We start from the raw sequence: 57671 nt of genomic DNA, 5'->3' as shown, positions 1-57671 counted from the left end.
TCAAGGCGAACGTCGATGCGGCCGCGGCGCGCACGCCGAGCCTGGAGCGCGTGATCGTGGTCAAGGCGACGGGCGGCGACATCGTGATGGGCGAGCGCGACGTCTGGTATCACGATGCGGCGGCCAGGGTCTCCGCCGACTGCCCGGCCGAGGCGATGGACGCCGAGGACCCGCTGTTCATCCTCTACACCTCGGGATCGACGGGGAAGCCCAAGGGTGTGCTGCACAGCTCGGCAGGATATCTGCTGTGGGCGAGCCTCACCCATGAGCTGGTGTTCGATTACCGGCCGGGGCAGGTCTATTGGTGCGCGGCCGACATCGGCTGGGTGACCGGGCACAGCTACATCCTCTACGGCCCGCTCGCCAACGGCGCGACCACGCTGATGTACGAAGGCGTGCCCAACTGGCCCGACGCCAGCCGCATCTGGCAGGTGGTCGACCGCCACCAGGTCGAGATCCTCTACACCGCCCCGACGGCGCTGCGCGCGCTGATGCGCGAGGGCGACGAGCATGTGGCCAGCACCAGCCGCAAGAGCCTCAAGCTGCTCGGCACCGTCGGCGAGCCGATCAATCCCGAGGCATGGCGCTGGTATTACGACGTGGTCGGCGAGGGCCGCTGCCCGATCGTCGATACCTGGTGGCAGACCGAGACCGGCGGCCACATGATCACCCCTCTCCCCGGCGCCACCGACTTGAAGCCCGGCAGTGCGACGGTGCCCTTCCTCGGCATCGAGCCGCAGGTGGTGGATACCGAAGGCAAGGTGCTGGAGGGCGCGACCGAGGGCAATCTGGTGATCGCGCGCAGCTGGCCGGGGCAGATGCGCACCGTGTGGGGCGATCATGCGCGCTTCTTCCAGACCTATTTCACCACCTATCGCGGCAAATATTTCACGGGCGACGGCTGCCGCCGCGACGAGGACGGATACTGGTGGATCACCGGCCGCGTCGACGACGTCATCAACGTCTCCGGCCACCGCATGGGCACCGCCGAGGTCGAGAGCGCGCTGGTGCTCCACCCCAAGGTCGCCGAGGCGGCGGTGGTCGGGATGCCGCACGACGTGAAGGGGCAGGGCATCTATGCCTATGTCACGCTCAACGCCGGCGAGACGGCGAGCGAGGCGCTCCGCACCGAGCTGGTCAAATGGGTCCGCACCGAGATCGGCCCGATCGCGACGCCGGACGCGCTCCAGTTCGCGCCGGGCCTGCCCAAGACGCGCTCGGGCAAGATCATGCGCCGCATCCTGCGCAAGATCGCGGAAGGGGACGTGTCGAGCCTCGGCGACACGAGCACGCTCGCCGATCCGGCGGTGGTCGACGATCTGGTGGTGAACCGGGTGGGAAAGATCTAGAAATGCGGTGACGATGGAAGGGGAGCCATTGAATGCTGTCGCGGATGCTGCTGCTTTCGGCTCTCGTTCTAACTCCCCAGGCCGCGCCTCAAGTCTCGAAACCCGCTTCGGCCGGCGACCAGCAGCCGGTGGAGACCTATCCGGTTCAACTGCGCTTCCTCACCAAGGACAAGCGCGCGCCGGTTCAATATGAAACGGCGGGCAACCTGATCCTCTTCAAGGCGAACGTCGCCGGCCGCGATGTGCTGGCCCTGCTCGACAATCGCGCCAGTCCGAGCCTGATCGATGCCGGTCTCGCGCAGGCGGCGGGACTGGCATTCGGCACCAAGACCAAGATGATCAGGACGGCGACCGGGGAGTTGCCCGCCAGGCTGGCATTGTCCGTGCCGGTCGCGATCCCGGGGCAGTTGACGATCCAGGGCCCGGCCGCCGCCGTCGATCTGGCGCCGCTCTCCAAGCTGGTCGGCCGCAAGATCGAGTATGTTCTCGGCGCCGAGCATTTCAGGGAATTGTCGGTCAATGTTGATCCCGGCCGCCGCACCTTCCAGCTGGCGCCGAGCGGAGCGGCGAAACCGCCTGAAGCCTTCCCCATGGTCGCGCTTCGGGGCGACAGGCCGCAGATCGAGGTAACGGTCAACGGACAGACGCTGTTGCTGACTGTGGATATGGGCGCCAGCGACGGCCTCTCCCTTATGCCGGCCGCCTGGGCGCGGCTCGGGATCAAGGACGCGCAGCTCTCCGGGAAGCTTGTCGCCGGTGGTGAGGGCCAGCTCCATATGGTCGATTCGGCACGATTGCCCGAGGTCGGGATCGGACCGGTCGCGCAGAAGGACGTGCCGGCGACCATCAAGCCCTGGCCCGCGGAGTTCGGCGACGGCTTGCTCGGCATGGGGCTGCTCGGCAGGTTCTTCTTCGTCATGGACGTCAAGGCGGGCAAGCTCTGGCTCGTCCCGAGACTGTCGTCGGCCGTTACCAATTGATGGGCGGTCGGATCGGCCGATCCTCTACTCTCCGTATCCTAGTCCGCGCTGGTTCGCGGATAGTGCGGGATCGCCGGGTCCGAACGGACCCACGACAGCCGCTCGCCGGTCCAGATCTCCTTCTCGGGCGGAAAGGCTTCGGGGTCGTCGAGGGTCGCGGTCGTCACGTCGAACAGGCCCGGCCGATTGGCGCGGCGGTAGGTCAGCGTCGTGCCGCACCGCGCGCAGAAGCCCCATTCGACGCCGGGCGAGGTCTCGTGGATCGCGGTCGCGCCCGCGACGATCGCCAGCTTGTCCTCGGGAAAGATCACCCAGGCGAGCGTCGGCGCGCCCGCCATCCGGCGGCAGTCGCTGCAGTGGCAGTGCGAGGTGGCGCGCGGCTCCCCGACCGCCCGGTAGCGGACCGCGCCGCAGCGGCAGCCGCCTTCCGTGATCCGTTCCGTCATCCGCCGATCCACTTCCACACGCCCGCCGGCCAGCCGGTGAGCGGGATGTGCGCCCAGGTGGCGGCGAGCCACAGCGCGAGCCCGCCGAGCACCGGCACCACGCCGGCCGGGGTGAACCGCGTCCGCCCCGCGGCGATCGCGGCGAAGGGCCAATAGCTGGTCTTCGCCTCCCACGCGCGCCAGCGTTCCGGCTGCTGCGCTTCCTTCTTCCGGTCCTGCAGCGCCGCGCCGACCAGCGCGAGCACGGCGATCGCGCCCGCCAGCACGAGGTTCGAGGGGATAGGCATCACCAGCATGTGCGTCACGCCCCACAGCGCGAACGCCCACATCATCGGGTGGCGCGTCACGCTGAACACCCCGCGCGGCTCGGGCACGTCTGTCGGCGGCGGGGTGCCGGGCCGGGTGGGGAAAGCCGGGTTGCGCGCGAAAGAGCCGATCAGCAGCACGCTCGCGACGTACATGAGCACGGTGCCGACAATCCACAACCCGTCGCCGACCGGCCACAGCGGCGTCTCCGGCGGCATGGTCGCATAGGCCCAGCCGAGCCAGATCAGCGTCGCCCAGGCGGTGAGCAGATAGAGTCCGAAGAACCCCCGCTCGCCCAGCGCCCGGGTGACCGGCGCGCGGAGCGGATGCGACAGCAGGAAATGCGATCCGACGAACGCGATCGCGGCGACGACGACCCAGCCGAGCGGTGACATGGCGGCCCTCCCCCTTGCTCGGGGAGAGAGTAGCGCATCATCGCCCGGCGTGCACCCTAAGCCTTAAGTCCGCGGCTAGCATCCGGACCTGCGGCTGCGCCCTCGGCCAGCTCGTTCTCGCCCGCCATCGCGTGGTCGACCTGCGGCTCGCCGAGCGAGTCGAGGTGCATCAGCCGGGTGATGAAGGGCGCCACGCCGAGCGCGATCACCCCGATGCCGATCGACCACCAGCCGATCTTGGCATAGACGTCGAGCATTCCCTCGACCCCCGCGCCCTCGGCGCCGGTCGCCTGCGCGATCAGCCCGGCGAGGAAATTGCCGGCGGCCATCGCCAGGAACCAGCTGCCCATCATGAGGCCAGTCATCGACGGGATCGACAGCCGCGTCATCGACGACAGGCCGACCGGCGAGAAGCACAGCTCGGCCGCCGAGTGGAAGAAGAACAGCAGGATGACGTACATCGCCGGGGTCAGCCCGCCGCGCCCGGTGCCGGCGCCGACGATGACCGCGAAGAAGCCGACGCCGACCAGGATCAGCCCGATGCCGAACTTGAAGGCCGCGGTCGGCTCGAGGTTGCGCTTGTTGAGCCAGGTCCACAGCCCCGCGAACATCGGCGCGCACAGGATGATGAAGACCGAGTTGACCGACTGGAACAGCGACGCCGGCACCTCCCAGCCGAAATAGACGCGGTCGACCGAGCGGTCGGTGAAGATGTTGAGCGACGATCCCTGCTGCTCGAACAAGGCCCAGAACAAGGGGCACAGCGCGATCAGGTAGAGCGCGGCGAACACGCGGTTGCGCTCGACCCGCGGCAGCGTCGCGACCGCGCGGTAGAGGACGTAGACGAAGGTGACGAGCGCGAAGGCGACCAGCGCCCAGCCGACCGCGTTCTGATACTGGATCACCCAGCCGATCGCGAGCACGCCGAGCGCTGCCGCCAGATAGGTCGCCCATTCGCGCGACAGGCCGGGGACGACCGGCGCCTTGAGCGCCTCGCGCGACGGCGGCTCGCCCGCGCCGTGCAGCTCGCGCTGGAACAGCACGAACACCACCAGGCCGAGGATCATGCCGATCCCGGCCGCGCCGAACCCCCACGACCAGCCGACGCGCTCGCCGAGATAGCCGACGACGATCGGCCCGAGGAACCCGCCCAGGTTGATCCCCATGTAGAAGATCGAGAAGGCGGGATCGCGCCGCACGTCGTCGCGCGCGTAGAGCTGCCCCACCAGCACCGAGATGTTGCCCTTGAGGAAGCCGGTGCCGACGATGATCGCCGCGAGCGCCAGGTAGAAGCCGCCGAGATAGCCGCCCTGCATCCCGTGCGGTCCCTCGACCAGCGCGATCAGCAGGTGGCCGAAGGCGATGAACGCGCCGCCGGCGAGCACCGCCTTGCGCGCGCCGAGATACTGGTCGGCGATCATCCCGCCGATGACGGGCGTGATGTAGACGAGCGCGGTATAGGCGCCGTAGATCGCATAGGAGGGCTGGTCGCCGAGCAGGAAATGCTTGGTGAGGTAGAAGACCAGGATCGCGCGCATGCCGTAGTAGGAGAAACGCTCCCACATCTCGGCGAAGAACAGCATGTAGAGGCCGCGCGGATGGCCGAGGAAGGTCTTGGCATCGGCCGGAACGCCGCCCGAGACGGAAGGTGTGATCATGGAATGCGAGGGTCCCCAGGGCCGTCGATACGGCAAGTGATGATCGATCAGATTAGCGCGTAATCGGGCGCGGTGAAACATTGTTGCGATGTGGAGGGGCTGGTACGGGCACCGTCATGCTCAACGACCTCTCCTCCCCGCTCGCGCTGCTCGCCACGCGCCGGTCGGGTAAGCCGCGCGACCTGGTCGGCCCCGGTCCAGACGACGCCCAGCTCGACGCCATGCTGGAGATCGCCGCGCGCGTGCCCGATCACGGCAAGCTTGCGCCGTGGCGCTTCGTGATCGTGCCGGCCGAGGCGCGCGATGCCTTCGCGGCGAAGCTGGTCGCCGCCTATCGCGCCGAGCGGCCGGAGGCGGGGCGGCTGGAGATCGAGGCGATGGACAGCTTTGCCCGCCAGGCGCCGGCGCTGGTGGTGGTGTTGTCCGCGCCGAAGCCCGACAGCCACATCCCGCTGTGGGAGCAGGAGCTGTCGGCCGGCGCCGCCGGCATGAACCTGCTCCATGCCGCCACCGCGATGGGCTTCGCCGGCGGCTGGCTGACCGGCTGGGCGGCCTATTCGGATGCGGTGCGCGACCTGTTCGGCGCGGCGCCGGAACGGATCGCCGGTTTCGTCTTTATCGGTACGCCCTCCCGGCCGATCGAGGAGCGGCCGCGTCCGGAAATGAACAGCATTGTCCGGAAGTGGACAGGATGAGGGTGGACGTACCGCCGAATCGGTGTATTATGGCAGCATGACAGCGCTCGAGCACGAAGACGGTCCCGTATATCTCAAGCTCCGCGCCGCGATCGCGGCCGCGATCCTCAGGGGCGAGTATCGTGCCGGCGACCAGCTTCCCTCGGTCCGGGCCTTCGCCGCCGACCAGGGCGCCAACCCGCTGACCGTCGCCAAGGCATACCAGAGCTTCCAAGACGAGGGCTATGTCGAGGTGCGGCGCGGCGTCGGCATGTTCGTGCTGCCGGGCGCGGTCGACCGGCTGCGTGTTGCCGAGCGCGAGCGGTTCCTGACCGGGGTGTGGCCGCGGGTGCGTGGATATATCGCGCTGCTCGGGCTCGACGCGGCCGAGCTGCTGGAGAACGAGCCGGCTTGATCGCCGGTGGCGCGCTCGCCTAAGGTCCGAGCGCATTTCGAGGATTTCATGAAGGAACTTGCCATCCGCTGATCCGACGCGGCGTGAACCATGGGTTCCGCTGACCGTCGGCGTACGCGCGTTCTGCCCGAGCAGGCGGGATGCTCCGTTCACGCATAACAGCGGACCAACTTCCGTGAATATTTCCCGATTTGAGCAGCGCGTGCTCCACGCGCTGGCGCAGGGCGGGCGCATCGTCCACCGCCGCGACGACACCGGACGGATCGTCGAGGCGATCTGCTTCACGCGCGAGGGCTTCGTCCTCGCCGACTGCACCCTCGCCCTGTTCCGGCGCCTGAAGCGGCGCGGTCTGATCGCGAGCTTGGGCGGACAGCCCTACCGCATCAGCCGCCTGGGCCTGGAGGCGGTAAGGGCGCAGCTCGACAATCGTTGACCAATCCTCCCCGAGCTTGCTCGGGGAGGACCCTATTCCGCCCCCATCTGCCACAGGATGAACGCCATCTCCTCGGCGGCTTCGCGCAGGCTTTCCCATCGCCCCGACTTGCCGCCGTGGCCGGCGCCCATGTTGGTCTTGAGCACCAGGACATTGTCGTCGGTCTTGGTCGCGCGCAGTTTCGCCGCCCATTTGGCCGGTTCCCAATAGGTCACGCGCGGATCGTTGAGCCCGCCCGAGATGTAGAGCGGCGGATAGGCCTGCGCCCGGACGTTGTCGTAGGGCGAATAGCTGCGGATGAGGTCGAAGGCCGCCTTGTCCTCGATCGGGTTGCCCCATTCTGGCCATTCCCCCGGCGTCAGCGGCAGGCTGGCGTCGAGCATGGTGTTGAGCACGTCGACGAACGGGACGTCGGCGACCACCGCGCCCCACAGCTCGGGATCGGAATTGACCACCGCTCCCATCAGCTCACCGCCCGCGGAACGGCCGGCGATGGCGATGCCGCCCTCGTGGGTGAAGCCGCGCTCGATCAGTCCCCTCGCCACGTCGACGAAGTCGTTGAAGGTGTTGGCGCGCTTCTCGAGCTTGCCGTCGTGATACCACTGCTGGCCGAGGTCGTCGCCGCCGCGGATATGGGCGATGGCGAAGGCCATGCCGCGGTCGAGGAACGACATGCGGCTGGTCGAGAAGCCGGGCGGGATTGCATAGCCGTAGGCGCCATAGGCGTAGAGATAGAGCTTGCCCGATCCGTCGCGCGGGAAGCCCCTGGGATAGACGATGGAAACCGGCACCTCGGTGCCGTCACGGGCCGTGATCTTGAGCCGCTCGGTGGCATATTTCGACGGGTCGTAACCCGAGGGAATCTCCTGCACTTTGAGCGTGGTCAGGCTGCCGTCGGCGAGGTCGTAGTCATAGACGGTGCCGGGCGTCACCATCGATTCGTAACCCAGCCGGAGCTTGTCGATGCGATATTCCGGATTGTCGCCGACGCCGGCGACATAGCTCGCCTCCGGGAAGGCGATGCGGCGCTTGGGGTGGCCGTCGTAATAATGGATCTCGACCTGATCGAGCCCGTCCTCGCGCCCCTCGATCACGAAGAAATCGGCGAAGGTGGTGACGCCGGTCATGTAGAAATGCGGCGAAGGCGCGATCAGCTCGGACCAGTTGCCGGGATCGGCGATCGGCGCCGTCACCAGCCGCCACATTGGATCGGTGTCGTTGGTGTGGATGTAGAGCGTGCCGTCATGCTCCTCGACGTCATATTCGCGGCCGGGCTTGCGCGGGGCGACCAGGATCGGATCGGCGAAGGGATCATCGGCCGGAAGCAGGCGCACCTCGCTCGTCACATGGTCGCCGGTCGAGACGATCAGCCACTTGCGCGACTGCGTCTCGCCGACGCCGACGCGATAGCCCTCGTCGTCCTCATGATAGAGCTCGACGTCCTCGGCCGGGGCGCTGCCGAGCCGGTGGTAGCGGGCGTTGTCGGTGCGCCACTGGTCGTTGGCGAGGCCGTAGAGGAAGCCCTTGTCGTCGCTGGTCCAGACGATGTCGGAGAGAATGCCGGGAATCTCGTCCGGCAGGTGCTCGCCGGTCTCGAGGTCCTTGACCTTGAGCAGGAAACGCTCGGAGCCGTTGTCGTCATAGGCATAGGCGAGCCAGCGGCCGTTGTTGGAGACGGAGAAGCCGCCGAGCCGGAAATACTCCTTGCCCTTCGCCAGCGCCGGCTCGTCGAGGATGAGCTGGTTCTCGCCGCCGCCGACGGGCTTGCGCCACCAGCGGCGATATTCTCCGCCGGTCTCGAAATCGGTCCAGTAGAGCCAGTCGCCGTCCTTCTGCGGCACCGACGAATCGTCTTCCTTGATTCGGCCGCGCATCTCCGTGAATAGCGTGTCGGCGAGCGGCTTCAGCGGTGCCATCACCGCTTCGTAATAGTCGTTCTCCGCCTTGAGATAGGCGAGCACGTCGGGGTCGGTGACCTTGGGATAGCCCGGGTCGCGCAGCCAGGCCCAGGGATCGTCGAGCGTGACGCCATGGACGGTGGAGGTGTGCGCGCGCCGGTCGGCGATCGGGGGTGCGGGGAGGTTCGACATACGCCTCCCATACCGTTCGGGCCGAGCTTGTCGAAGCCCTGTCCTTTCTTCTAACCCGGTCGGTAAGAAAGAATACGGCCTTCGATTCCGGCTCGCGCCGGGACAGGCAAGCCCAGAGCGAACGGAGGTTGGCGTGTCCACGCATCATGATCGTCTGACGGCGCTCCGCGAGCAGCTGCGGGCCCGCAGGCTCGACGGTTTCGTCGTGCCGCTCACCGACGAGCATATGTCCGAATATGTCGGTTCCTACGCGCGCCGGCTCGAGTGGCTGACCGGCTTCCAGGGCTCGGCCGGCACCGCGGTGGTGCTGCCGGAAAGCGCGGCGATCTTCACCGACGGGCGCTACACGCTGCAGGTCCGCCAGCAGGTCGACGGCAGCGATTGGCAGTTCGTGTCGGTGCCGGGCACCAGCGTCGCCGAGTGGCTGCGCGCCAACGCGGGCCAGGGCGCGCGGATCGGCTATGATCCGTGGCTGCATACCCGCGCCTGGGTCGAGGAGGCGCGAAAGGCGCTCGCCGGCCAAGGGGCGGAGCTGGTGGCGGTGGACACCAATCCGGTCGATGCGGTGTGGCCCGACAAGCCTGCACCTTCTGATGCGCGGCTTGTGGTGCAGGACGATGCGCTCGCCGGCAAATCCTCCGCCGCCAAGCGGGCGGAGGTCGCCGACTGGCTGACCGCGCAGGGCGCGGACGCCGCCGTGCTCTCGGCGCTCGATTCGATCGCCTGGACCTTCAACGTCCGCGGCAGCGATGTCGCGCATACGCCGGTCGCGCTCGCCTATGCGCTGATCAACGCCGACGGCACCGCGGACCTGTTCGTCGCGCCCGAGAAGATGACGGAGGAGGTCGCCCAGCATCTCGGCAACGCGGTGCGCGTCCACGACAGGCGGGAGTTCGCGCCGGCGCTGGGCCGCTTCGCCGGAAGGCGCGTCGTCGTCGATCCCGAGCGGTCGGTCTCGGCGGTGTTCGACGCGCTCGATGCGGGCGGCGCGACCGTGCTGGCGCTGCGTGATCCCACCGTGCTGCCGCGCGCGCAGAAAAACCCGGCCGAGGTCGCCGGCCACAAGGCGGCGCAGGCGCGCGACGGCGTGGTGATGGTCAGGTTCCTGAAATGGATCGAGGCCGCGGCGCCCAGGGGCGGGCTGACCGAGATCGCCGCCTCCGACCATCTCCAGAAGCTGCGCGAGGAGGCCGGCGCGGTCGACCTCTCGTTCGACACCATCTCGGCGACCGGGGCGCACGGCGCCAGCCCGCACTACAAGGCCGATGCCGAATCGAACGCGCCGATCGAGCCGGGCCAGCTCTACCTGATCGACTCGGGCGGCCAGTGGCGCGACGGCACCACCGACATCACCCGCGTCGTTCCGATCGGCGAGCCGACGCTGGAGATGCGTGATCGCTTCACCCGCGTGCTCAAGGGGCATATCGCCATCGCCACCGCAGTGTTTCCGGAGGGGACCACCGGCGGCCAGCTCGATTCCTTCGCGCGGCGACCGCTGTGGGAGGCAGGTCTCGACTTCGCTCATGGCACCGGCCACGGCGTCGGCGCTTATCTGTCGGTCCATGAGGGGCCGCAGCGCATCGCCAAGCCCAACTATCCGGGCGGCGGCCCGGCCGAGCCGCTCAGGCCGGGCATGATCCTCTCCAACGAGCCCGGCTATTACAAGGCGGGCGAGTACGGCATCCGCATCGAGAACCTGATCCTGGTCGTCAAGCGCGACGTGCCCGGCGGCGACGCGCCGATGCTGGCGTTCGAGACGCTCACCTTCGCGCCGATCGAACGCGCGCTGATCGAGCCGCGGTTGCTGAGCGATGCCGAGCGGCAATGGCTCAACGCCTATCACGCCGAGGTGCTGGACCTGCTCGGCCCCGGCCTCGACGCCGAGCACCGCCGCTGGCTGCTCGCCAAATGCGCGCCGATTTAGGGGGTGGGTCGGGATTTGAGGGGATGAGGTCATCTCCTCTTCATTCACCGTCACCCCGGACTTGTTCCGGGGTCCACCGGGAGGCAAGGACCGGGGCAAGAGGCTTGAGTGCAGACCGCGGGGCTCGGTGAACCCCGGAACAAGTCCGGGGTGACGGTTGGGACGGGATTAGGGAAGACCCGCAATCCCGAACGTCTATCCGTCCTGATCCTCGCGGCGCGGTGACGTCGGCGGCGGAGGCGGCGTCGGCGACTCGGCCGCAGCTTCGCGTACCTGGGCCTTGCGGCGGCGCAGGTTGGCGCGCAGCGCTTCGGCGAGGCGGGCTTTTCTGGCGTCGGGCGTTTCCATGAGGATGCGATAGGCGCGCAGCTATCACCTTGACAATCGGCGCCTCCTCGTCTCTTAGCGCGCTTCCCCTCCGGGCGAGTGCTGCCGTAGCTCAGTGGTAGAGCGCATCCTTGGTAAGGCTGAGGTCGTGAGTTCAATCCTCACCGGCAGCACCATTTCTCCCCTTTTTCGCTGAACCTGCCTCTGTGGGGGCCCAGCTACGACCATAAAATTCGTGATCGGCGCATGAGGATGCGTTATGGTAGCGCTAACGTGCTGGCGTTTCTTGCGCGTTCGTGTATAAAATATTACCAATCATATAATGCCGCGGGAGGGTGCATGGACAGGGAGTGGAAGGTCGGTGTGGCCCGGGTGGGCGCTCTCTCGTTGTCCGGTTGTCGGCCGATTGCCTTGGGGCTGCCAAATGACCGATGAAGTCCGGCACGTTGCCGGATTCCCCGGGGACGGGCCGGCCCTGCGGGTGGTGATGCCGCCCGCATCGGCCGGCGGCGGTCGAGCAGGAGCTTCCACGATGGCATCCCCAGCCAAATTCCACAAATATACCGAGGGAGCGCTTTCGAGCCACGATCAGGTCGCGCGAGCCCTGGGCGGCGAGATCATCGCCGGCGTCTATCCCCCCGGATCCAAGATCCCGGGGGAGAGCGAGATCCTCAGCCGTTTCGGCATCTCCCGCACCGTGCTGCGCGAGGTGCTGAAGACGCTGACCGCCAAGGGGCTGATCGTCTCGAAGACGCGGGTCGGCACCACCGTGCTCGATTCGTCGCACTGGAACTTTTTTGATGCCGACGTGCTGTCGTGGAAGGTGGCGCGCGGGTTCGACGCGGACTTCCGCCGCGACCTCACCGAGGTCCGCCTCGCGCTCGAGCCGGCGGCGGCCGCGGTGGCGGCGGAGCGGCGTTCGGCCGAGGACATCGCCGAGCTCCACCGCTGCGTCGAGGCGATGCGGCTCGCCACCGGCAGTGCCCGCGAGTTCGCCGAAGCCGACCTCGATTTCCACCGCGCGGTCGGCCGCGCTTCGGGCAACGTGCTGATGCGGTCGATGTCGGCGGTGGTCGAGACCGCGCTGGTCGCCTCGTTCACCCTGAGCTCGCCGGTCCGCGAGGAGAGCGAGCATGAGGTCAGCGTCCGCGGCCACAAGCGCATCGCCGACGCGATCGAGGCCGGCGACGGCGCCACCGCCGCCGAAGCGATGCGCGCGATGATCAATCACGGCGTCGAACGCATCGCCAGAACCGAATCCGGAGCAAGGAAATAGGATGAGTCGAGACGACAACGGCCCCCGCAAGCTGAGATCGCGCGCGTGGTTCGACAATCCGCATAATCCCGACATGACGGCGCTCTACCTCGAGCGCTACCTCAACTACGGCCTGACGCTGGAGGAGCTGCAGTCGGACAAGCCGATCATCGGCATCGCCCAGACCGGCAGCGACCTTTCCCCCTGCAACCGCCACCACATCGTGCTCGCCGAGCGCGTGCGCGAGGGCATCCGCGAGGCGGGCGGCATCGCGCTCGAATTCCCGGTGCATCCGATCCAGGAGACGGGCAAGCGGCCGACCGCAGGGCTCGATCGCAACCTTGCCTATCTGGGGCTGGTCGAGACCTTGTACGGCTATCCGCTCGACGGCGTGGTGCTGACGATCGGCTGCGACAAGACCACGCCGGCCTGCCTGATGGCGGCGGCGACCGTCGACATCCCGGCGATCGCGCTGTCAGTCGGGCCGATGCTCAACGGCTGGCATCGCGGCGAGCGGACCGGCTCCGGCACGATCGTGTGGAAGGCGCGGCAGATGCTCGCGGCCGGCGAGATCGACTACAAGCAGTTCATCGAGCTGGTCGCGAGCTCGGCACCGTCGACCGGCTATTGCAACACCATGGGCACCGCGACGACGATGAACTCGCTCGCCGAGGCGCTGGGGATGCAGCTCCCCGGATCGGCAGCGATCCCCGCGCCCTATCGCGAGCGCCAGCAGGTCGCCTACCGCACCGGCAAGCGCGCGGTCGAGATGGTGCGCGAGAACCTGCGCCCGTCCGACATCCTGACGCGCGACGCCTTCCTCAACGCGATCGTGGTCAACACCGCCATCGGGGGCTCGACCAACGCGCCGATCCATCTCGCCGCGATCGCGCGCCATGCCGGGGTCGAGCTGTCGATCGAGGATTGGGAGAAGGCGGGGTACGACGTGCCGCTGCTCGTCAACCTCCAGCCGGCCGGCGAATATCTGGGCGAGGACTATCACCATGCCGGCGGCGTGCCGGCGGTGGTCGGCGAGCTGATGCGCCAGGGGCTGATCCGCGAGGAAGCGCTGACCGTCAACGGCCGCTCGATCGGCGACAATTGCCGGGATGCGAAGGTCGAGCTGCCGGAGGTGATCCGCAGCTTCGACCAGCCTCTCAAGGATGCCGCCGGCTTCAAGGTGATGACCGGCAACCTGTTCGACAGCGCGATCATGAAGACCAGCGTGATCTCGCCCGAGTTCCGTGCGCGCTTCCTCAGCAATCCCGACGATCCCGAGGCGTTCGAGGGCCGCGCGATCGTGTTCGACGGGCCCGAGGACTATCACCACCGCATCGACGACGAGAGCCTGGGCGTCACCGATACCGACATCCTCGTCATCCGCGGCGCCGGTCCGATCGGCTATCCGGGCGCAGCCGAGGTCGTGAACATGCGGCCGCCCGACTATCTGATCCGGCAGGGCGTGCACGAGCTGCCGTGCCTTGGCGACGGGCGCCAGTCGGGCACCAGCGGATCACCGTCGATCCTCAACGCGAGCCCCGAGGCGGCTGCGGGGGGCAACCTGGCGCTGGTGCGGACCTATGATCGCCTCCGCATCGACGTCGGCCGCGGGCGTGTCGACCTGCTGATCGGCGACGAGGAGCTCGCCGAGCGGCGGCGCGAGCTGGACGCGAAGGGCGGCTTCGCCTTCCCGGCCTCGCAGACGCCGTGGCAGGCGCTGCAGCGCGAGGTGGTGGGTCAGATGGGCAGCGGCGCGATCCTGGAGGGCGCCGAGCGGTTCCAGCGGATCGACGAGACCTTCGGCGTGCCGCGCGACAGCCATTAGGGATCACTGTCCCTCTCCCATTGGGAGAGGGAAGGAGCCGCCGGAGGCGGCGGGAGGGTGAGGGTGACTGCGGCGAGCGATGGTCGCCCTCACCCTCCCACTCGGCTTCGCCGAGCGGGCCCCTCCCTCTCCCAAAGGGAGAGGGGTTTAGGATTACGAGGATACATAAGATGATCGACCGCCGCACCCTTCTCGGCACCGCTGCCGCCGGCGCCGGCGCGCTGGTGGTGCCCGGCTCGGCGCGGGCGATGGCGGACCCGATCGCGCCCTATCGCACGCCGTACAAATATCCCAAGCTGGTCCTCGCCGGATCGGGCGTGAAGGGTGCCTTCGACGAGAAGGCGGTCGATTGCCCGTTCGTCTTTTCCGCCAATGGCAAGTTCTATCTGACCCATGTCGGCTTCGACGGCACCGGATACCAGACCGGCATCTGCGAGTCCGACGATCTGGTGAACTGGCGCCGCCTGGGCGTGATCATGGCGCGCGACCCCAGCGATCCGATCACGCGCTACAACATCGCCTGCGCCTCGATCCTGCGCGAGAACGACCTGATGTCGCCGGCCCGGCTGATCAAGGTCAACGGACGCTATCTCGCCGCCTGGCACGCCTATCCCAGCGCCGGCTATGAGGAAGGCGCGGCGGTGATCGGGCTCGCGTGGAGCGACGACTTCATCCACTGGGAGCGCGGGCCGGTGATCCTGCGCGCCGAGGACGGCGCGGAGTGGGAGAAGGGCGGGCTCTACAAGCCCTATCTCATCAAAGAAGGCGATACCTTCTACCTGTTCTACAACGCCAAGACGACCGGCACGCCGTGGCACGAGCAGACCGGCCTGGCGACGTCGAAGGACCTCAAGACCTGGAGGCGGCACCCGGCCAATCCGCTGATCCGCAACGGCGGGCCGGGCGCTCCGGATTCGCGGTTCGCCAGCGATCCGGTGGTAGTGAGGCATCGCGGCCAGTGGGCGATGTTCTACTTCGGGCTGGCGCAGGACGGATTCGCGCGCGACCTGCTCGCGATCGGCGACAACCTCACCGATTTCAGGAAGGTCGACGAGGTGCTGGTCGATGTCGGCCCGCCGGGATCGATCGACGAGAAATTCGCGCACAAGCCGGCGGTGATCTGGCACGACGGCGCGCTCTATCACTTCTACTGTGCGGTCAGCGGGAAGTGGCCCAACGACACGCGCGGGCTGGCGGTGGCGCGGTCGAAGCCCTGGTGAGGATTGAAGCTCCTCCCCGGCACGGGGAGGGGGACCAAGACGCGTAGCGGCTTGGTGGAGGGGGCTCTCGGCGCCGGAATCCGCTGCGGCGGGCCCCCTCCACCACCGACCTTCGGTCGGCGGTCCCCCTCCCCGTGCCGGGGAGGAGCTTTGTCAGCCTAGCGGATAGCGTTCCGCCTGGAGCAGTCTCACCGGCCCCAGCAGGCCGGATTCGAGCAGCGGTGCCTTCGCATCGTAATGCCGCCACGTCGCGAAGGTCACGCGCTTGCCGGCCGGCTTGGGGCGGCCCTGGCGATACCAGTCGGGCAGCGCGGCGATGCCGCCGGTCGAGCCGGCGTTGGTGACGGTGTATTCGTACTCCGCCGGGAAATGCTCGTCGCCGATCAGACGGTTGGGCCAGAGGTTGGTGACGGCGACCTCTAGCGCGTTCGCACCCGCCCGCACCGCGTCGGTGACGTCGATGCGGAACGGCGGCTTCCACAGCTTGCCGAGGTCGCGGCCGTTGACGCGGACGGCGGCGATTACCTCGACCCGGCCGAGATCGAGGAACAGGCGGCGGTTGCGGCCGAGCGCGCTCGCGGGAACGTCGAAGCGCGCGCGCCAAGTGGCGGTGCCGGAGAAGTGCCGGACGCCGAAGTCGTCGTGACGGTGGAGCGACGCCAGCCGCTCGAGCGTGATCGACGGCGGCGCGCCGAGATCGGGCGGGAAGCTCACCTGCCAGGGACCGGCGAGCGTCGTTGCTGGGGCGAGGCCGCGCGCCGCGATGCTGCGTCCGCCGAGTGCGTAGCTGCCGTCCTGCCAGATCAGCAGGCCGTCGGCGGCGACCTCGATCGGCGGCGGGCCGTCCGGAGCCGGCGGACCGACGGCAGCAAGCCGGACGATGTCGGAGACGCCGAGCGGGCGGAGATGGAGATCGAGAGCGGCGACGTCGCCTTCGAAATGGCGCGGGTGGGCAACGCTGAGGCCGAGCGCCGCGTGGACGCGCGCGGCCGAGCGCGCGCCGGTCGCCACCGGCTTGCCGTCGAGGAAGATGGCGGGACGGCCGTTGTCGTAGGTCACGGCTAGGTGGGTCCAGCCGGCGATCGGCACGGGCACCGCGAGCGCCGGCCGATAGCTTGCCCCGCCATTCTCGTAGAGGATCACGCCGTTGCGGCCTGCCGAGACGGCGAGCGTGGCGTGGCCGGCGCCATAGGCGACATCGCCCGCGGGCGGATCGATCAGGAAGCTGGCGCCGCTTGTCCCCAGCCGCTCCATGCCGCCGCCGGTGCGGGCGAGCGCGGTCGCGCGCGCGGCAACGATCTCGGGCGCGTCGCTGGTCGAGGCGATCGCCGGGTCGATCGGCCAGAGATCGGTCTCGGGCTTGATCCAGGCGGTGATGGTGAAGCTGTCGGCGGCGTTGGTTGCGGGCGCCGGTGGATAAAGGTTGGTCTGGAGCACTGGGCCGGCTGGACCAGCGAGCAACGGCGCCGACGAGCCGGCTGGCTCGCGGAACATTACGAAGCAGGAACCCGCCTCCTCAAGCCGCAGCGCGACGCGGGTGCGGCCGTCCGCCTGTTCGTAGACCGGCAGCGGGCTGGTCGCGCCCGTCATCGGATCCCAGCGCTCGGGGCGGCGGCCGGCGACGCGGAAGGTGCAGACCAGGTCCTCGGCCCGGCGGCGGCCGTTGGCGACGAAATAGACGTCGGCGCCGTCGACGCGGCGGTGAATCCAGTTGACGAACGGATCGGGCGAGCGCGCGCCGATCTCGACGTCAGGCGGGCAGCCGGCGGCGTCGAGCACCTCGCGGAGATCGACGCCCCAGAACACCCGCCCCTTGCCGACAGTGCGCGAGGTGCGGGTGCGGCCGTCGAGGTCGCCCCACAGCTCGGCGGCGAGGCGGCGGACCTCGGCGTCGCTCTCCGGATAGCCGGCGAGGCCGTGGGAATGCTCGACGCGCGGGCTGACCAGCCACATGCCGGCGCGGACGAGCTCTGCCAGTTTTGTGAGCAGCTCGCGGGTGATGCGGCGGTCCTCGGGCATCACCAGCACGCGATAGCGCGTGCCCTCGGGCAGGACGATGTGGCCGTCCTCGATGCGGACGCGTTTCAGCAGCACCTCCGCGTCGGCGACGTCATAGTCGTGGCCGGCGGGGACCGGCTGCGGCAGCTGCGGCCGCGCGCCGGAGAGGGTGGCGGCGATCGGCTCCTCGACGTGGGTCGGTACCTGGACCGGGGAGTTCTCGCCGCTGAAATAGAGGATGTCGGCGGCGAAATGCCCCTGCCGCAGCATGTGCTGGCAGCGCGCGGCGTAGGTCAGCCACGGACCGGCGTCCTCGAACCAGGTGTTGGTGCGGTCGAAGTGGAAGCCCCAGGGTCCCATCGTCATGCCGGGCCTGGCGGTCGGGTGCGGCTGCTGGGCGTAGCGGTGGAAGACGAAGTGGTTGAGCCCGAGCGTATACATCTCGTCGCCCAGCGCCTTCATCGCGTAAGGGTGTTCGAGCCAGCGCGACTGGGCGGGGCGGCCGGTGAAGCTCTCGGCGCCGACGAAGGTCTTGCCGTGGACATGGGCGGTGGTGGCGGCGACCTTGACCGAATAGGCGGCGGCACCTCCGCGCACCCAGAATTCACCCATCAGCGCGTCGACCCTGGCGCCGGCCTGTTGGTCGTCGAACGGGCCGTTGCCGTAGGGCTCGGTGTAGGAGACGAGACCGTGCTGCCGGCAGAGCTCGTGGAAGCGGCCGTAGTAGCGGTCCTCCATCAGCGTGGCGTGGACGCGGCGCAGGTCCCAGAGGAAGCGCTCGGAGGTCTCCGCGTCGCCGACGATGCGGCCGGTGAGGGCGGGCATCCAGGGCGTGATGGCGTAGCCGCGGCGGGCCTGGAACTCGGGCGGCAGGTCCGCGGTCCAGTTCTGCATTCCCGTCTCGTAGCTGTCGATGATCGCGCCGGCGAGGTCGCGCTTGCCGAGGCGTTCGAGGGCGGGGAGGACCTCGGCGAAATATCTCTCGAAGTGGAAGTCGAGCGCGGCGGCGCTGAACTTGTCGCACTCGAGCCCGCCGCCGTCCGCCGAGGCGGAGACGTTGCGCGCGCCGGTGGCGGTATGGCCGAAGCGGAGGATGGTCCAGCTGCCCGGCGGCGCCTGCCAGCGGAGACGGCCGTCGGCGTCCACGTGGCGGCTGATATCGATCACCGATTTGGGGTCGATCGCGGGGCCGGAGTCGGTGCCGGGCGCTTCGCCCTGGTTGGCGTCGCGGCCCCAGCCGGCCTTGGCCCCGACATCGGCGATGCGCGGGTCGGCGGAGAGCGAGAGCTCGGCGACCTGCATCGGCGTGGGGAAGGAGACGCGGAAGAAGCGGGCGGCGGTGGTCGCCAGGCTGGCGACGATCGGCGGGACGGTGTGGAGGCGCCAGTTGGGTACCGCCGCCTCGCCGATGGAGCGATAGCTGCGGCCGTCGTCGGAGGCCTCGATGCGGATCATCGCCTGCTGCGCGAAATTGGCGCTGCCGTCGGCGGTGGCGCGGATGACGAGCGCGCGGGCGCGATAGGGGGCGGCGAACTCGAGGACGAGCTGGGATGGGTCGTCGCCGGGCTTCACGTCGAGCGCGGTCGTGGCATCGCCGTCGGTGAGGACGCGAATCTCCGCCGCCTGGCCGTCGAGCGTGGCGCGGGCGATCTGGCCGCGCGCCTCCGTCCGGTCGCCGGGGAGCGACGGGAAGGCGACCACCATCGCATCGCGGTAGTGGTCGAGGCGGGTGAGGGGCTTAGGCAGGGTGCGATCGACCGCGCCGCCTGTGACCGTCGCTTCGCTCCAGACGAGCTGCTGCATCGACAGCGCGGGCGTGATCCAGGGGCCGCCGCTCGACGACCAGCCGGGGCAGTTGTGGAGCGTGAAGGACAGGCCGAGCCGGCCGCATTCGTCGGCGGCGTGGCGGACGAGCTTGATCCACTCCGGGCTCAGGGTGCGTGCGGGGCCGGCAGGGATGCCGCAGCCGACGTCGAACATCTGCACCCCGCCGACGCCGACGCGCGCCAGCGCCTCGAGGTCGCGGGTGATGCCGTCGGCGGTGACGTTGCCGTTCATCCAGTGCCACCAGGTGTGCGGCCTGGCATCGGGCGGCGGCGCGCGGAAGGCCTCGCGGAGCGGGTCGCCGCCCTCGGCCGGCGCCGGCGCGGGCCAGTTCAGCGCGACCGCGAAGCTGCCGGCCGCGGCGCCTGCCAGGAAGGTGCGGCGTTCCATCGGTCTCTCCCTATCAACCTTGAGTTTTGACGAGCCTGACGGCCAGGTAGGGCTTGTCCGGCAGCCAGATGGTCGGCCGCGCCGGATCGTGAAGCTCATAGTCGCCGCGCGGCGACATGCGGAAGACGCCGTCGACCGGCGTGATCGTCATGGCCCAGGTGTCGATGATGTCCGCCCTGAGCGCGATGGGGTCCTTGCCGCGATCGGGCGGCGTATTCCCGTGACCGGTGCCCGTACCGCTCGGCAGCACGACCGGCCATTCGCGCGGCGTGTCCTTTCCGAAGTAGCGGAGGTAATATTCATAGGGCTTGCCGGCGACGTGATGGTTCCACCACGCCTGGATCGGCTCGAAGCCCGGCGTGGGGCCCTCCTCCATGATCCTGCGCAGGAAGGCGAGGCGCGGCGCGCTGGTGCCGGTCAGCCTACCGCCCTGGCCCAGCCAGGAGAAGCGGGCGTCGCGGTTCGGCTCCCACGTCTCGCTGTGCCCGACATAGGTGCCGCCGACGAGCCCGTACCAAAAGCGCTCGACCAGCTCCTCAGCCTTGAGCCAGCCCCATGGCTCGTTGAAATTGCCTTCGTAGGCGACCTCGTCGAAGATCACCGGCTTGAGCGCGAAATCGCGATGGAGCGCAGCGCGCAGGTCGTCGAGCACGGCGCTGTTGTTCTGGATGCTGGCGTGGGTGATCCACGGGCGCCGGGCGTCGTAATAAACGTCGAACTGGTGGATCGAGCGCAGGCGATCGTGCGGGTCCGCCGCCTGCAGCAGCTGGAACAGATGATCCCAGTCCGCCGTCGTCTTGGTCGGCACGAGGTCATATTCGTTCGCCATCGACCACCAGACGTTGCGGAAGGCGCCGAAGCGCGCGGCGACGTAGCGGATGTAGCGCTCGTCGTCGGCGCGCTGCATGTCCGAATAGCCGCGCTTCGGATCATAGGGGTGGTAGAGGATGACGTCGGCCTCGATGCCGATCTCGCCGAGGCGACGGATGCGATCCTCGAAGCGGCGGAAATAGGCCGGGTCGAAGCGCGCCGGGTCCCAGTCCTTGAGGCCCGGGCCGGTGCGGACGAACGGGTCGGTCGCGACTGCCGGCACGTTCGGGAATACGCACATCCGCATCTTGTTGAACGGCGACGCCTTGAGCGTTGCCAGCGTCTCGGCGCACTTCGCGTCGGACTGGAGGGCCCAGGAATAGGAGGTCGTCCCGATCTGGCGGAACGGCGTGCCGTCGGCATAGGCGAAGTGATAGCCGTCCGGCGTCACCCGCACCGGGCCGCGATTGCCCTTGCTCGGTGCGGTCGCCTCGAAGCTGCCGCTGCGGCCGTGCAGCGCCGCCGCGTTGCTGTCCGTCATCCAGCGCCATCGGCCCTGCTCGGGTGGGCTGAAGCGGATGCGATAAATACCGTCGCCGTCGTAGAAGCCGGGCACGCGGAGGCGCTTGCCCGGGCCCTCGAGAATGGCGGCGATGCGCACGTCGTCGAAGGGATTGCCCGTGGCCGGGCCTTCGAACGACGCCTCCCATATCCCCCAGCGCTCGACCTCGGCCGGCATCTCCGCCGCCCGGGCCAGCGTCGCCGCACCGCAGGCGACGGATCCGACCAGCACTTCGCGGCGGCTTACGGGCAAGAAACTCTCCCTCTTCGTCCGGTCGAGGCGGGAACGGCGCCCGCCTCGCCGCGCGGATCAGGTCAGAAGTTCAACCGCACGCCCGCATAATAGCGGCGGCCGATCGGGTCCCAGATCGCGTTTGCGTTCGATGCCGGCGGGCCGGCGTAGATCGACGGCGGCTGGACATCGAAGAGGTTGTTCACGCCGACGTAGAACTCGAACCGGTCGATGCCCTTAAAGCGCAGCTGCGCGTCGGTGTAGATCTTCGAATCGATGGTGAAATACTTCTTGTCGGGTAGCGATCCGTCGGCCAGCCGGAAGGTCGTCTGGTAGTTCTCGTAATCGAACATCTGCGGTCCGACATAGTCGTTGCTGACGGTGAAGCCGAAATCGTCATTGTCCCACGACAGGCTGACGTTGGCGGTATCGCGCGGTGAGCCGATCTCGCCCATCGTATTGTCGTAAGGGTCGCCGGTCAGCGCGTTGAAGCCGTTCTTGAGCAGATGGGTCCAGCTGCCCGTCAGGCTCGCCTTGCCGCCCAGGACGTCGTGGCTGTAGCTCAGGGTGAAATCCAGGCCGCGCGTGAACGAGCCGCCGCTGTTGACCAGGCCGCGGACGATCTGCTCGACCGATCCGACGCTGAACGCGCCCGACGCCTGCGACCGCCGGGTGACGAACTGGCAGAAGTCGGCCAGGCCGTCGCGATAGCATTTGTTGAGCACGGTCGCCGCCGACAGGCGGTTGATCGCGCCTTCCAGCTTGATATCGAAATAGTCGGCGGTGAGCGTCAGGTTGCGCAGCGCATCGATCGATCGCGGATTGACGACGACGCCGAGCGTCAGCGTCTTGCCCGTTTCCTCGCGGATGTCCGGGTTGCTCGCGGTGATGCCGCCGACGCCCTGGGTGTCGGAGAAGGTCAGCGTGAACGACCCGTTCTGCCGGATATTGGCGAGCACGCCCGGATCGGCGCGGCAGTTCTCGGCGGTCGAGCCGGTCTGGGTCAGCGTCACGCCCTGGCACGGATCGGTGATGGTGATGATGCCTGCCGCCGACGCCGCGAACAGCTCGCCGATGTTCGGCGCGCGCACCGCGAGCGCATAGACGCCGCGGAAGCGGATGTCCGGGATCGGCGACCATTCGGCGCCGACGTTCCAGGCGTAGAAGGTGCCGACGGTCGAATAATCGGACATCCGGCCCGCGCCGCGCAGCGTCAGATTGTCGAAGAACGGCGTGTCCGACAGGATGGGCACGACGATCTCGCCGTAGAGTTCCTTGACGTTGAAGCTGCCATGGGTGTCGAGCAGCTGGACATAGCCGTTGCGCGCCGCGTTGGTCAGGGGATCGAAGTCCTCCTTGCTCGATTCCCGGCGATATTCCGCACCCACCGACACCTGCACCGGGCCGGCCGGCAGTTTGAACAGCGAGCCGGTGAGGTTGACCGCGGCGACCTGCATCTCCTGCTTGGATTCGCGGCTCATCTCGGTGCGCAGATAGTCGACCGCGGCCTGCGAGATCTTGCTCGTCCCGTCGGGGTTGAGGCCGTAGACGTCGATCGGCACGCAGCCCTGCGCCCGCGCGTTGGCGTTGACGCAGATCGCCTCGGTCGTGTTGCCGTCGCGGTCATAGTCGAAGGCGTCGGGGATGACCTGCAGCGCCTCGGCCAGGCGATAGAGGTCGGCGAGCCCGGTCATCCGCTGGTTCTGCTTGGTGAAGCCGTACTGGTAATAGGCGTCGAGGTTCCAGCTGCCGCCGAGGTCGATCTTCGCGCCGCCGGCGACGCGGAAATTGTCGCGCTCGGTCGGCGTGCTGCGCGTTCCCGGCGGGAACATGGTGGTGCGGATCAGGAAGCTCATGTCCTTGGAGTTGATCGCATCGTTGTTGTTGCGATTGTCGGCCGCGGCGAACACGGCGGCCGGGACCAGCGGGTTGTTGAGGATCACCGCCTGACCGGTGTTGGGATTGAGCACGCTGAACTGGATCGGATAATAGCCGCCCGTCCCGGTGAACGCACCCAAGGCGCTGTCGGTGCGCATCGGCGACGCCTCGCGGCGCCCGTTGGTGCGATAGTTCACATAGGTCGATTCGAAGAAGACGTTGACGTGGTCGGTCACGTCGTAGTTGAGCCGCGACGCGAGCGTGATCTGCTTCGACGGCGACGCGATCTGGCCGTACGGCGCGGCGTTGAAGCCGTCGAGCGCGACGTTGTAGCCGCGGAAGGTGCCGTCGGGCAGGATGATGCGGTTGCCGGAGCCGCCGAAGTTGAAGATGCCGCCCGGGCCGACGTTCGAGGGGGCATAGAGCCGCGTGAACAGGTTCTGCGCGGCGGTCAGGTTGGCGTCGTTGTTGCCGCCCACGCGCTGCGAATTGCCGAGGCTGGCGAAGGATGTGGCGGTCCGCTCGCGATCGGCGTTGTCGACCGCGCCTTCCTGGTTCCAGCCGGCATAGACCATCAGGTTGCCGCGGTCGCCGGCGAAGTTCTGGCCGAACGTCGCGTTGGCCGCGAACCGCCAGTCGTCGCCGTGCTCGGAAATGCCGGACTGGACGTTGAGGCGCAGCCCCTCGAACTTCTTCTTGTAGATGAAGTTGACGACGCCCGCGATGGCGTCCGACCCGTACACGGCCGAGGCGCCGCCGGTCAGCACGTCGACGCGCTCGATGAACGGCGCCGGGATCATCGACAGGTCGACCTGCGCGGTGCCGGGGATGCCGGCGACCGTGCGGCGGCCGTCGATCAGCACCAGCGTGCGGTCCGACCCCAGGTTGCGCAGGTTGACGGTCGCCAGGCCCGGATTGGTGTCGTTGCCGCCGGTGACGCGGCTCTGGCTCGGGACGCCGACCGCCGGGATCTGCTGGAGCACGTCCTGGACGTTGGTTGCGCCGGCGTTCTCGATCAGCTGGGCCGTCACCGCCTGCAGCGGCGAGGGTGAGGTGAGCGACGGGCTGGCGATGCGCGAGCCGGTGACGATGATGTCGCTGGCAGGCACCTGATCGCCGGCCGGTTCGGCCTGGGCCGGCTCCGCTGCCGGCGCGGTCTGGGCGTGGGCGATGCCGGCAAGGCAAAGCGCCGATACGGCGGCTCCGCTCGCGAGCAGGGTGCGCAAGGGCGCACGAGCACGGCCGAATGTCTTCATGGATTGAGACTCCCCTCTCCTTGGCCGTGCCCGACTGGATGCGGTGCTTGCGGCCTGACCTCCCTGCCGCCGTCGGCCGATCCGGGGTCTCCGGTCGTTCGATCTGCGGTCAGTCGGTTATATGGTATGCTGGTATAATGAGCAACAGAAATCTTATCTTATTATTATAAGATATATAAGGAAATTGAACGAAACCGTTGCATAGCGGCGACTCTTTAGATCATCATACCAGTAAGATTGGCGAATCGAACCCGGACGAGGGAGAGGGATGAGAAAGCGGCATCTGGTCGTCGCGATCCTGGCCGTGCTGTCGGTCATCACCTTCCTCGATCGGATGGTGATCGCGGTGACCGGTCCGGCGATCCAGCGCGACCTGGCGATCGATCCGGTGTCGTGGGGCTGGGTGCTGAGCGCCTATGCGCTCGCCTATTCGGCGTTCGAGATACCATCGGGCGCGCTCGGCGATCATCGCGGCTATCGGCGCGAGCTCACCCGGATCACCTTGTGGTGGTCGTTCTTCACGTTGGTCACCGCCTTCTGCCGCAACGTCTGGCAGATCGCGGGCGCGCGCTTCCTGTTCGGGGCGGGGGCGGCGGGCGCCTATCCCAACATCGCCGGCATCCTCTATCGCTGGCTGCCGGCGCGCGAGCGGGCGCGGGGGCAGGGCGTGATCTGGTCGGCGAGCCGGCTCGGCGGCGCGCTGGCGCCGCTGCTGCTGGTGCCGCTGATGGAGCTGGCCGGCTGGCGCACGGTGTTCGTGGTGATGGGGCTGGTCGGCTTCGTCTGGGTCGCGGCGTTCCGCCTGTGGTTCCGCGACCGGCCCGCCGACATGGCGGGGATCACGCCCGCCGAGCTGGCCGAGATCGGCGCGGATCGCGGCGGCCTGCATGACGGCACGCCGTGGCGGCAGCTGTTCGCGCTGCCGCAGCTCTGGCTGATCGCCCTCGCCTATTTCTTCTACTGCTTCGGCGTGTGGTTCTTCTTCAGCTGGTTCCCGACCTGGCTGATCAAGGCGCGCGGCTTCTCGACCGCCGAGATGGGGTTCTACGCCGCCATCCCCTTCATCCTCGGCGTGGTCAGCAACCTCATCGGCGGCGTGCTGTGCGACTGGCTGGAGGTGCGGCTGGGCATCCGGGTCGGCTATCGGCTGATCGCCTCGCTGTGCCTGCTGACCACCGCGGTGCTGCTCTACGCGATGACGCATGTCCATGATGCGACCGCCGTGATCGTGCTGGCCGGCGCGAGCTTCGCCGTCATGGACCTGATGCTGCCGAGCGCCTGGGCGATGTGCATGACGATCGGCGGACGGCACGGCGGCACCGCGACCGCGGTGATGAACACGCTCGGCAATTTCGGCGGCTTCGTCTGCGCGGTCGCGTTCGGCTATCTGGTCGAGGGCACCGGCGACTACGACCTGCCGGTGCGGGGCGTCGCGGCGATGGTGCTGGTCGCGGCCGGGTTGTTCGCGCTGATCGACTGCACGCGCGGTTTCGCCGAGCGTCCGGCGCTGTCGGCGGTCCCGCAATCGACTTGATCGCTGGCTATTTTGGGAAGAAGATCGTGGCCGTGACACCTCCGGACAACGAAACCATCGTCAGGCGCAAGCTTGCGGACGAAGTCTTCGACAGGCTGAAGGCGATGATCGTCAGCGGCGAGCGCGGTCCCGGCGAGAGCCTGCCGTCGGAGCGCGAGCTGATGACGCGCTTCGGCGTCGGCCGCCCTGCGATCCGGGAGGCGATGCAGGCGCTCGCCAATCTCGGGCTGGTGACGATCAGCCACGGCGAGCGCGCGCGGGTGCGCGAGATCACCGCGCAGGCGGCGATCCGTCAGATCGATACGGTGGCGCAGCTGCTGCTGTCGGCCTCGCCGGAATCGCTGGAGAATCTGAAGGAGGCGCGCAGCTTTTTCGAGCGCGGGATGGTGCGCAAGGCGGCCGAGCTGGCGAGCGGCGACGACGTCGCCGAGCTGCGCGAGATCGTCGAGCGGCAGCGATCGGTCGCGGGCGATGCGGCGGCGTTCGTGCGGGTCGACATGGGCTTCCACACCCGTATCGCCCGGATCACCGGCAACCCGATCTACAGCGCGGTGAGCGAAGGGATGCTGAGCTGGCTGCAGCAATACCACGCCCATATGCTGATCTGGCAGGGCCAGAGCGAGCGCACGCTGGCCGAGCATGGCGAGATCATCGATCGCATCGCGGCGCATGATCCCGAAGGGGCGGAGCAGGCGATGGTGCGGCATCTGGAACGCTCGAACCACCTCTATGCGCATACGAGGGACGTCGAGGCGTCCGGCTAGGCGACGGAGACGTTCGCCGTCTCATAGGCGCCGAGCGTGAGCCGGCGCGCGGTGCCGTCGATGCGGACCTCGCATGGTTCTGCGGTAAGGTTGGCGAGCAGGACCGCGCGGTCCGTGGCGACTGCCAGGACCCGGTCCGGGGCCGACGAGCGGCACGCCCGCCGCGGCGATCCGGCCAGCGCGGCAAGCTCCTTCACCGTCGCGAACACAGGGCGCGGGCCGTCATCGCCGAGCAGCCCGAACGGGCCGGTCAGCGCGCCGAGCGTCAGCGTGTCGAGCCCGGCTGCCTCGCTCGCCGCGACATAGCCGAGCGTCCAGGCGGCGGCGAAGCGGCCGTCCTGACGCGGGTCGGCCTGGGCCATCGGGATGCGGCGGCGATCGGGGTTGTCCATCGTCCGCGAGCCATAAGGGTTCTGGCGCATGCCGATCGTGCTCGGACCCAACCGATAGGGCTTGTCGCCGATGATCGCGCGGGCGGAGCGCACGATGTGAGGAATGGCCTCCAGCGTCTGCATGACGCTGCGGTCGTCGGCGGCGTGGACGATCGGGCAGGTGGCGTGTGTCACATAGTCGAGCGGCGCGAGCGGCGGGCGCTTGCGGTTGAGCTCGGTGAAATAGCCGAACATGCCGCCGCCGAGCGTGACGCCGGGAAAGGCGCGGCGGGCGGCGGCGTAGACCTGCTCCAGCGGCGGGCAGGCGGGCCATTCGCTGCCGGGCGGCGTCGATTGCAGGTCGGGAGCGGGGAAGATCGATATGGCATCGAGCTCGAGCCCGGCATCGCCGACAAGCTCCGCGATCGTGCCGAGCTCCGCGTCGAGATCGCCAGCAGCGGCGACGACGCATTCGAGCGTGATGCGGGCATCGACGATGCGGGCCTCCGCCAGTGCCTGCATCTCGGCGGCGCCATGTCCGGCGTGGGCTTCGAAGGTCAGCAGCAGGTCCTGCGGGGCGATCGACCGTAATGCCTCAGCTTCGGCGAGCGTGGCGGCGGCTTGAGCGGCGGTGACCACCAGGCCGATGCGCGGCATCGCACCGACCGGATTGTCGAGTGCGATCGTGACCGGGCCGCTCGCTTGCGCCGCCGGCGATAGCGATCCCTCGATGGCGATCGTCACCGACTGGCGATCGGCCGTGCCGGCGGGCACCATATAAGGCCAGGGCCGCGCGAGCGGACGAACGTAGGTCTTGTACGAGGCGTCGGACCAGTTGCGCTGGTCCTCCATCTCGAAGGTGTCGCCGTCGAGGCGGCAGGCGATCGTCGCGCCATCCTGGCGATGGATCAGCGCGCGGATATCGGTGAAGGGCTGCCACGGCTCGATCAGCGTCGGAAAGGCCGATCGTTCGATGCTGCCGTCGCCGTGCTCGACCGTCAGCGGGGCACCCGCGAGGCCGGCCGGGTGCAGCACGCAGAAGCCAAGGCGATTGGTGGTGAAGTCGTCCTGCGCCGCAGCCTCCACGGCGAATTCCAGGCTAGTGCCGGTGGCGTGGATCGTCGCCTGATAATCCAGCCTCGCGCCATCGGGGTCGCGCACCGACGCACGATAGGTGATGGTGATGCGGTCGCCATGTTCCGTCACCGCGAGATCGGTGATCGCGGGGCTCAGCGTGCCCCAGTCGCGGTCGCGCACGAGATACTGGATGCCGCGCAGCACTTCCGTCCCGCCGACGCGGATCGCGCGGACATTGCCGTTGACCAGCTCGAACGACAGTGGCCCGATTGCCAGCCGCAGCGGTGTCGGCTCGAGCTCGTCGGTGCCGTAGAGCTGCTCAGCGCGGGTCGACATCGATCGTGCGGCCCTCGGCGGCGCTGCGATAGGCGGCATCGACCAGCGCGAGCGTGCGAAGATTGTCGCGGCCTGAGGTGTCGGGCTCGCAGCCGGCGGCGAGGCATTCGACCCAGTGGCGCTGGATCGCGGCGACGCTCTCCTGGATGCCGTGCCATGGCCGTTCCGCCCAGGACAGCAGCGGCGGGGCGACGTCGTGCACCTCAAGCGAATCGCGGTCCTCGATGGTGAGACGGTAGTTCGCCTCCAGCTTCAGCCGACCGCGGTCGCCGTCGACCTCGATCAGCGTCTGCGGGAACAGCTCGTCATGGATCGGCGTCGCGTAGCTGCAGTCGACGATGCTGGTGGCACCGCCCGCATGGCCGAGCATGATCGTCGCGACGTCCTCGCCGCGGATCGCCGGGTTGACGCGCTGGATGCGGCAGGCGAGCGTGGCCGCTTCGCCCATCACGAAGCGGGCGACGTCGAGGATGTGGATGCCGAGGTCCTCGATGATGAAGCGCTCGCCCTCGGCGAGGTACGGCTGGGCGGCATAGACGTCGAAGCCCGAGCGGAAGGCGAAGCGCGCGAAGAAGGGGGTGCCGATGCGTCCCTCGTCGATCACGGTGCGCAGGGCTCGGATCGGCGCCTGCCAGCGGAAGTTCTCGTGCACCATCATCGGCACGCCCGCGGCGGCGCAGGCGGCGACCATCGCCTCGGCGTCGGCGTAGGTGGCGGCGAGCGGCTTCTGGCAGATCACCGGCAGGCGATGGCGGGCGGCGAGCTCGACCAGCGCGCGGTGGCTGGGCGGTGTCGTGGCGATGTCGACGAAGTCGAGTTTCTCAGCCGCGAGCATTTCCGCCGCATCGATGTAGCGCCGGACGATGCCGAACTGGTCGCCGGTGACGGCGAGGCGCGTGGCGTCGGTATCGCAGATCGCGACGATCTCGACGCCCTCCAGGTCGCGCCATGCGTGGAGCTGGTTGGCGGCGAAGAAGCCGCAGCCGATGAGCGCGCCCCGCAGCATCACGCCATCGCCGCCGCGCGCCGGATCGCGACGCGATGCTGGAGCCGCGCCTGGGCGCCGTCGAGCAGCACTGCGGCGATGATGACGAGGCCCTTGATCACCATCTGCCAGAAGGCGCTCACCCCCATCATCACCATGCCGTCGCCGAGCACGCCGATCACCGCCGCGCCGACCAAGGTGCCGACGATGGTCCCACGCCCGCCGCTCATCGAGGCGCCGCCGAGCACCGCCGCGGCGATGGCGTTGAGCTCGAAGGTTTCGCCGGTGGCTGGGTGCGCCGCCTGCAGCTCGGAGGCGATGATCAGGCCGACCACCGCCGCGCAGAAGCCGGAGACCATGTAGGTGACGACCAGCACGCGGTTCACGCGGATGCCCGAAAGCGCTGCGGCATGGGCGTTGCCGCCGACCGCATAGACCTGCCGCCCGAGCGGCGTGCGCATCGCGACATAGGCGGCGATCGCGGCGATCACCGCCAGGATCCACACCGACACCGGCAGGCCGACTAGATAGCCGCCGCCGATCACCGGGAACCCTTCGGTGCCGTAATAGGGATCGCCGACGAGGTCGGGAAAGGTCCGCCCGTCCGACGACAGCAGCGCGGCGCCGCGCACGACGTAGAGCGTGCCGAGCGTGGCGATGAACGGCGCGACCTTGAGCCGTGCGACCAGCAGGCCGTTGACGAACCCGATCGCGAGGCCGAGCGCGAGCACGATCAGGATGATCTCGAAGAGGTTGAACCGCACCAGCATGTCGCCGCCGACGGGCACCCCGTTCAGCATCAGGAACCCCGCGACCATGCCGGCGAGCCCCGCCACCGATCCTACCGACAGGTCGATGCCGCCGGCGACGATCACATAGGTGAGACCGATCGCCAGGATCGCGTTCAGCGCGACATGCTTCAGCATCAGCACCATGTTGGCGCTGCTGAGGAAATTGGGCGCGGCGGCGGAGAAGACGGCGAGCACGACGACCAGCGCGATCACCGTCCTCAGCCGCATCAGCACAAGCAGCGTGTCGCCTCCCATCGTTCCCCCTTCAGGCCGCCTCGGCACGCGGATTGGCCGCGGCGGTGATGCCGTCATGATCGGCCGCGTCGCACGGCAGGTCGAGCGCGATCATCCCCTCGCGCATCACCAGGACGCGGTCGGCGAGCGCGGTCAGCTCGTCGAGCTCGGACGTCGCGAACAGCACGCCCAGCCCTTCGTCGGCGAGGCGGCGGATCAGCCGGTACTGCTCGGCCTTGGCGCCGACGTCGACGCCGCGCGTGGGCTCGTCGAGCAGCAGCACCCTCGGCCGGGTGAGCAGCGCCTTGCCGATCACCACCTTCTGCTGGTTGCCGCCCGACAGGGTGGTGACCAGCGTATCGGGGCCAGCCGCCTTGATGGCGAGATCGCCGGTCGAGGAATTCACCGCTTCGGCCTCGCGCGCGGGATCGAGATGGAACAGGCGGGTGAAGCGCCTCAGGCTGGCCAGCGTCAGGTTGCGCGCGACCGAGAAGCTGTGGACGAAGCCGGCGTGGCGGCGGTCCTCCGGTACCAGTGCGACGCCGGCGGCCATGCGTCCGGCGACGTCGCGGCCGGTCACGTCGCTGCCGGCGATCTCGATCCGTCCGGTCGCGTCGCGGCGACAGCCCATGATCGATTCGAGCAGCTCGGTGCGGCCGGCGCCGAGCAGGCCGTAGATGCCGACGATCTCGCCCGCGCGCACCGTCAGCGAGACATGGTCGACGGTGAAGCCGCCGCGCTCGCGGGGCAGGACGAGGTCGGTGACGCGCAGCACCTCCGCGCCCGGCTCGCCGCGCGAGGACTCGGCGCGGGCGGGGGCGTCGCGGCCGATCATCTGGCGGACGATCCACGGCACGTCGACGTCGCGCATCTCGGCGGTGGCGACGAGGCGGCCGTCGCGCAGGACGGTGACGTGGTCGCCGATCCGCTTCAGCTCCTCGAGCCGGTGCGAGATGTAGACGATCGCGACGCCGCGTGCCTTCAGCTCGGCGATCACCCCGAACAAGGTCTCCGCCTCAGCCGCGCTCAACGCCGAGGTCGGCTCGTCGAGGATCAGCACCCGCGCGTCCTGCGCCAGCGCGCGGGCGATCTCGACGATCTGCTGCTGGCCGATGGTGAGCGTGGAGACCAGCGCGCGCGGATCGAGCGGATGGCCGAGCCGGGCCAGCACCTCGCGGGTGCGCTCGATCTCGGAGCCCTGGTCGATGTCGATGCCCATCCGGCAGCGCTCGCGGCCGATGAAGACGTTCTCGGCGATGCTGAGGTTGGCGAATAGACTCAGTTCTTGGAACACCATGCATACGCCCTGCCGCGCGGCCGCGGCGGGGTTGGCGAAGCTCACCTCCGCGCCGTCGAGCAGCAGCCGGCCGGCGCTCGGCGCCTCGACCCCGGCGATGATCTTCATCAGCGTCGACTTGCCCGCGCCGTTCTCGCCGATCAGCACGTTGACCGCACCGGCATGGACGTCGAAGTCTACCGCATCGAGCGCCTGCACGCCGGGATAGAGCTTCGACACACGCTCGGCGCGGAGGCGCGGGGCAGTCATGCGGCGGGCCGGATCGCGGCGGGGGTGACGAAGGCGGGACGGTCGTCACCGGGCACATAGGCGCCGATCACCTCGACGCGCGCGCCGGACGTCAGGCCCTTCGCCGCGGCGCGCACCCGGCCGACAATGCGGTCATTGATGGCGCGGGCGTAGCGGGCATACTCGATCTGGCTGTCGAAGTCGTTGAACGTACGCGTGCCGAGCGCGTCGCGCAGCGCGGTGCCGCGCACCACCGGGCCGAGCTGGACGATCGCGTCGGCGCTGCCGTCGCCATCCGTGTCGATGGCGAGCGAGCGGGCGCGTTCGCCGCCGGTCGCCAGAAGCACGCGGCCGGTGAGGCGCACCGCGAGCGCCGCATCGCCGGTGCGGCCCGGCTGGAACGCTGCCGCCTTGCCGGCGATTGCAGTGGGAAGATCGCGCGCCGCCTCGTCGGCCATGCCGTCGATATCGGCGACCTCGGCGCTCGCGGCATGGCGCGCGGCCTCCTCGCGCGTCTCGAGCCGGCAGCCGGCGAGCAGCGCCAGCGCGATCATCCAGGCCGCCCGCGTCATGCGCGCATGTCGAAGTTGCTGAGCCGCCGGGCGTTGCCCGGCACGATCAGGATGCAGTCGATCAGCTGCTTCTCGGGCGCGCCGGTCTTGCCGGTGCGCAGATAGGCGTCGGCCTGCTCGACCGCCATCCGCGCCTGGCGCGAGGCGGGCTGGAGCACGGTCGCGCGGATGCCTCCCGCCAGGATCGACTGCTTCACGTCGTCGCTGCCGTCGAAGCCGACCACGATCACGTCGGTGCGTCCCGCCGCCTTGAGCGCCGCCCAGGCGCCCATCGCCATGGTGTCGTTGCCCGCGATCACCCCTTTGATCTGCGGATTGGCCTGCAGCATCGATTCCATCTTGGCATAGGCCTCGGTCTGGCTCCAGTTGGCCGACTGGCGCGCGACCAGCTCGAGATCGGGATATTGGTCGACGATCGCGTGGAACCCCTCGGACCGGATCGTCGCGTTGGTGTCCGCCTCGCGCCCGACCAGCTCGGCGTAGGCGCCCCTCTCGCCCATCGCCGCGACGAACGCCTCGGCGCCGATCTGCGCGCCCTGATAGTTGTTCGAGACGATCTGCGAGACCGCGACGCCGCGCACGTTCAATTCGCGGTCGATCAGGAAGGAGGGCACGCCCGCCGCCTTGGCGCGGCGCACCGCGGCCACCGTGGCGGCGGCGCCGGCATTGTCGAGGATGATCGCCTTCGCCCCGCGCGCGATCGCCGTGTCGATCATCTCGGACTGTTTGCTGGCGTCGTCGTCGTGGACGAGCATCAGCGGCTCGTAGCCGAGCGCCACCGCGCGGTCGCGCGCCGCCTCCGCCTGGGCGCGGAAGAAGGGGTTGTCGTAGGGCGGCGTGATGATCGCGATGATGCCGTGCCCGGCGCCGGCAGTGGGCGAGCAGCCCGCGACCAGCGTCGCTGCTCCCAACATGCCCAGAACCGTGCGCCTTGCGATCATCTGCCTCTCCCGATCCCGCTCCTCTTTTCCGGGAGCCTTAGAGCCGGTCGACCTTTGAGGTTGTAGGTCTTCCGTAGCCCGCTTCCCGACCGTCACCCCGGACTTGTTCCGGGGTCCACTTCGCCTCGCCGTCTGCGCTCAAAACCTCTTGTCCAGTCCTTGCCTCCCGGTGGACCCCGGAACAAGTCCGGGGTGACGGGGAGGAGGGTTGAGATGTCAGTCACTCCCTCCAACGTCGATCCGTCCTAGACCAAATCCGCTTCAGGTGATCCGCTGGATGCTGGCGGCGAGCTCGTCGGGCTCGAACACCTTCTTCCAGTCCTCGCGCATCAGCGCGGGCTTGCCGAAGGTGATCGCCTTGTTGCACGCGTCGGAGAAGACGCCGGGGACGTGCTTGAAGATCACGGCCGCCAGGATGTTCATATGGCCGAGCAGGAAGTCGCGCGCGGCCTCCGCGGGCACGCCGCGGTCGACCACCTCGTCCATCGCCTCGCGCATGACGTCGAGCAGCGAGGCGCAGACCGTCTCGGACAGGCCCGGCTCGAGCAGCGCCATCTGCTCGACCGTCACCTTGTGCGAGCGCAGGATCGGCGCCCAGATCACTTTGGCGATTTCCTCGCCGAGGTCGTAATGCTCCTCCGGCCCCTGCATCAGCGCGCTGACGATGCTCTGGCGCGCGTGGAGCCCGCCGAACCGGTCGTCGCGCGCGGCGGGATCGGTCTCGTCGTTGAAGATCGGCGGGTGGCAGGGGTGGGTGACGAAATAGGTGAGGTCGCTCCGGTCCGGGAAATGCCCGGCGAAGGGCGCGGCGGCATCGAGCGCGACCACCATCGTGCCGGCCTTGAGCGCAGGCGAGATCTCGTGCGCGACCTTGCCGACATGCGTGTCGGGCACGGCGAGGATCACCACGTCGACGCCCTCGAGCGCGGCCGCCTGGTCGACGCATTCGATGCCGAGCTCGTCGCGCAGGCGCGCGCGGCCGGTCTCGCTCAGTTCGACGTGGCGGACGTCGTATTCGCTCGATTTGAGGTTGCGCGACAGGCGCGCGCCCATCTTCCCGCCCGCGCCGAACAGCGCAATCGCGACCATGTGAATGCCTCCGCAAAGCTGACTTGGCGGTCATGGTATGCTGGTATAATGAGTAGTGCAAGTAGCGAGTTTTGCGCCGGGATGACGGTGGGGAGTAGGAAGGACCGCATGACGCTGAAGATGCCCGAACCCGACGCCGGAACGCTGGCGCGGCGCGATGCGATCGTCGCGGCGCTCCGGCGGATCGTGCCGGGCGAGGGCGTGATCGCCGATCCCGACGGCCTGCGTCCCTATGAGAGCGACGGGCTCACCGCCTATCGCCAGATGCCGATGGTGGTGGTGCTGCCCGAGACGACCGAGCAGGTCTCCCGGGTGCTGCGCTGGTGCCATGCCGAGGGGGTGAAGGTGGTGCCGCGCGGATCGGGCACCTCGCTGTCGGGCGGGGCGCTGCCGCTGGCGGACGCGGTGCTGCTGGGGCTCGGCAAGTTCAACCGCGTGCTCGACATCGACTATGACGATCGCATCGCGGTGGTGCAGCCGGGCGTCACCAACCTCGCCATCACCCGCGCGGTGGAGGAGCGCGGCTTCTACTATGCGCCCGATCCGTCGAGCCAGATCGCCTGCTCGATCGGCGGCAACGTCGCCGAGAACTCCGGCGGGGTGCACTGCCTGAAGTACGGGCTCACCACCAACAACGTGCTCGGCGTCGAGCTGGTGATGATGGACGGCGAGATCGCGCGGCTGGGCGGACGGCAGCTCGATCCGGCCGGGCTCGACCTGCTCGGCGTCGTGGTGGGGTCGGAGGGGCTGCTCGGTGTCGTCACCGAAGTGACGGTGCGCATCCTGCCGAAGCCCGAGGGCGCGCGGGCGCTGCTGATCGGCTTCCCGAGCGTCGAGGGCGCCGGGCAGTGCGTCGCCGACGTGATCGCCGCCGGGATCATCCCGGCGGGCATGGAGATGATGGACAAGCCGGCGATCCATGCCGCCGAAGCGTTCGTCCAGGTCGGCTATCCGCTCGACGTCGAGGCGCTGCTGATCGTCGAGCTCGACGGGGTCGGCGCCGAGTGCGACCATCTGATCGACGAGGTGACGAAGATCGCCCGCGCCAACGGCTCGACCACGTTGCGCGCCTCTGAGGACGAGGCGGAGCGGGTCGCCTTCTGGGCCGGGCGCAAGGCGGCGTTTCCGGCAGTGGGACGCATCTCGCCCGACTATTACTGCATGGACGGTACCATCCCGCGCCGGCGCCTGCCCGAGGTGCTGGAGCGGATGAACCAACTGTCCGAACGCTACGGGCTGGAGGTCGCCAACGTCTTCCACGCCGGCGACGGCAACCTCCATCCGCTGATCCTCTACGACGCCAATCAGCCCGGCCAGCTCGAGCGCGCCGAGGCGTTCGGGAGCGACATCCTGCGGCTCTGTGTCGAGGTCGGCGGGGTGCTGACCGGCGAGCACGGCGTCGGCGTCGAGAAGCGCGACCTGATGCCGACGATGTTCGGCGAGGACGACCTCGCCCAGCAGCAGCGGCTGAAATGCGCCTTCGATCCGGACGGACTGCTCAATCCCGGCAAGGTGTTCCCGACGCTGCACCGCTGCGCCGAGCTCGGCCGGATGCACATCCATCGCGGGCAGCTGCCGCACCCCGAGCTGCCGCGCTTCTGATGCGGCCGACCAACGAAGACGAGGTCCGCGACGCGATCGCCGACGCCATCCGGGCCGGCGCGACGCTCGACATCCGCGGCGGCGGCAGCAAGGCGGCGATCGGCGCGGCGCGGCCAGAGGCGCGGATACTCGACCTGTCGGGGCTGTCCGGCGTGGTCGACTACGACCCGGCCGAGCTGGTGCTGACGGTGCGGCCGGGGACGCCGCTCGTCGAGGTCGAGGCGCTGGTCGCCGGACGCGGGCAAAGGCTGGCGTTCGATCCGTTCGACCATGGGCCGTTGCTTGGCGAGACGTCGGGTGCCGCAACGATCGGCGGCGTGGTCGCGGCGGGGGTGGCGGGGTCGCTCAGGCTTTCCGGCGGAGCGCCGCGCGATCATCTGCTCGGACTGCGCGCGGTGTCGGGGCGGGCGGAGACGTTCGTGGCCGGGGCGAAGGTCGTGAAGAACGTCACCGGCTACGACCTGCCCAAGCTCGCGGCGGGAAGCTGGGGCCGGCTGTTCGCGATCACCGAGATGACGCTGAAGGTGCTGCCGCGCCCGCCGATTGCGGCGACGCGCGCGGTGGAGGGGCTCGATCCAGCGGCGGCGGTGAAGGTGATGGCGGCGGCGATGGGATCGCCGGCCGAGGTCGGCGCGGCGGCCTATCTGCCGGCGGGGGACGGACCCTCGGTGACGGCGCTCCGGCTGCTCGGGTTCGGGCCGTCGGTGACGGCGCGATGCCGGATGATCGAACAGGTGCTTGGCGAGCATGGCAAGGTCGTTGCCCTCGACGGTGAAAAGGATGCGGCTTGGTGGGATCGGCTGCGCGTGCCGTTCTCTAAGCCCCTCCCCTTCAGGGGAGGGGTTGGGGGTGGGGCGGTGCCGCAAGCGACGTCGCCTGTGGATAGGCCCCACCCCAACCCAGCATCAGGTAAACAGCGCCCCGCGCTGTTTAGGTCATCGCGGGGCGATGACCGGCCTGATGCTCCTGAAGGGGAGGGGCTAGTCACTGAGACCCCCCTCTGGCGCGTCAACGTGCCGCCGAGCGGCGGGCCCTCCGTCGCGGCCGCGCTGGAGCCGCACGGCGCGCGCTGGCTGTTCGACTGGGCCGGCGGGCTGGTGTGGGTCGCGTTCGATGGCGATCCGGCGCTGGTCCGGGACGCGGCGGCGAAGGCCGGCGGCCATGCCATGCTGATCCGCGCGCCCGAGGCGATACGGGCCGCGGTGCCGACGCTGCACCCGCTCGCGCCGGGCGTCGCCGCGCTGGAAGAGCGGGTGCGCCGCGCCTTCGATCCGGCGGGTGTGTTCGAGACGGGGCGCTTCTAGGCCATGCAGACCCATTTCTCCCCCGAACAGCTCGCCGATCCGGCGATGGCCGCGTCCGAGGCGGTGATCCGCAAATGCGTGCATTGCGGCTTCTGCACCGCGACCTGCCCGACCTATGTCCTGCTCGGCGACGAGCTCGACAGCCCGCGCGGCCGCATCTACCTGATGAAGGACATGCTCGAGAACGAGCGCGAGCCGACCGCGGAGATCGTCAAGCACATCGACCGCTGTCTCTCCTGCCTGTCGTGCATGACCACCTGCCCGTCCGGCGTGAACTACATGCACCTGGTCGACCACGCCCGCGCCTATATCGAGGAGCGCTATCGCCGGCCGTTGCGCGAGCGGCTGTTCCGCACGCTGCTGGCCCAGGTGCTGCCCTATCAGGGGCGGTTCCGGCTCGCGCTCGCCCTGGCCCGGCTCGCGCGGCCGGCGACGCCGCTGGTCGAGCGCATCGCCGCGCTCAAGCCGATGGCGGCGATGCTGGCGCTGGCGCCGAATCGGGTGCCGCCCGCTCCCTCCGACGCACCCTCGCCGGCGCCGCAGGCGCGCGGCCGCGTCGCGCTGATGCAGGGCTGCGCCGAGCCGGTGCTGCGTCCCGAGATTCGCGCGGCGACGGTACGGCTGCTCAACCGCGCCGGCTATGACGTGACGTTCGCGCCCGGCGAGGGCTGCTGCGGCGCGCTGGTCCATCACATGGGCAAGGACGCCGCGAGCCTCGCCGCCGCGCGCCGCAACGTCGACGCCTGGACCGCGCTGATCGAGGACGGCGGGCTCGACGCGATCGTCATCACCACCTCGGGCTGCGGCACCACGATCAAGGACTATGGCTTCATGCTGCGCGAGGACCCCGCCTATGCCGACAAGGCGGCGCGGGTGTCGGCGCTGGCGAAGGACGTGAGCGAGCTGCTGGTCGAGGCGGAGCTGCCCGCCGGCGACGGGCACGGGCTGACGGTCGCCTATCACGCCGCCTGCTCGCTCCAGCATGGCCAGAAGGTCACCGAGGCGCCGAAGCGGCTGCTCGCCGACGCCGGCTATGTCGTGCGCACGCCGGTGGAGGCGCATCTCTGCTGCGGCTCGGCCGGGACCTACAACATCCTCCAGCCTGAGATCGCCGGGAAGCTCGGCGACCGCAAGGCGGCGAACCTCGCCCGGCTCGATGCCGACGTGATCGCCACCGGCAACATCGGCTGCGCGGTGCAGATCGGGCAGCGGGCGGCGATTCCGGTGGTCCATACCGTCGAGCTGCTCGACTGGGCGACCGGCGGGCCGAAGCCGGCGGCAATGAATTAGTGTGATTATAGGATTTTTGTTGATCCGGCCTTCCTTACCCGGCTAACGATAGCGAAAGCACAAGCGGGGGAGAGGCGTTGATGGCCGGGATCAAGGGTTCGATCGGGCGCATGGCCGCGATGTCGGCATCGCTGCTTGCGCTGGCGGTCGCGGCACCGGCGGCAGCCGAGGTGCCGGGCTACCAGGCTAAGGTCGATGCGAAGCTGCGCGAGGTGCAGGCGGGCGTCGCGCAGGGGCCGTTCAAGTCCGACTGGGATTCGCTGCGCCAGGGCTATCGCACGCCGGAATGGTTCCGCGACGCCAAGTTCGGCATCTTCATCCACTGGGGCGTCTATTCGGTGCCGGCGTTCGCGAACGAATGGTATTCGCGCAACATGTACGTGCCGGGCAACGCCGCCTACGAGCACCACGTCAAGACCTACGGCCCGCAGTCGAAGTTCGGCTACAAGGACTTCATTCCTCAGTTCAAGGCGGAGAAGTTCGATCCCGCCGCCTGGGTCCAGCTCTTCTCCGACGCCGGCGCGCGCTACGTCGTGCCGGTCGCCGAGCATTGCGACGGCTTCGCGATGTACGCCTCCGACCTCACCGAATGGGACGCGGCGGACATGGGGCCGCATCGCGACGTGGTCGGGCTGATCGCCGAGGCGGCGCGGGCGACGGGCATGCACTTCGGCCTCTCCTCCCACCGCGCGGAGCATTGGTGGTGGTACCATGTGGGCCGCACCTATGATTCGGACGTCAACGATCCGAAGTACGCCGGCCTCTACGGCCCAGCGGCGCCGACCGGCCTTCCCGCCGACGCGCCGACGACCTGGCCGGACAGCGATTCGCTCCAGAACTGGATGCCGCCGAACAAGGCGTTCCTGAACGACTGGATGGCGCGCACCACCGAACTGATCGACAAATACCGGCCCGAGCTCATCTATTTCGACTGGTGGACCTCGGCGCCGATGTTCGCACCGCTGATGCGCGACACCGCCGCCTATTACTACAACCGCTCGGCCGCGCGGCACGAGCAGGGCATCATCGCCTACAAGGGTTCGCAGTTCGCCGAGGGCAGCGCGCTGTTCGACATGGAGCGCGGCAAGACGGATGCGCTGAAGCTCACGCCCTGGCAGTCGGACACCTCGGTCAGCGTGCACAGCTGGGGCTATGCCCGGAACGACACCTACCGCACCGCGCCGTCGCTGGTGGCCGACCTGATCGACATCGTCAGCAAGAACGGCAATCTGCTGCTCAACGTCGGGCCCAAGGCCGACGGCACCATCCCCGACGAGATCGCGACGGTGCTGCGCGGCATGGGCGGCTGGCTCAAGGTCAACGGCGAGGCGATCTACGGCACGCGGCCGTTCAAATATTTCGGCGAGGGGCCGACCAAGTCGGGCCAGGTCCGCGTCGGCGGGCAGGTCGAGGAGTCGGCGGTGAAGGGCTTCACCCCGGCCGACATCCGCTTCACCACCAAGGGCGATGCGCTCTACGCACTCGGCCTCTCGCGGCCGAAGGATGGGCGGGTGCTGGTCAAGACGCTCTACGCCGGCACGCCCTATCTCGACGCGCCGATCAAGAGCATCGAGCTGCTCGGCGGGGGCCGGATCAGCTGGAAGCAGACGCCCAAGGGGCTCGAGGTCACCTTGCCGGCGGTCGGCGACGGCGCCTTCCCCTACGCACTCAAGATCAGGACGCGCTGAGCCGGGAGATTGCGCGCCTGGCATCGGCGCGTCGCCGAAGATCGACAGAATAGGAGGGGGCGATGAGTCGAGGGCAACGGCTGGAATTTGATCCATCCGGCTTGAAGCAGCTGTTCCCCGGCGAAGGCCGGGGCCCAGTTGCGAGCGGTTCGAAACTGGGCCCCGGCCTTCGCCGGGGAACGGATTCATGCTGGCCGAATCCGACTCTAAGGCGCGTCCTCTCGGCGGCGTGCGCGCTGTTCGCCGCAGCGCCGTCGCTTGCGCAAGACATTCCGCTCCAGCCCTTTCCGGTCAACCATGAGCTGAGGGTCGATTCCGCCGCCGACGCCCGTTTCCTGCTGGATGGGCCGGCCGGGAAATACGGCTTCATCCAGGCGAGGGACGGCCATCTCTACCGCCCGGACGGCAAGCGTTTCCGCTGCTGGGGCGTCAACATGACCGGCTGGGCGGTGGGATCGGAGGAGATTCCGTCGCACGAGGATGCCGTGACCTATGCCGCCGCGCTGGCGCGGCTCGGGGTCAATTGCGTGCGGCTGCATTTCCTCGACATGCCCGACACGGTGAACCCGATCCGCAACGCGGGCGAGGAGGTCTCGCCGACCGCCGGGCCTTTCACCCATGCGCCGCGCGGGCTGATCCGCTGGGATCAGCAGTCCAGCCGGGGCGCGTTCAACGCCGAGCGGCTCGACCGGCTCGACTATTGGATCGCCGAGCTCAAGAAGAACGGCATCTACGTCGACTTCAACCTGAACGTCGGCCGCCGCTACAAGGCCGGCGACGGCATCCCCGACGCCGAGCTGCTCGGTCCGGCCAAGGCCTTCACCTATTTCGGCCCCGAGCTGATCGCCGCGCAGAAGGAATATGCGAAGCAGCTGCTCGGCCACCTCAATCCCTATACCAAGCTGCGCTACGCCGACGATCCGGCGGTGGTGATCGTCGAAGTGGTGAACGAGAATTCGCTGCTCGAATTCTGGATGCGCAACTGGCTGCGTGGCGAGCGCGTGCCGGGCGGGGCGAACATCCAGCTCGACATGACGCCGCACTATCAGGCGCTGCTGGTCGGGATGTACAACGACTGGCTGGCGAAGAACCGCAAGCCGGCCGAAGTGGCCGAGCTGCGCCGGATGGCGGGCGTCGCCGAGGGGCAGCCGATCCCGTTCATGCGCCGCGGCGACCATCCCGAGGCGCCGCGGCTCAGGCTCGATGCCGAGCTCGGCTTCCTGACGCAGGTCGAGATCGACTTCCACGCCGAGATGAAGCGGTTCCTGAAGGACGAGGTCGGGGTGAAGTCGCCGATCATCCCGATGGCGGACCACACCTATTTCATCGCCAACCAGCCGCTGATGCGCACCGCGGTGAAGTCCGACATCATGGACGCGCACGTCTATTGGCAGCACCCCGCCATCTACGGCCGCCGCAACGAGCCGATGGTGAACAGCCCCGAGCTGTCGATCATCCAGAAGCTCGCCCGCTCGGCGACGGTCGGCAAGCCGTTCACGGTGAGCGAGGTCAACCACCCCTATCCCAGCGACTATGGATCGGAGATGATCCCGATCCTGGCGTCCTATGCGGCGCTGCAGGACTGGGACGGCATCTTCTTCTACACCTTCGAGACCAAGATCGCCGGCCAGTGGAAGCCGATGATCGGCGACCATTTCGACATGACGCTCGATCCGGTGAAGATGGCGCAGATGCCGGCGGGGGCGATGCTGTTCCTGCGCGGCGACGTGTCGGCGGCGAAGGAGGTGCTGACGCGGTCCTATTCGACCGACCAGATCAGCGAGGCCTCGCGGCTGCCGCGTGCGGCGATGCCCTATTACACGCCCGGCTTCGACATGACGATCCCGCTGGTCCACGGCTCGCGGGTCTCGTGCCTCGACTGCAAGCCGCGCCTGCCGGCGCCGCTGCCGCCGATGAACCCGATCGTGTCGGATACCGGCGAGCTCAGCTGGCGTACCCAGGGCGGCAAGGACGGGCTGGTGACGATCGACACGCCGCTGAGCCAGGCGCTGGTCGGGTTCGTCAGCGCCAACGCCAAGGTGCAGACGCGCCACCTCGCCGCCGACATCCGCAACCGTTTCGCGACGATCACCCTGTCGTCGCTGGACGGCAGGCCGCTCAGCCTGTCGAACCGGATGCTGCTCACCACGACCGGCAAGGTCGAGAACAGCGGCCAGGTCTGGGACGAACGGCGCGCGATGCTGACCAACTGGGGCACCGCGCCGACGCTGATCGAGCCGATCACCGGGTGGATCCAGCTCAAGGACCTGGAGGGCGCGGTCGGCGTGTTCGCCCAGCCGCTCGACGGATCGGCGCGGCCGATCGGGCCGGAGATCAAGGGCAAGATGATCGAGCCGGGCTGGGAGATCGCGGTCGGCAAGCCCGCGACGACGAGCTACCTGATCCGGGTGGTGCGGTAGCGTAGGATCGATCCGGATCGGCTTCGGCTTGAAGCAGCTGTTCCCCGGCGAAGGCCGGGGCCCAGTCTCAAACCGTTCGCGACTGGGCCCCGGCCTTCGCCGGGGAACGGATTCACGCTGATCGAATCCGCTTCAGGATCACCGGCACCCCTGCGCCAGCACCACCGGCAGCGCGGTCTTCGCCATCGTCGTGTAGCCCGCGTCGTTGGGGTGGAGATGATCGCCGATCTGCTCGGCAAGGCGCATCACGGTCGGCTGACCGGGCTCCTGCATCGCCGCGTCGAAGTCGATCAGGCCGTCGAAACGCTTGGCATTGGCGCGCAGCCAGCGGTTGAGGGTCTCACGGCGCTGCTCGCCGTCGGGCGAGGCATAGCCGGCGCCCTCATAGGGCAGCAGCGTGCCGAAGATCACCTTAAGGCCGCGGGCGTGCGCGCGGGCGAGGAGCTGCTCATAGGCGGCGATCAGCTTGTCGGCGGGGGCCTGCCAGTCCTTCGCCGGGTCCTTGACCTTGCCGATGTCGTTGATGCCTTCGAGGATCACGACATGGGTGGCGCCGGGCACCGACAGCACGTCGCGGTCGAAGCGCGACAGTGCGTTGGGGCCGCGCCCTTCGCTGAGCAGGCGGTTGCCGCTGATGCCCTGGTTGGCGACCGCCCAGCAGCGGCCTCGCGGGCTCGCCGCGAGCATTCGGCCGAGCTGATCGGGCCAGCTCATCGCCTTGCCCGGCGTGGCGCCGGCGCCCTCGGTGATCGAATCGCCGAACGCCACCAGCACGCGCGAGGCCGCCGGGCTCACCACGTCGACCGCGCTGACGATGCCGGAGGCCCGGGCGCGGCGGGGCGAGGGCAGGTCGAGAGCGCCGGTCGCATCGCCGGCCGCGACGTCGACCATCTGGGCATGGGCGGGCGGCGCGGCCTCGTCGGGAAAATGGACCGAGACGGCGAGGCGCTCGCCGGCCTTCACCGGATAGGCGATCGGGTCCGACAGCAACGGCGCATGCGTCGGCACGCGGACGTCGCGGGCCCCGCTGAAGGTCAGCGGGCGGAGGCTGCCGGGAACCGGCTTCCCCGCCTCGTCGAGCCGCAGGATCGAAGCGGCGCCGATGCGAAGCGGCACGTCCGACAGCTCGTTGGTGAAGCGGATGCGGATCGTGGTGCCGGCGATGCCCGCGCGGACCTCCTGGCGCACCGTCTCGTCCTTGAACGGGCGGCCGAGGCCGTCGCGGATATCCGGCTCATAGCCGATCGGCGAGGAGGTCCAACCCGGCACCCAATGCTGGGGCACGGCGGCGTGGGCGGCGGTGAGCGCGAGCAGGCCGATAAGAGCCGGAGCCAGGCGGAGAGGCTTCATCGACGATCCTTGTTACGGGAGCTGGAAGAGGGCGACACCATGCGCGGCGACCTGGCCGTTCGTCCAGTCCCCGCCGGCCGGCTTCGCGCCGGCGGGCGGTGTGAGCGGATGAGCGACCGCGCCGTGGTTGATGACGATCAGCACGCGCTTGCCGGCGCCGGTACGCTCGGCGATCTCGAGGTCGGGGTGCGCGTCGGCGATCAGCGGCTTCACGCCGGCATCGGCGAGCAACGTTGTCGCCAGTTTCGCCATGGTGTCGGGATCGAGCCAGGCGCCGACATAGGTGATGCTGCCGCGCCCGACCTTGCGGGTCACGATCGCGGGCTTGCCGTCGAGCCATCCGCCGGGATCGGTGTAGGTGGCGAGGGTGCGGACGTCGGTCGCCTCCGGCGCCAGCGCCTCGGCCCAGATCGAGGCCGTGCCGGCGATCGAGCCAGTGATGCCGACGCCTTCGTCCAGCGCATAGAACTGCTCGACCCGCGCGCCGAGCAGCTTCGCGAGCGGGCCCGGCTGGCGTTCGGGCCATAGCGCGTTGGCGTCGTCCTTCATGCCCGAGCGCGGGCCGAGGACGAGATGGCCGCCGCCCCGGACATAGGCTTCGAGCCCCTGCGCCTGCGTCTCGATCAGCACGTTGAGGTCGGGCGCGACCACTAGGGGGTAATGTTTGAGGTCGGCCTCCACCGGCAGGACATGCACTCCCTGCGACTGCACCCGCAGCGGCCGGTAGAAATCGGTGAACGCCTTGATCGGATCGAAGTCCTTGTGGTGGCGCTGCAGGTCGATCGCCCAGCGGCTGTCGTAGGAGAAGATCATCGCCACCTTCGCCGCCGGCTCGGTATCAGCGAGCAGCGGCGCGGCCCTGGTGAGGTCGGCCGCGACGCGGGCGATCTCGGGCTGGATCGGGTTGGGCCGGCCGTCTTGGCCGAGGATGGCGCCGTGATAGGTCTCCTGCCCGTTCGCGGCCGGGCGCCACTGCCAGTAGAGCACCGCGTCGGCACCGTGCGCGACCGACTGCCAGGCAAGCTCGCGCACCTGCCCCGGATCGAGCGCGCGGTTGACCGGCACCCAGTCGACGCGGCCGGGCTGGGTCTCCATCAGCCAGAAGTTGCGCTGCTTGTAGCCGCGGACGAGGTCGTGGTTGGCGCCGTTCGCCACCCAGTCGGGCCGGCCGTTCGGGATGTAATTGTCCCAGGACGCCAGATCGAGATCGCGGTGCATGACGAAATGGTCGAAGCCCGCGTTCCAGAACATGGTGTTGGTGGTGACGAAGGCACGCGGGTCGATCAGCGGGCGGATCGCACGGACCTGGTTCTGGACGTAGTCGGTCCAGGTCGCGGTGGTGAAATGCTTGAAGTCGAGCAGAAGGCCCGGGTTCTGCTGGCCGGTGGCGTGGAGCGGGACCTGGTCGAAGTCGTTGTAGTGCTGGCTCCAATATTCGGTGGCCCAGCGGCGGTTGAGCTCGTCGATCGTGCCGTAGCGGGCCTTGAGGAAGGCGTGCCAGGCGGCGACCGATTCGGGATCGAAGGAGGGCGGCCCGACCTCATTGTCGATCTGCCAGCCGACCACCGCCGGATTGTGGCCGTAGCGCTTCGCCATCTCGGTCGCGATGCGGCGGGCGAAGTCGCGGTAGCGCCTGCTGGCGAAGGAGAAGTGGCGCCGCCCGCCGTGGCCGGCGCGCTGGCCGTTCTCGTCGACGCGCAGCGTGTCGGGGTATTTCTGGGTAAGCCACGCCGGCGGCGCGGCGGTCGGCGTGCCGAGTACCACCATGAACCCGCGCCGCGCCGCCGCGGCGATCGCCCGGTCGAGCCAGGCGAAGTCGAACCTGCCTTCCTCCGGCTCCATCCGGCTCCAGGCGAATTCGGCGAGGCGTACGGTGTTGAAGCCGGTCGCCTTCATCATGTCGAGATCGGTCGCCCAGCGGCTCTCGGGCCATTGCTCGGGATACCAGGAGACGCCGACGGCAATCGCCGGACGGTCGGCGAAGGCCGTCGCGCGGGCCAGGAATGCCGTCGTCTCAGGCGGCTGAGCTGGGGCGGCAACGCTGCTCAAGGCCATTGCCAGAGCCGCTATTGCTGGCCTACAGATCATACCACCTCCTCTTGCCATTCGTATTATCATATGAATATGTATAAGCGGGTTGGCGCGGGGAACGCCAGACGGAATCGGGCGAGGATGGGATGAAGGACGACATGGTGACCGAAGGCGTGTCGAGGCGCGGTTTCTTCCATTGCGCGGCCTGCGCGACGGCGGCGGCCGGCGCGGCGGCGATGCCCTCCACCGCCTGGGCGGGCGCGGCGGCTGCGGCGATGCGCGGCAGGGAAGTGCTCCATGAATTCCCCTATGGCGCGGTCCAGCTGACCGGGAGCGGCCGGATCAAGGAGCATTACGACCGCATCCATGCCCATTATCTGGCGCTCGACAACGATCGCCTGCTCAAGGTCTTCCGCCAGAACGCCGGCCTGCCGGCGCCGGGGCCGGACATGGGCGGCTGGTATGATGCCGATGGTTTCGTGCCCGGGCTCGCCTTCGGTCAGTATGTCTCCGGGCTCGCCCGCCTCGCGGCGACCACCGGCGACAAGGCGGCGCACGCCAAGGTCGCGGCGCTGGTCGACGGCTTCGGCGAGGCGATGATCGCCGCCAAGAATCCCTACGCCGGCAAGAACGCGCAGGCGCAATGGGCCGCCTATGTCATGGACAAATATGTCGTCGCGCTGGTCGACGCCTATCGGCTGAGCGGGGTCGCGCGCGCCAAGGAGCTGCTGCCGATCATCATCGACAAGTGCGTGCCCTATATCTCGCCGGTCTCGCGCGACCGCATCGGCAAGGTCGATCCGCCGTATGACGAGACCTATGTCCTGTCGGAGAACCTGTTCCACGTCGCCGACATCACCGGCGACGAGAAATACCGCGCGATGGCGGTCCATTATCTCCTCAACAAGGAGTGGTTCGATCCGCTCGCGGCCGGGCAGGACGTGCTGCCGACCAAGCACGCCTACAGTCACACGATCGCGCTGAGCTCGGGCGCGCAGGCCTATCTCCACCTCGGCGACCCCAAGTACCGGCAGGCGCTGGTCAACGCCTGGAAGTTCATGGAGCCGCAGCGCTTCGCGAGCGGCGGCTGGGGGCCGGAGGAGCAGTTCGTCGAGCTCCACCAGGGCAAGCTCGCCGCCAGCCTCAAGTCCTCGAAGGCGCATTTCGAGACGCCGTGCGGCAGCTTCGCCGACATGAAGCTGGCGCGCTACCTGATCCGCTTCACCGGCGAGCCGGTGTACGGCGACGGGCTCGAGCGCACGCTCTACAACACGATGCTGGCGACCCGCCTGCCCGACAGCGACGGCGGCTATCCCTATTATTCGAACTACGGACCCGTCGGCGAGAAGCTCTACTACCAGAAGAAATGGCCGTGCTGCTCGGGCACGCTGGTGCAGGGCGTCGCCGACTATGTGCAGGGGCTCTATTTCCATGACGACGACGCGCTGGTCGTCAACATGTACGCCTCGTCGCAGGTGACGTGGGACCGTGCGGGCGGCGCGGTCGAGGTGGCGCAGGAGACCGGCTATCCGGCGACCGACACGGTGCGGCTGACGGTGCGGAGGCCCGGCAATGGCCGCTTCGCGATGAAGCTGCGCATCCCGGCATGGGCGAAGGGTGCGACGCTGGCGGTCAACGGTCAGCCGCAGGCGGCGACGCCGGGCACGCTCGCGACCGTCTCGCGGACGTGGAAGGCGGGCGACACTGTCGATCTCGTCCTGCCGCAGCCGCTGCGCACGCTGCCGATCGACGACCAGAACCCCAATATCGCCGCCGTCCTGCGCGGCGCGGTGATGTATGTCGGCGTCAATCCGTGGGCGGGCATCGAGGCCCAGACGATCGCGCTGCCCAGCGCGCTCGCTCCGATCGCCAACCAGACCCAGGCCTATCGCGCCAGCGTCGACGGCCGCGACCTGGTGTTCGTGCCCTATTTCGCGATCGATACCGAGCGCTACAACACTTACTTCAAGGTCGCCTGATGACGAACCGCGTCTACGCGACCTATTGGATCGAGACCGCCTTCCCGCTTGCCCAGGCGGCGGAGACGATGGCCGGCGAGCAGTCGACCGGCACCTTCGTCCGCGTGCCCGGCGAGACCGACGCGCTGCGCGAGGCGCATGCCGCGGTGGTCGAATCGATCGAAGAGCTGGAGGATGCGGCGGCGCCGTCGCTGCCGGGCTCGGGCCTGCCCAAGGGCGGCGGCGACGGGCGGCGGCGGACGGCGCGGGTGACGCTGTCGTGGCCGGTCCATAATTTCGGGCCGTCGCTGCCGAACCTGCTCGCGACGGTCGCGGGCAACCTGTCGGAACTGAAGGCCTTCTCCGGCCTCAAGCTGCTCGACCTCAGGCTGCCGCCGGTGTTCCTCGACCGTTACCAGGGTCCGCAGTTCGGCGTACCCGGCACGCGCGAGCTGGCGGACGTCTGGGACCGGCCGATGATCGGCACGATCATCAAGCCGAGCGTCGGCCTCGACCCCGAGGCAACCGCTGCGCAGGTCGCCGGGCTGCTCGACGCCGGCATCGACTTCATCAAGGACGACGAGCTCCAGGCCGACGGCCCCGCCTGCCCGTTCGAGGCGCGGATCTCGGCGGTGATGCGCGTGATCAACGATCATGCGCAGCGCACCGGCAAGAAGGCGATGTACGCCGCCAACCTCACCGGCGATGTCGACGAGATGCTGCGCCGCCACGATCATGTGCTGGCCGAGGGCGGCACCTGCGTCATGGCGAGCATGAACTCGATCGGCCTGCCGGCGATGAAGATGCTGCGCGCACATTCTCAGCTTCCCATCCATGGCCACCGCAACGGCTGGGGGATGCTCGGCCGCTCGCCGGCGATCGGCATGAGCTACGTCGCCTTTCAGAAGCTGTGGCGGCTGGCGGGGATCGACCACACCCACGTCAACGGCATCGACAACAAGTTCTGCGAAGCGAACGAAAGCGTGATCGCCTCGGCGCGCGAATGCCTGACGCCGATGTTCGACCCGCCGCATCCGGGTTGCGAGATCATGCCGGTCTTCTCCTCCGGCCAGTCGGCCAAGCAGGCGCACGCAACCTATGAGGCATTGGGCTCGACCGACCTGATCTTCGCCGCGGGAGGCGGCATCCTCGCGCATCCCGGTGGGCCGGCGGCGGGCGTGACCGCGCTCCGCCAGGCTTGGGACGCGGCGGTGGCGGGCGTACCGCTCGATGAGGCGTCGCGCCAGGCGCCCGAACTGCAGGCTGCGCTCGGGGCGTTCGCGGGGTGACCCTGCTCTACGGCTATTACGGCGACGATTTCACCGGCTCGACCGACGTCCTCGAGCAGCTTGCCGAGGGCGGTGTGCCGGCGGTGCTGTTCCTGCGCCGGCCCGACGAAGCGTTGCGCGCGCGTTTCCCCGACGTGCGCGCGATCGGCATCGCGGGGGACAGCCGCAGCCGCTCGCCCGAATGGATGGATGCCAATCTGCCGGACGCCTTCGCGGCGCTCGGAGAGGCGGCGGTGGTCCATTACAAGACCTGCTCGACCTTCGATTCCAGCCCGGCCACCGGCTCGATCGGCCGCGCGATGGAGATCGGCGCGCGAGTGTTCGGCGGCGTGGTGCCGATCCTGGTCGGGGCACCGCATCTCGGCCGCTACGTCGTGTTCGGCAACCTGTTCGCGGCGGCAGGCGGCGAGGTTTTCCGCATCGACCGCCACCCCACCATGTCGCGCCATCCGGTGACGCCGATGCACGAGGCGGACCTGCGCCGCCACCTCGCGCTCCAGACCGACATGCCGGTGGCGCTGGTGCCGATCGACCGTATCCAGGCGGGCGAGGCTGCTGCGGTGTTCGACGCGGTGGGCGAGGGCGCGGTGCTGTTCGACGGCGTCGACATGCCGAGCCTCGCCGTGGCGGGAGAGCTGCTGCTGTCGCGCGGGACGCGTTTCGCGGTCGGCAGCTCGGGCGTGACGCGCGCGCTGGTGATGGCGTGGCAGGCGAATGGTGCGGTCGAAGCTCCCGGCGAGCTGGCGCGGGCAGGTGAGGTCGACCGGCTGCTGGTGGTGAGCGGAAGCTGCTCGCCGGTGACGGCGCGGCAGATCGCGCGGGGGATGACGGAGGGCTACGCCGGCGTGCGCGCCGACGTCCCGGCGCTGCTGAACGGCGAGACGGCGGAAGAGGCGCGGCTGGTCGGAGCGGCCGAGACGGCGCTGGCGGCGGGCGGGCGCTGCGTGATCCACTCGGCGGACGGGCCGCTCGGCGATGCCGCACCCGCGGCCGGTGACCGGTTGGGCGTGGCACTGGGCCGCGTGGCGCATGAGATCATCCGGCGGCAGCGCCTCAGCCGCGTCCTGTTCGCGGGCGGCGATACGTCGAGCCACGGCGTCGCCGAGCTCGGCATCGACGCGCTGACCTGGGCGGCACCGCTCGAACCCGGCGCGCCGCTGGTGCGGGCGCATGCCGGGGAAGCTGTCGTCGATGGCCTGGAGCTGGTGCTCAAGGGCGGCCAGATGGGCGGAGACGGGTTCTTCGAGACGGTGCGGCGGGGGCGCTAAAGCTCCTCCCCGGCACGGGGAGGGGGACCAGCGAAGCTGGTGGAGGGGGCTCACCTCCTTTGCATCGCTTGTGGAGAACCCCCTCCACCGCCTTCGGCGGTCCCCCTCCCCGTGCCGGGGAGGATTTAGAGCGTCGCCGCCGCCTTGTGATCGAACCCCTTGGTACAATCGATCACCGCGAAGATCGCCGCCGCCACCAGCACCATCGCCGCGACGCCCTGCAGCGGCAGGTTGTAGTTGCCGGTCGCCTTGACGACGTAGCCGAACGCGACCGAGCAGATGAACCCGCCCAGGTTGCCGGCGGTGTTCATCACGCCGCTGGCGGTGCCGCCGTAGCGGCCGCCGATCGCCATGCACATCGCCCAAGCTGCGGGCAGCATCAGGTCCATCACCATGAACGCCGCGCCGCAGCAGATCACCACCATCAGCTTGCTCGTCGCCAGGCTCATCGCCACGAGCAGCGCGGCGGTGAGCACCAGGCAGATCCCGGCGATCAGGCGATAGGCGCTGCGGATGCCGATCCGCGTCGCCAGCCGGTCGCACAGCACGCCGCCGAGCAGGTTGCCGACCACGCCGAGCAGGAAGGGGATCGATCCGTAGAGCCCCATCTCGGCTTCGCTGAAGCCGGCACCCTTGACCATCCAGGTGGGAAACCAGCCGAAGAAGAACCAGCTGCCGAACGCGTAGAAGAAATAGGCGGCCGCGATCAGCCACAGCTGCGGCAGGCCGAGCAGCTGGCCCCACGGCGTGCCGGCGTGGCCGGCGTGATCGTCGCTGCCGATCTCGGCGACCTCCTCGGCAGTGATGCCGGGCTGCTCCGCGGGGCGGTCGTGGAACCAGCGCCACCAGGCGATCGCCCAGACGAAGCCGATCGCCCCAAGGATCAGGAACACCGCCTGCCAGCCGAGATGGGCGTTGGCCGGCACCAGCAGCAGCGGTGCCAGCGCCCCGCCGAAGCGGCTCGCCGCCCAGATCACGCCCTGGCCGCGCGCCCGCTCGCGTGCCGGCAACCAGCGGTAGAGCACACCGGTCATGTTGGGATAGGCACCCGCCGCCCCCAGCCCGAACAGGAAGCGCGCCGCGGCGAGCTGCCAGAAATTGCGGCACGCGGCGGTGATCGCGGTGAAGAAGGACCACCAGACGGTAATCCGCGTCAGCTCCTTGCGATAGCCGTGCCGGTCGCCCATCGCGCCCGAGGGAATCTCGAACACGGCATAGGCGATGACATAGGCGCTCAGCACCCAGCCCCATTGCACGGGGCTGATGCCCAGGTCCTTCTGGATCGTGGGGCCAGTGACCGCGATCGCCATCCGGTCGATGAAGGTGATGATCGACAGGAGGGCCAGGAAGCCGAGGACGAGGCGCCGCTTCTTCACTTCCCCAGGCTCGCCAGCACGTCGCGCGCGCGCTCGAGCCCGAGCTCGGGGCTGGAGAACACCGGCGCCGCCACCGCACCCTCGGGCAGGCTCGCCACGACGCGGGCCATCGAGGCCTGCGCGAGCAGGATCACGTCGACGCCCTTCAGCCCCTCGGTCAGCGCCTCGCCGACGATGCGGTCGTGGGTGGCGCCGTCGCCGGCCATCACCGCCTCGAACGCGCCTTCGCACAGATACTCGACCAGCTCGATCTCCTTGCCCTGCTCCCCGGCGACGCGGCGGACGAGGTCGGCGGTCGGCTTGAGCGTGGTCGACAGCGTCGCGACCACGCCGATGCGGCGGCCGGTCGCGACCGCCTTCTCCGCCATCGGTCGGTCGACGCGCAGCACGGGCTGGTCATAGAGCTCGGCCGCCATGTCGACCGCGCGGCCGATCGACGAGCAGGTCACCAGCGCCGCGTCGCAGCCGGCGTCGAAGGTCGAGCCGACCAGCCGGATCACCTGCCGCATCGTCGCCTTCTGGAGATGACCCGCCGCGATCGTGTTCTTGATCGTGCTCTCGTCGACGAAATGCAGCAGCTTGACGTCGGGCATGATCCGCGCCGCGATCTCGTTGAACACCGGCGCGAGCATTGGAGAATTGTGGATGAGTCCGAGGGTGGGCAAGGAAAATTCCTCTTAGATCGTAAAGCGGTAGGCGCCGGAGCCGACCTCGAAGCGGGCGAGGCCCTGCTCGTGACGCAGATTGCGGATGTCGGAATGGCCATCGAGCGCGCGGCCGCCCTCGCGCCAGGCGCGCGCGGGTAGCTCGACCTCGGCGACGCTGTTGGCGGGAACGGTGAGCGCGAGGCTGGTGAGACCCTGCGCGTCGCCGTCGACCTCGGTCGCGATCGTGCCGACGCAGGACTCGTACTTGGCCGCGACCTTGCCGACCTGCGGCAGCCACACCGGCCGCACCGCGATGCGGCGGAAGCCAGGCGCGGCCGGCGCGATGCCGGCGAGGCGGCGATAGAAGAAGCCGACCACCGCCCCCAGCGCGTAATGGTTGTAGCTGTTCATCGCGATGTCGCCGACGTCGCCGTTCCAGCGCTCCCACACCGTCGTCGCGCCCTTGACCGGCATATAGCCCCAGCTCGGATAACCGGTCTGGAGCAGCAGGCCGCTGACGACGTCCCATTCGCCCGCGTCGACGAGCACGTCGAGGAGGTAGGGCGTCCCGAGGAAGCCGGTCGAGAGTTTCATGCCCCTGCGGCGGATGTCGGCGGCGAGGATCTTCGCGGCCGCCGCGCGCTGGTCGGGCGGAGTCAGGCCGCAATGGAGCGCGAGCACCTGGCTGGTCTGGCTGCCGTTGCCGGCGGTGCCGTCGGGCTTGAGCAGGGTCTGCTGCGCGGCTCGGACGATCTTCCCGCGCAGGTCCGTGTAGCGCGCGGCGTCGGCGGTGCGCCCGGTCGCGGTCGCCATCTCCGCCATGAGCTCGGCTACCCAAGCCCAATAGGCGGTCGCGCACAGGATGCGCGGCGTGGTCTCGTCGTCGGGCTTGACCGCATCGACCGACAGCCAGTCGCCGAGGTCGAGCCCGCGGTCCTTGCGCCAGATGAAGTCGGGATTGTCGCGCGCGACATAGGCCATCCAGCCTTCCATCGCCGCCCAGTTCTCGTCGATGACGGCGGTGTCGCCGTAGCGCTGCCACAGCTGATAGGGGAGGATGATCCCCGCCTCGCTCCAGCCCGCCGTCACCACGTCCGGGAACGACAAAGGCTGCGGCACCACGATCGGATAGGCGCCGTCCGGCCGCTGCGCCGCGCGCACTTCGGTCAGGAAGCGGCGGATGAAGGGATCGACCTCCATGTTGAACGCGGCGGCGTCGAGGAACACCTGGATGTCGCCCATCCAGCCCATGCGCTCGTCGCGCTGCGGGCAGTCGGTCGGCACCGCGAAGAAGTTGGAGCGCTGGCTCCATTCGGCGTTCTGCCAGATCTTCTGAAGCAGCGGCGCGGCGAAGCTCATCTCGCCGGTGGTGCGGCAGCCGCTGTAGACGACGACGCCCTCGATGTCGGCGAGCGTCGGCGTGCCGGGATAGCCCTCGACCTCGACGTAGCGGAAGCCGTGGTAGGTGAAGCGCGGCTCCAGCGTCTCGCCGCCGGCGTCGCCGCGCAGGATGAAGCGGTCGGTGCATTCCGCGAGGCGGAGGTTGGAATGGTCGGCGGTGCCGTCCTTCTTCAGCAGCTCGGCGAAGCGCAGCGTGATCGCGGTGCCGCTCGGGCCTTGGGCCTTGAGCCGTACCCAGCCGGCGAAATTCTGGCCGAAGTCGAACACGAAGCGGCCGGGCGCCGGCTGCGTCACTGCCGCCGCGCGGCGGGTCATGTTGGCGGTGAGCAGCGGCGAGGTCTGCGCGACCAGCCGGGCGGCGGGCGCGGCGCCGACCTTGACGGGGCTCCAGCCGAACGCGTCGAATCCGGGCGCGTCCCAACCGGGGGTCTTCAGCCGCGCGTCGCAGGTCTCGCCGTTGTAGATGTCCGACTTGAGGATGCACGACCGGCCGATGCGCCAGTCGGGGCCGGTGACGACCCAGTCGTGCGAGCCGTCCTCATAGTCGAGCCGGAGCTGCGCGCGCAGCCGCCGCGGCGCCGGGCCGAAGCCGTAGCGCTCCATCCGCCAGCCATAGGCGCTGGCGTACCAGCCGTCGGCGACCATCACGCCGAGCGCATTCTCGCCGGGCGTGATCAGAGCGGTGACGTCGTAGGTCTGGTAGAGGACATGGTCCCTGGCGACGCTGATCTCGGGCGCGAGATAGGCGGCGCTGACGCGCTTGCCGTTGATGCGCGCGTCATAGGCGCCGAGCGCGGTCGCGTAGAGCCGTGCCGCGACCACTTTCCTCTTCGGCGTGAAGCCCGTGCGGAGCAGCATCGCCGGCTCGGACGGGCGCGGGTCGTTCTGGGCGTGCGCGCCGCTCTTGACCGGCCGCGCCCAGCCGCTTGCGTCGAAGCCGGGATCGGTCCAGCCCTTGGGCGCGTCCGGCATCACCCGCCAGGCGCTGCCGACGATGCGGTCGATCCTGCCGCCCTTGCGATGCAGGCGGATCAGCGCGGCGAAGGCGCCGCCGTCGACCGGGAAGAAGCCGGTGGTCTCCGCCTCGACCAGCGCGCAGACGCTGTTGCGGCCGGGCCGGATATTGCCCTCGAACGGGAGCAAAGTGCCCCAGAACGGCAGCATCGTATCCCAGCCGAGCCCGAGGGGCAGCGCGTCCGGGGTCTTGTGCTCGCCGTTGATCCATACGCCGCGCATATGGTCCTTGCCGGCGATCAGGATCTCGGCGCGCTCGAGGTCGGCTGGCGCCTCGAAGTCGAGGCGGAAGGCGTGCGGGCGGCTGTCGAGCGCCTTCTCGGTCCACACCCATTGCATCCCGGCGGCTCGATCGGCAGCGGCGAGCGCGTCCTCGGCCTCGATCCACTCGGCGCGCCAGTCGTCGGGGGAGAGCAGGCCGGTCTCGAACCAGGCGGGTACGGAGCGGGCGGTGCGGCCGCGATCGTCGGTGACCTCGACGCTCCACCACACGCGCTGCATCGACCGGAGGGGCTTGCCGGCCCAGGCGATGTCGAAGGTCGCGTCGGAGGCGACACTGCCGCTGTCCCACAGGTCGGCCTTGCCGGAGCCGGTCCCGGCCTGGATGCGGTAGCGGGCCTGTTTCACGCTGCGCCCGTCCGCCTCGATCCGCCAGGACAAGCGCGGCTTGGCGACGTCGGTGCCGAGCAGGTCGATCGTATGCTCGGCGCGCAGGTCCGTCACCGCCAGCGCCGGGGAGGCGGCGCGGGCGGGGACTGCGGCGAGTGCCGCGGCGGTGCCGGTGGCGGCGAGGAACTCGCGGCGGCTGGTCACGCCGCGGCTCCCAGCATGTTGCCGTAGCCGATCACCACCGTCGCGGCGACGAGCAGGAAGATGCCGAACCACACCATGCCGCGCACGCGCGGCGCGGCGTCCTTCCACTCCTTGAAGCCGAAGCCCCACAGGGTGCCGAAGATGATGATGCTCGCCATGTGCAGCGTCCACGACGAGAAGCCGAAGCGCCCCATCTGGCTCTCGCCCATCGTGTAGAAGAAGAACTGGAAGTACCAGAGCGTGCCGCCCAGCGCGGCGAGCAGATAGTTGGCGAGCAGCGGCGGCGGGCTGCCGTCGGCGTCGGCGGCCTTGCCCGGCCGGCCGACGAACTCGCCGGCGGTGCCGTTGCGGACGATGAGGAAGCCGCACCAGATCGCGTTGGTGATGAGGCCGCCGAACATGACGAGGCAGAGCGTGGGAAGGCCGGTCCACAAGGGGCCGGTGCCGGCGGCGGCGGAGATCGCCTTGATCGGCTCGCCCGCCGCCAGCCCGAAGGCGAAGCAGGCCGACATGATGCCGGAGAAGATCGCGACCGCGATCCCCTTGCGGAAGTCGAACTCGGCGATCGCCTCCGCCTTCTTCTCGGCCGACAGCGCGGCGTCCTTGCGCGCGCCCGCCAGTGCGACGACGATGATGCCCGCCAGCGTGATCGCCAGGCCGAGCAGGATGACGAGGCCGCTGGTGGTGCCGAGCAGCTTGCTGGCGAAGTCGCCCTGGAAGATCGGCGGGATGAGCGTGCCGAACACGGTGCACAGCCCCAGCACCACCGCCATGCCGAGCGACAGCCCGAGATAGCGCATGGTGAGCCCGTAGGTGAGCCCGCCGAAGCCCCACAATATGCCGAACAGGATGCAGAGGCCGGCGATATGGCCCGGCACCTGCGCCATCACGCCCAGCAGGTCGTTGGTCTGGATGCTCGCCATCACCCAGGGCGCGATCACCCAGGAGAAGATGCCGCCGGTGATCCAGAAAATCTCCCAGCTCCACCGCCTGATGCCGCGATAGGGCACGTAGAAGGTCGCCGAGGAGAAGCCGCCGAGCCAATGGAAGACGACGCCGAGAAGCGGATTGCCGTTCATGCATTGGCTCCATTCATCACAGATGGGACCGTCATTCCCGCGAAGGCGGGAATCCATTCTGGCTGGCAGTCGTGAGACTCATCGACTTCAGCCAGAATGGATTCCCGCCTTCGCGGGAATGACGATGGTTCAACTTCAATCGGACGGCCTCCAGCGGCCCCTGCGATCGGTCGTTGCGGAACGGGCGCGATCACAGGTCGAGGCCCAGGCGGTAGACGCGGTTGGCGTTGGCGCCGAACAGCGCGCGCTTCTCCGCATCGGTGAAATCGGCGACGATGCCGTGATAGGCTTCCATGTGCCGGTCGAAGCTGCCGAACAGCTTGTCGGTCGGGAAGTCGCTCGCGAACAGGCAGCGCTCGGCGCCGAAGATCTCGATCGCCTCGAGGATCAGCGGGCGGATCTGCTCGATCGTCCAGGGACGATGGACGAAGCCGACACCCGAGATCTTGGTGACGACATGCGGGTTGGCGGCGAGCGCGCGCATCCCGCGCCGCCAGTCGCCGAAACCGTCGGGGTCGGTCGCGACCGCCATGCCCATGTGATTGACGATCACCGGCACGTCCGGATGACGCGCGATCAAGCCGGCGAGCGGCTCCATCTGGCCGGGATAGCATTGCAGGTCGAACGACAGGCCGTGATGGGCGAGCCGGGCATAGCCGCGTGCCCAGGCTTCGTC

Annotated in this window: 40 protein-coding genes and 1 tRNA gene (2 of these 41 only partly in view); 20 read left to right on the top strand and 21 right to left on the bottom strand. The window is 69.0% G+C overall.

Annotated features, from left to right (window positions below; genetic code table 11):
- On the top strand, positions 1-1349 hold the 3' portion of the coding sequence (acs, locus tag LZK98_RS19870; protein ID WP_233784238.1) for an acetate--CoA ligase. Its footprint begins 589 nt before the window's first position; 1349 of the gene's 1938 nt are visible here — the last part of the coding sequence; its start codon lies beyond the left edge, outside the window; it ends in the stop codon at positions 1347-1349.
- 32 nt (positions 1350-1381) lie between these two features.
- Positions 1382-2329: an aspartyl protease family protein gene (locus tag LZK98_RS19865; RefSeq protein ID WP_233784237.1), complete on the top strand. Its 948-nt coding sequence runs from the start codon at positions 1382-1384 to the stop codon at positions 2327-2329.
- Positions 2330-2367: 38 nt separating this feature from the next.
- Here LZK98_RS19865 and LZK98_RS19860 read toward each other — a convergent pair whose 3' ends face one another.
- The 3 genes from LZK98_RS19860 to LZK98_RS19850 are packed head-to-tail and all read right to left on the bottom strand — an operon-like array spanning position 2368 to position 5134.
- On the bottom strand, positions 2368-2775 hold the full coding sequence (locus LZK98_RS19860) for a GFA family protein (RefSeq protein WP_233784236.1): 408 nt from the start codon (positions 2773-2775) through the stop codon (positions 2368-2370).
- Positions 2772-3476 carry an NnrU family protein gene (locus tag LZK98_RS19855; protein ID WP_233784235.1) on the bottom strand — a complete coding sequence of 235 codons (705 nt, stop codon included), beginning with the start codon at positions 3474-3476 and terminating at the stop codon, positions 2772-2774. Before LZK98_RS19855 ends, LZK98_RS19860 begins: the two co-directional genes overlap by 4 nt.
- A 56-nt stretch (positions 3477-3532) precedes the next feature.
- Positions 3533-5134 carry a peptide MFS transporter gene (locus tag LZK98_RS19850; protein ID WP_233784234.1) on the bottom strand — a complete coding sequence of 534 codons (1602 nt, stop codon included), beginning with the start codon at positions 5132-5134 and terminating at the stop codon, positions 3533-3535.
- Between the two features lie 116 nt (positions 5135-5250).
- On the opposite strand from LZK98_RS19850, the gene LZK98_RS19845 reads away from it, so the two are divergent.
- The 3 genes from LZK98_RS19845 to LZK98_RS19835 all read left to right on the top strand — a co-directional run bounded on the left by LZK98_RS19845 (position 5251) and on the right by LZK98_RS19835 (position 6656).
- Entirely contained in the window at positions 5251-5829 is a 579-nt protein-coding gene (locus LZK98_RS19845) for a nitroreductase family protein (RefSeq protein WP_233784233.1), read from the top strand.
- A gap of 37 nt (positions 5830-5866) precedes the next feature.
- A complete protein-coding gene (locus LZK98_RS19840; RefSeq protein WP_233784232.1) occupies positions 5867-6223 on the top strand; it encodes a GntR family transcriptional regulator in 357 nt (118 codons plus the stop codon).
- 175 nt (positions 6224-6398) lie between these two features.
- Complete coding sequence (locus LZK98_RS19835; protein WP_233784231.1) at positions 6399-6656, top strand: YjhX family toxin; 258 nt, start codon at positions 6399-6401, stop codon at positions 6654-6656.
- A gap of 32 nt (positions 6657-6688) precedes the next feature.
- Here the strand turns inward: LZK98_RS19835 and LZK98_RS19830 are convergent, their stop codons facing one another.
- Positions 6689-8746 (bottom strand): S9 family peptidase, encoded by a 2058-nt coding sequence (locus LZK98_RS19830; RefSeq protein WP_233784230.1) that lies wholly within the window; start codon positions 8744-8746, stop codon positions 6689-6691.
- 133 nt (positions 8747-8879) lie between these two features.
- Between LZK98_RS19830 and LZK98_RS19825 the strand changes: the two genes are divergently transcribed.
- The 5 genes from LZK98_RS19825 to LZK98_RS19805 all read left to right on the top strand — a co-directional run bounded on the left by LZK98_RS19825 (position 8880) and on the right by LZK98_RS19805 (position 15297).
- Positions 8880-10670 (top strand): aminopeptidase P family protein, encoded by a 1791-nt coding sequence (locus LZK98_RS19825; RefSeq protein ID WP_233784229.1) that lies wholly within the window; start codon positions 8880-8882, stop codon positions 10668-10670.
- A gap of 428 nt (positions 10671-11098) precedes the next feature.
- Positions 11099-11173 (top strand) — tRNA-Thr (locus LZK98_RS19820).
- 356 nt (positions 11174-11529) lie between these two features.
- Positions 11530-12273, top strand: coding sequence for a FadR/GntR family transcriptional regulator (locus LZK98_RS19815; protein ID WP_233784228.1), 744 nt, complete (start codon positions 11530-11532; stop codon positions 12271-12273).
- A gap of 1 nt (position 12274) precedes the next feature.
- Positions 12275-14077, top strand: a complete 1803-nt coding sequence (locus tag LZK98_RS19810; protein ID WP_233784227.1) for an IlvD/Edd family dehydratase — start codon at positions 12275-12277, stop codon at positions 14075-14077.
- A gap of 170 nt (positions 14078-14247) precedes the next feature.
- Positions 14248-15297: a glycoside hydrolase family protein gene (locus LZK98_RS19805; RefSeq protein WP_233784226.1), complete on the top strand. Its 1050-nt coding sequence runs from the start codon at positions 14248-14250 to the stop codon at positions 15295-15297.
- A gap of 153 nt (positions 15298-15450) precedes the next feature.
- On the opposite strand, the gene LZK98_RS19800 is transcribed toward LZK98_RS19805, so the two are convergent.
- The 3 genes from LZK98_RS19800 to LZK98_RS19790 all read right to left on the bottom strand — a co-directional run bounded on the left by LZK98_RS19800 (position 15451) and on the right by LZK98_RS19790 (position 24246).
- Entirely contained in the window at positions 15451-19509 is a 4059-nt protein-coding gene (locus LZK98_RS19800) for a glycosyl hydrolase (protein WP_233784225.1), read from the bottom strand.
- A 13-nt stretch (positions 19510-19522) separates the two neighbouring features.
- Positions 19523-21133 (bottom strand): DUF5060 domain-containing protein, encoded by a 1611-nt coding sequence (locus tag LZK98_RS19795; protein WP_233784224.1) that lies wholly within the window; start codon positions 21131-21133, stop codon positions 19523-19525.
- 62 nt (positions 21134-21195) lie between these two features.
- Positions 21196-24246 carry a TonB-dependent receptor plug domain-containing protein gene (locus LZK98_RS19790; RefSeq protein WP_233784223.1) on the bottom strand — a complete coding sequence of 1017 codons (3051 nt, stop codon included), beginning with the start codon at positions 24244-24246 and terminating at the stop codon, positions 21196-21198.
- Positions 24247-24514: 268 nt separating this feature from the next.
- Between LZK98_RS19790 and LZK98_RS19785 the strand changes: the two genes are divergently transcribed.
- Complete coding sequence (locus LZK98_RS19785) at positions 24515-25780, top strand: MFS transporter (protein WP_233784222.1); 1266 nt, start codon at positions 24515-24517, stop codon at positions 25778-25780.
- 26 nt (positions 25781-25806) lie between these two features.
- A complete protein-coding gene (locus LZK98_RS19780; protein ID WP_233784221.1) occupies positions 25807-26544 on the top strand; it encodes a transcriptional regulator NanR in 738 nt (245 codons plus the stop codon).
- Here LZK98_RS19780 and apnL read toward each other — a convergent pair.
- The 7 genes from apnL to LZK98_RS19745 form a co-directional block, all read right to left on the bottom strand.
- Positions 26541-28328, bottom strand: coding sequence for a D-apionate lactonase (gene apnL, locus LZK98_RS19775; RefSeq protein WP_233784220.1), 1788 nt, complete (start codon positions 28326-28328; stop codon positions 26541-26543). The two genes, LZK98_RS19780 and apnL, sit on opposite strands and share 4 nt — an antisense overlap.
- On the bottom strand, positions 28312-29334 hold the full coding sequence (locus LZK98_RS19770; RefSeq protein ID WP_233786649.1) for a Gfo/Idh/MocA family protein: 1023 nt from the start codon (positions 29332-29334) through the stop codon (positions 28312-28314). Before LZK98_RS19770 ends, apnL begins: the two co-directional genes overlap by 17 nt.
- Positions 29334-30359 (bottom strand): ABC transporter permease, encoded by a 1026-nt coding sequence (locus tag LZK98_RS19765; RefSeq protein WP_233784219.1) that lies wholly within the window; start codon positions 30357-30359, stop codon positions 29334-29336. Before LZK98_RS19765 ends, LZK98_RS19770 begins: the two co-directional genes overlap by 1 nt.
- A 10-nt stretch (positions 30360-30369) precedes the next feature.
- Complete coding sequence (locus LZK98_RS19760) at positions 30370-31884, bottom strand: sugar ABC transporter ATP-binding protein (protein ID WP_233784218.1); 1515 nt, start codon at positions 31882-31884, stop codon at positions 30370-30372.
- Entirely contained in the window at positions 31881-32435 is a 555-nt protein-coding gene (locus LZK98_RS19755) for a DUF2291 family protein (protein WP_233784217.1), read from the bottom strand. The genes LZK98_RS19760 and LZK98_RS19755 overlap by 4 nt, the downstream gene beginning before the upstream one ends.
- The gene (locus tag LZK98_RS19750; RefSeq protein ID WP_233784216.1) at positions 32432-33376 is read right to left on the bottom strand and encodes a D-ribose ABC transporter substrate-binding protein; all 945 of its coding nucleotides are present in this window, start codon (positions 33374-33376) and stop codon (positions 32432-32434) included. Before LZK98_RS19750 ends, LZK98_RS19755 begins: the two co-directional genes overlap by 4 nt.
- A 261-nt stretch (positions 33377-33637) precedes the next feature.
- On the bottom strand, positions 33638-34465 hold the full coding sequence (locus tag LZK98_RS19745) for a phosphogluconate dehydrogenase C-terminal domain-containing protein (protein WP_233784215.1): 828 nt from the start codon (positions 34463-34465) through the stop codon (positions 33638-33640).
- Between the two features lie 108 nt (positions 34466-34573).
- Between LZK98_RS19745 and LZK98_RS19740 the strand changes: the two genes are divergently transcribed.
- The 5 genes from LZK98_RS19740 to LZK98_RS19720 all read left to right on the top strand — a co-directional run bounded on the left by LZK98_RS19740 (position 34574) and on the right by LZK98_RS19720 (position 42769).
- A complete protein-coding gene (locus LZK98_RS19740; protein WP_233784214.1) occupies positions 34574-36067 on the top strand; it encodes an FAD-linked oxidase C-terminal domain-containing protein in 1494 nt (497 codons plus the stop codon).
- The gene (locus LZK98_RS19735; RefSeq protein ID WP_233784213.1) at positions 36067-37371 is read left to right on the top strand and encodes an FAD-binding protein; all 1305 of its coding nucleotides are present in this window, start codon (positions 36067-36069) and stop codon (positions 37369-37371) included. The genes LZK98_RS19740 and LZK98_RS19735 overlap by 1 nt, the downstream gene beginning before the upstream one ends.
- 3 nt (positions 37372-37374) lie before the next feature.
- Positions 37375-38661, top strand: coding sequence for a glycolate oxidase subunit GlcF (gene glcF / locus LZK98_RS19730; protein WP_233784212.1), 1287 nt, complete (start codon positions 37375-37377; stop codon positions 38659-38661).
- Between the two features lie 80 nt (positions 38662-38741).
- The gene (locus LZK98_RS19725) at positions 38742-40349 is read left to right on the top strand and encodes an alpha-L-fucosidase (RefSeq protein WP_233784211.1); all 1608 of its coding nucleotides are present in this window, start codon (positions 38742-38744) and stop codon (positions 40347-40349) included.
- Between the two features lie 62 nt (positions 40350-40411).
- A complete protein-coding gene (locus LZK98_RS19720) occupies positions 40412-42769 on the top strand; it encodes a hypothetical protein (protein ID WP_233784210.1) in 2358 nt (785 codons plus the stop codon).
- Positions 42770-42907: 138 nt separating this feature from the next.
- On the opposite strand, the gene LZK98_RS19715 is transcribed toward LZK98_RS19720, so the two are convergent.
- Positions 42908-44119, bottom strand: a complete 1212-nt coding sequence (locus tag LZK98_RS19715) for an SGNH/GDSL hydrolase family protein (protein WP_233784209.1) — start codon at positions 44117-44119, stop codon at positions 42908-42910.
- Positions 44120-44131: 12 nt separating this feature from the next.
- A complete protein-coding gene (locus tag LZK98_RS19710; protein ID WP_233784208.1) occupies positions 44132-46174 on the bottom strand; it encodes a beta-galactosidase in 2043 nt (680 codons plus the stop codon).
- Between the two features lie 122 nt (positions 46175-46296).
- Between LZK98_RS19710 and LZK98_RS19705 the strand changes: the two genes are divergently transcribed.
- From LZK98_RS19705 to LZK98_RS19695, 3 genes are read left to right on the top strand one after another with little or no spacing between them, the layout of a single operon-like run.
- Complete coding sequence (locus tag LZK98_RS19705; protein ID WP_233784207.1) at positions 46297-48129, top strand: beta-L-arabinofuranosidase domain-containing protein; 1833 nt, start codon at positions 46297-46299, stop codon at positions 48127-48129.
- Positions 48129-49397 (top strand): ribulose-bisphosphate carboxylase large subunit family protein, encoded by a 1269-nt coding sequence (locus LZK98_RS19700; RefSeq protein ID WP_233784206.1) that lies wholly within the window; start codon positions 48129-48131, stop codon positions 49395-49397. Before LZK98_RS19705 ends, LZK98_RS19700 begins: the two co-directional genes overlap by 1 nt.
- Positions 49394-50665 (top strand): four-carbon acid sugar kinase family protein, encoded by a 1272-nt coding sequence (locus LZK98_RS19695; RefSeq protein WP_233784205.1) that lies wholly within the window; start codon positions 49394-49396, stop codon positions 50663-50665. Before LZK98_RS19700 ends, LZK98_RS19695 begins: the two co-directional genes overlap by 4 nt.
- A 125-nt stretch (positions 50666-50790) precedes the next feature.
- On the opposite strand, the gene LZK98_RS19690 is transcribed toward LZK98_RS19695, so the two are convergent.
- From LZK98_RS19690 to LZK98_RS19670, 5 genes are all read right to left on the bottom strand, one after another.
- Positions 50791-52041 (bottom strand): MFS transporter, encoded by a 1251-nt coding sequence (locus LZK98_RS19690; RefSeq protein ID WP_233784204.1) that lies wholly within the window; start codon positions 52039-52041, stop codon positions 50791-50793.
- A complete protein-coding gene (locus LZK98_RS19685; protein ID WP_233784203.1) occupies positions 52038-52706 on the bottom strand; it encodes an aspartate/glutamate racemase family protein in 669 nt (222 codons plus the stop codon). Before LZK98_RS19685 ends, LZK98_RS19690 begins: the two co-directional genes overlap by 4 nt.
- 12 nt (positions 52707-52718) lie before the next feature.
- Positions 52719-55916, bottom strand: coding sequence for an alpha-L-rhamnosidase (locus LZK98_RS19680; protein ID WP_233784202.1), 3198 nt, complete (start codon positions 55914-55916; stop codon positions 52719-52721).
- Positions 55913-56995, bottom strand: a complete 1083-nt coding sequence (gene rhaT / locus LZK98_RS19675; RefSeq protein ID WP_233784201.1) for an L-rhamnose/proton symporter RhaT — start codon at positions 56993-56995, stop codon at positions 55913-55915. Before rhaT ends, LZK98_RS19680 begins: the two co-directional genes overlap by 4 nt.
- Before the next feature lie 190 nt (positions 56996-57185).
- Positions 57186-57671, bottom strand: the 3' portion of a protein-coding gene (locus LZK98_RS19670; RefSeq protein ID WP_233784200.1) for an amidohydrolase family protein. The gene runs 423 nt beyond the window's last position; the window shows 486 of its 909 coding nt (coding positions 424-909); its start codon lies beyond the right edge, outside the window; the stop codon is at positions 57186-57188.

The sequence above is a fragment of the Sphingomonas cannabina genome (assembly GCF_021391395.1).
In the GTDB taxonomy this organism is placed as follows: Bacteria; Pseudomonadota; Alphaproteobacteria; order Sphingomonadales; family Sphingomonadaceae; genus Sphingomonas; species Sphingomonas cannabina.
The sequence above is the reverse complement of the archived record's forward strand: the minus strand, read 5'-3'. Positions and strand labels throughout refer to the sequence as shown.

Excerpts from the sequence above, each read along its gene's own strand:
- LZK98_RS19865 (WP_233784237.1), top strand. The coding sequence starts at position 1,382 with ATGCTGTCGCGGATGCTGCTGCTTTCGGCTCTCGTTCTAACTCCCCAG.
- LZK98_RS19860 (WP_233784236.1), bottom strand. The coding sequence starts at position 2,775 with ATGACGGAACGGATCACGGAAGGCGGCTGCCGCTGCGGCGCGGTCCGC.
- LZK98_RS19855 (WP_233784235.1), bottom strand. The coding sequence starts at position 3,476 with ATGTCACCGCTCGGCTGGGTCGTCGTCGCCGCGATCGCGTTCGTCGGA.
- LZK98_RS19850 (WP_233784234.1), bottom strand. The coding sequence starts at position 5,134 with ATGATCACACCTTCCGTCTCGGGCGGCGTTCCGGCCGATGCCAAGACC.
- LZK98_RS19845 (WP_233784233.1), top strand. The coding sequence starts at position 5,251 with ATGCTCAACGACCTCTCCTCCCCGCTCGCGCTGCTCGCCACGCGCCGG.
- LZK98_RS19840 (WP_233784232.1), top strand. The coding sequence starts at position 5,867 with ATGACAGCGCTCGAGCACGAAGACGGTCCCGTATATCTCAAGCTCCGC.
- LZK98_RS19830 (WP_233784230.1), bottom strand. The coding sequence starts at position 8,746 with ATGTCGAACCTCCCCGCACCCCCGATCGCCGACCGGCGCGCGCACACC.
- LZK98_RS19815 (WP_233784228.1), top strand. The coding sequence starts at position 11,530 with ATGGCATCCCCAGCCAAATTCCACAAATATACCGAGGGAGCGCTTTCG.
- LZK98_RS19810 (WP_233784227.1), top strand. The coding sequence starts at position 12,275 with ATGAGTCGAGACGACAACGGCCCCCGCAAGCTGAGATCGCGCGCGTGG.
- LZK98_RS19805 (WP_233784226.1), top strand. The coding sequence starts at position 14,248 with ATGATCGACCGCCGCACCCTTCTCGGCACCGCTGCCGCCGGCGCCGGC.
- LZK98_RS19800 (WP_233784225.1), bottom strand. The coding sequence starts at position 19,509 with ATGGAACGCCGCACCTTCCTGGCAGGCGCCGCGGCCGGCAGCTTCGCG.
- LZK98_RS19790 (WP_233784223.1), bottom strand. The coding sequence starts at position 24,246 with ATGAAGACATTCGGCCGTGCTCGTGCGCCCTTGCGCACCCTGCTCGCG.
- LZK98_RS19785 (WP_233784222.1), top strand. The coding sequence starts at position 24,515 with ATGAGAAAGCGGCATCTGGTCGTCGCGATCCTGGCCGTGCTGTCGGTC.
- apnL (WP_233784220.1), bottom strand. The coding sequence starts at position 28,328 with ATGTCGACCCGCGCTGAGCAGCTCTACGGCACCGACGAGCTCGAGCCG.
- LZK98_RS19770 (WP_233786649.1), bottom strand. The coding sequence starts at position 29,334 with ATGCTGCGGGGCGCGCTCATCGGCTGCGGCTTCTTCGCCGCCAACCAG.
- LZK98_RS19765 (WP_233784219.1), bottom strand. The coding sequence starts at position 30,359 with ATGGGAGGCGACACGCTGCTTGTGCTGATGCGGCTGAGGACGGTGATC.
- LZK98_RS19760 (WP_233784218.1), bottom strand. The coding sequence starts at position 31,884 with ATGACTGCCCCGCGCCTCCGCGCCGAGCGTGTGTCGAAGCTCTATCCC.
- LZK98_RS19755 (WP_233784217.1), bottom strand. The coding sequence starts at position 32,435 with ATGACGCGGGCGGCCTGGATGATCGCGCTGGCGCTGCTCGCCGGCTGC.
- LZK98_RS19750 (WP_233784216.1), bottom strand. The coding sequence starts at position 33,376 with ATGATCGCAAGGCGCACGGTTCTGGGCATGTTGGGAGCAGCGACGCTG.
- LZK98_RS19745 (WP_233784215.1), bottom strand. The coding sequence starts at position 34,465 with ATGGTCGCGATTGCGCTGTTCGGCGCGGGCGGGAAGATGGGCGCGCGC.
- LZK98_RS19740 (WP_233784214.1), top strand. The coding sequence starts at position 34,574 with ATGACGCTGAAGATGCCCGAACCCGACGCCGGAACGCTGGCGCGGCGC.
- LZK98_RS19735 (WP_233784213.1), top strand. The coding sequence starts at position 36,067 with ATGCGGCCGACCAACGAAGACGAGGTCCGCGACGCGATCGCCGACGCC.
- glcF (WP_233784212.1), top strand. The coding sequence starts at position 37,375 with ATGCAGACCCATTTCTCCCCCGAACAGCTCGCCGATCCGGCGATGGCC.
- LZK98_RS19725 (WP_233784211.1), top strand. The coding sequence starts at position 38,742 with ATGGCCGGGATCAAGGGTTCGATCGGGCGCATGGCCGCGATGTCGGCA.
- LZK98_RS19720 (WP_233784210.1), top strand. The coding sequence starts at position 40,412 with ATGAGTCGAGGGCAACGGCTGGAATTTGATCCATCCGGCTTGAAGCAG.
- LZK98_RS19715 (WP_233784209.1), bottom strand. The coding sequence starts at position 44,119 with ATGAAGCCTCTCCGCCTGGCTCCGGCTCTTATCGGCCTGCTCGCGCTC.
- LZK98_RS19710 (WP_233784208.1), bottom strand. The coding sequence starts at position 46,174 with ATGGCCTTGAGCAGCGTTGCCGCCCCAGCTCAGCCGCCTGAGACGACG.
- LZK98_RS19705 (WP_233784207.1), top strand. The coding sequence starts at position 46,297 with ATGAAGGACGACATGGTGACCGAAGGCGTGTCGAGGCGCGGTTTCTTC.
- LZK98_RS19700 (WP_233784206.1), top strand. The coding sequence starts at position 48,129 with ATGACGAACCGCGTCTACGCGACCTATTGGATCGAGACCGCCTTCCCG.
- rhaT (WP_233784201.1), bottom strand. The coding sequence starts at position 56,995 with ATGAACGGCAATCCGCTTCTCGGCGTCGTCTTCCATTGGCTCGGCGGC.